50 protein-coding genes and 9 tRNA genes (1 of these 59 cut by a window edge) are annotated in these 57,469 nt (G+C 55.7%); 28 read left to right on the top strand and 31 right to left on the bottom strand.

Features of this window, described 5'->3' with window-relative positions; translation table 11 throughout:
• Nucleotides 1–538: the 3' portion of a glycosyltransferase family 2 protein gene (locus tag DWY76_RS02785; RefSeq protein ID WP_120079726.1), read on the top strand. Its footprint begins 464 nt before the window's first position; only the last 538 of its 1,002 coding nucleotides appear in the window; its start codon lies beyond the left edge, outside the window; the stop codon is at nt 536–538.
• Nucleotides 539–589: 51 nt separating this feature from the next.
• Here the strand turns inward: DWY76_RS02785 and DWY76_RS02780 are convergent, their stop codons facing one another.
• A complete protein-coding gene (locus DWY76_RS02780; protein WP_120079724.1) occupies nt 590–1,504 on the bottom strand; it encodes an Ice-structuring protein in 915 nt (304 codons plus the stop codon).
• A 107-nt stretch (nt 1,505–1,611) separates the two neighbouring features.
• The gene (locus DWY76_RS02775; protein ID WP_005945436.1) at nt 1,612–1,953 is read right to left on the bottom strand and encodes an ArsC/Spx/MgsR family protein; all 342 of its coding nucleotides are present in this window, start codon (nt 1,951–1,953) and stop codon (nt 1,612–1,614) included.
• A gap of 115 nt (nt 1,954–2,068) precedes the next feature.
• Here DWY76_RS02775 and DWY76_RS13920 point away from each other — a divergent pair, with 115 nt between their 5' ends.
• The 3 genes from DWY76_RS13920 (at nt 2,069) to tsaD (ending at nt 5,961) form a co-directional block, all read left to right on the top strand.
• Complete coding sequence (locus tag DWY76_RS13920; RefSeq protein ID WP_005945433.1) at nt 2,069–2,257, top strand: ferredoxin; 189 nt, start codon at nt 2,069–2,071, stop codon at nt 2,255–2,257.
• A gap of 119 nt (nt 2,258–2,376) precedes the next feature.
• Complete coding sequence (polA, locus tag DWY76_RS02765; RefSeq protein WP_120079723.1) at nt 2,377–4,950, top strand: DNA polymerase I; 2,574 nt, start codon at nt 2,377–2,379, stop codon at nt 4,948–4,950.
• 3 nt (nt 4,951–4,953) lie between these two features.
• Nucleotides 4,954–5,961: a tRNA (adenosine(37)-N6)-threonylcarbamoyltransferase complex transferase subunit TsaD gene (gene tsaD, locus DWY76_RS02760; protein ID WP_005945426.1), complete on the top strand. Its 1,008-nt coding sequence runs from the start codon at nt 4,954–4,956 to the stop codon at nt 5,959–5,961.
• Nucleotides 5,962–6,014: 53 nt separating this feature from the next.
• Here tsaD and ribF read toward each other — a convergent pair whose 3' ends face one another.
• The 14 genes from ribF to DWY76_RS02690 form a co-directional block, all read right to left on the bottom strand.
• The gene (ribF, locus tag DWY76_RS02755; protein ID WP_120079721.1) at nt 6,015–6,932 is read right to left on the bottom strand and encodes a riboflavin biosynthesis protein RibF; all 918 of its coding nucleotides are present in this window, start codon (nt 6,930–6,932) and stop codon (nt 6,015–6,017) included.
• A 17-nt stretch (nt 6,933–6,949) separates the two neighbouring features.
• Nucleotides 6,950–7,834 (bottom strand): tRNA pseudouridine(55) synthase TruB, encoded by an 885-nt coding sequence (gene truB, locus DWY76_RS02750; protein WP_120079719.1) that lies wholly within the window; start codon nt 7,832–7,834, stop codon nt 6,950–6,952.
• Nucleotides 7,835–8,824: a bifunctional oligoribonuclease/PAP phosphatase NrnA gene (locus DWY76_RS02745; protein WP_120079717.1), complete on the bottom strand. Its 990-nt coding sequence runs from the start codon at nt 8,822–8,824 to the stop codon at nt 7,835–7,837. It abuts the gene before it with no gap.
• 17 nt (nt 8,825–8,841) lie between these two features.
• Complete coding sequence (rbfA, locus tag DWY76_RS02740) at nt 8,842–9,234, bottom strand: 30S ribosome-binding factor RbfA (protein ID WP_005945412.1); 393 nt, start codon at nt 9,232–9,234, stop codon at nt 8,842–8,844.
• A 169-nt stretch (nt 9,235–9,403) separates the two neighbouring features.
• On the bottom strand, nt 9,404–11,884 hold the full coding sequence (gene infB, locus DWY76_RS02735) for a translation initiation factor IF-2 (protein ID WP_120079715.1): 2,481 nt from the start codon (nt 11,882–11,884) through the stop codon (nt 9,404–9,406).
• Nucleotides 11,881–12,258, bottom strand: coding sequence for a 50S ribosomal protein L7ae (locus DWY76_RS02730; protein ID WP_097780834.1), 378 nt, complete (start codon nt 12,256–12,258; stop codon nt 11,881–11,883). The genes infB and DWY76_RS02730 overlap by 4 nt, the downstream gene beginning before the upstream one ends.
• On the bottom strand, nt 12,242–12,541 hold the full coding sequence (locus DWY76_RS02725; protein WP_005945403.1) for a YlxR family protein: 300 nt from the start codon (nt 12,539–12,541) through the stop codon (nt 12,242–12,244). Before DWY76_RS02725 ends, DWY76_RS02730 begins: the two co-directional genes overlap by 17 nt.
• Nucleotides 12,542–12,574: 33 nt before the next feature.
• Nucleotides 12,575–13,681: a transcription termination factor NusA gene (gene nusA, locus DWY76_RS02720; RefSeq protein WP_097773881.1), complete on the bottom strand. Its 1,107-nt coding sequence runs from the start codon at nt 13,679–13,681 to the stop codon at nt 12,575–12,577.
• A 37-nt stretch (nt 13,682–13,718) separates the two neighbouring features.
• A complete protein-coding gene (gene rimP, locus DWY76_RS02715) occupies nt 13,719–14,204 on the bottom strand; it encodes a ribosome maturation factor RimP (protein ID WP_005945397.1) in 486 nt (161 codons plus the stop codon).
• A gap of 137 nt (nt 14,205–14,341) precedes the next feature.
• Nucleotides 14,342–15,583, bottom strand: a complete 1,242-nt coding sequence (locus tag DWY76_RS02710; RefSeq protein WP_120079713.1) for an aminopeptidase — start codon at nt 15,581–15,583, stop codon at nt 14,342–14,344.
• A gap of 505 nt (nt 15,584–16,088) precedes the next feature.
• Nucleotides 16,089–17,510: a glycine--tRNA ligase gene (locus DWY76_RS02705; protein ID WP_097773884.1), complete on the bottom strand. Its 1,422-nt coding sequence runs from the start codon at nt 17,508–17,510 to the stop codon at nt 16,089–16,091.
• A gap of 182 nt (nt 17,511–17,692) precedes the next feature.
• Entirely contained in the window at nt 17,693–18,178 is a 486-nt protein-coding gene (rlmH, locus tag DWY76_RS02700; RefSeq protein ID WP_044954166.1) for a 23S rRNA (pseudouridine(1915)-N(3))-methyltransferase RlmH, read from the bottom strand.
• A gap of 212 nt (nt 18,179–18,390) precedes the next feature.
• Entirely contained in the window at nt 18,391–20,640 is a 2,250-nt protein-coding gene (locus tag DWY76_RS02695; RefSeq protein WP_120079711.1) for a DNA gyrase subunit A, read from the bottom strand.
• A gap of 292 nt (nt 20,641–20,932) precedes the next feature.
• A complete protein-coding gene (locus tag DWY76_RS02690) occupies nt 20,933–22,924 on the bottom strand; it encodes a toprim domain-containing protein (protein ID WP_120079709.1) in 1,992 nt (663 codons plus the stop codon).
• A gap of 355 nt (nt 22,925–23,279) precedes the next feature.
• On the opposite strand from DWY76_RS02690, the gene DWY76_RS02685 reads away from it, so the two are divergent.
• The 6 genes from DWY76_RS02685 (at nt 23,280) to DWY76_RS02660 (ending at nt 25,170) form a co-directional block, all read left to right on the top strand.
• A tRNA-Phe gene (locus DWY76_RS02685) sits at nt 23,280–23,355 on the top strand.
• Between the two features lie 30 nt (nt 23,356–23,385).
• Nucleotides 23,386–23,461, top strand: a tRNA-Gly gene (locus DWY76_RS02680).
• A gap of 29 nt (nt 23,462–23,490) precedes the next feature.
• Nucleotides 23,491–23,567: transfer RNA gene (locus DWY76_RS02675), tRNA-Asp, on the top strand.
• 86 nt (nt 23,568–23,653) lie between these two features.
• Nucleotides 23,654–23,729 (top strand) — tRNA-Gly (locus tag DWY76_RS02670).
• 28 nt (nt 23,730–23,757) lie between these two features.
• Nucleotides 23,758–23,832, top strand: a tRNA-Cys gene (locus DWY76_RS02665).
• Between the two features lie 168 nt (nt 23,833–24,000).
• Nucleotides 24,001–25,170 (top strand): site-specific integrase, encoded by a 1,170-nt coding sequence (locus DWY76_RS02660; RefSeq protein ID WP_120079707.1) that lies wholly within the window; start codon nt 24,001–24,003, stop codon nt 25,168–25,170.
• Nucleotides 25,171–25,172: 2 nt separating this feature from the next.
• Here the strand turns inward: DWY76_RS02660 and DWY76_RS02655 are convergent, their stop codons facing one another.
• The 5 genes from DWY76_RS02655 to DWY76_RS02630 form a co-directional block, all read right to left on the bottom strand.
• Nucleotides 25,173–25,466: a hypothetical protein gene (locus tag DWY76_RS02655; protein ID WP_120079705.1), complete on the bottom strand. Its 294-nt coding sequence runs from the start codon at nt 25,464–25,466 to the stop codon at nt 25,173–25,175.
• Nucleotides 25,467–25,907: 441 nt separating this feature from the next.
• Nucleotides 25,908–26,219 carry a hypothetical protein gene (locus tag DWY76_RS14300; protein ID WP_243111900.1) on the bottom strand — a complete coding sequence of 104 codons (312 nt, stop codon included), beginning with the start codon at nt 26,217–26,219 and terminating at the stop codon, nt 25,908–25,910.
• Nucleotides 26,220–26,622: 403 nt separating this feature from the next.
• Nucleotides 26,623–27,318 (bottom strand): recombinase family protein, encoded by a 696-nt coding sequence (locus DWY76_RS02640; RefSeq protein WP_120079701.1) that lies wholly within the window; start codon nt 27,316–27,318, stop codon nt 26,623–26,625.
• Between the two features lie 283 nt (nt 27,319–27,601).
• On the bottom strand, nt 27,602–27,814 hold the full coding sequence (locus DWY76_RS02635; RefSeq protein WP_120079699.1) for a helix-turn-helix domain-containing protein: 213 nt from the start codon (nt 27,812–27,814) through the stop codon (nt 27,602–27,604).
• 672 nt (nt 27,815–28,486) lie between these two features.
• The gene (locus DWY76_RS02630) at nt 28,487–28,969 is read right to left on the bottom strand and encodes a GNAT family N-acetyltransferase (RefSeq protein ID WP_097773887.1); all 483 of its coding nucleotides are present in this window, start codon (nt 28,967–28,969) and stop codon (nt 28,487–28,489) included.
• Nucleotides 28,970–29,119: 150 nt separating this feature from the next.
• On the opposite strand from DWY76_RS02630, the gene recG reads away from it, so the two are divergent.
• Nucleotides 29,120–31,180, top strand: a complete 2,061-nt coding sequence (gene recG, locus DWY76_RS02625) for an ATP-dependent DNA helicase RecG (RefSeq protein WP_120079697.1) — start codon at nt 29,120–29,122, stop codon at nt 31,178–31,180.
• Between the two features lie 70 nt (nt 31,181–31,250).
• On the opposite strand, the gene DWY76_RS02620 is transcribed toward recG, so the two are convergent.
• The gene (locus tag DWY76_RS02620; RefSeq protein WP_120079695.1) at nt 31,251–31,943 is read right to left on the bottom strand and encodes a metallophosphoesterase; all 693 of its coding nucleotides are present in this window, start codon (nt 31,941–31,943) and stop codon (nt 31,251–31,253) included.
• Between the two features lie 175 nt (nt 31,944–32,118).
• On the opposite strand from DWY76_RS02620, the gene DWY76_RS02615 reads away from it, so the two are divergent.
• Complete coding sequence (locus DWY76_RS02615; RefSeq protein ID WP_097773890.1) at nt 32,119–33,459, top strand: D-alanyl-D-alanine carboxypeptidase; 1,341 nt, start codon at nt 32,119–32,121, stop codon at nt 33,457–33,459.
• A gap of 78 nt (nt 33,460–33,537) precedes the next feature.
• On the opposite strand, the gene DWY76_RS02610 is transcribed toward DWY76_RS02615, so the two are convergent.
• A tRNA-Gln gene (locus tag DWY76_RS02610) sits at nt 33,538–33,611 on the bottom strand.
• A gap of 314 nt (nt 33,612–33,925) precedes the next feature.
• Here DWY76_RS02610 and DWY76_RS02605 point away from each other — a divergent pair.
• The 9 genes from DWY76_RS02605 to DWY76_RS02565 all read left to right on the top strand — a co-directional run bounded on the left by DWY76_RS02605 (nt 33,926) and on the right by DWY76_RS02565 (nt 42,263).
• On the top strand, nt 33,926–34,384 hold the full coding sequence (locus DWY76_RS02605; protein WP_242960021.1) for an InlB B-repeat-containing protein: 459 nt from the start codon (nt 33,926–33,928) through the stop codon (nt 34,382–34,384).
• Nucleotides 34,385–34,432: 48 nt separating this feature from the next.
• Complete coding sequence (locus DWY76_RS02600) at nt 34,433–34,654, top strand: hypothetical protein (protein WP_223388047.1); 222 nt, start codon at nt 34,433–34,435, stop codon at nt 34,652–34,654.
• A gap of 326 nt (nt 34,655–34,980) precedes the next feature.
• A complete protein-coding gene (locus DWY76_RS02595; protein WP_005945339.1) occupies nt 34,981–35,523 on the top strand; it encodes a hypothetical protein in 543 nt (180 codons plus the stop codon).
• Nucleotides 35,520–36,110 carry a signal peptidase I gene (gene lepB, locus DWY76_RS02590; protein WP_120079691.1) on the top strand — a complete coding sequence of 197 codons (591 nt, stop codon included), beginning with the start codon at nt 35,520–35,522 and terminating at the stop codon, nt 36,108–36,110. The genes DWY76_RS02595 and lepB overlap by 4 nt, the downstream gene beginning before the upstream one ends.
• Nucleotides 36,111–36,125: 15 nt before the next feature.
• Nucleotides 36,126–36,662 carry a hypothetical protein gene (locus DWY76_RS02585; protein WP_120079689.1) on the top strand — a complete coding sequence of 179 codons (537 nt, stop codon included), beginning with the start codon at nt 36,126–36,128 and terminating at the stop codon, nt 36,660–36,662.
• Entirely contained in the window at nt 36,595–38,733 is a 2,139-nt protein-coding gene (locus tag DWY76_RS02580; protein ID WP_165852553.1) for an LPXTG cell wall anchor domain-containing protein, read from the top strand. Before DWY76_RS02585 ends, DWY76_RS02580 begins: the two co-directional genes overlap by 68 nt.
• 103 nt (nt 38,734–38,836) lie before the next feature.
• A complete protein-coding gene (locus DWY76_RS02575; protein ID WP_120079685.1) occupies nt 38,837–40,453 on the top strand; it encodes an isopeptide-forming domain-containing fimbrial protein in 1,617 nt (538 codons plus the stop codon).
• A gap of 84 nt (nt 40,454–40,537) precedes the next feature.
• Complete coding sequence (locus tag DWY76_RS02570) at nt 40,538–41,383, top strand: class C sortase (protein ID WP_097780842.1); 846 nt, start codon at nt 40,538–40,540, stop codon at nt 41,381–41,383.
• A complete protein-coding gene (locus tag DWY76_RS02565) occupies nt 41,370–42,263 on the top strand; it encodes a SpaA isopeptide-forming pilin-related protein (protein WP_120079683.1) in 894 nt (297 codons plus the stop codon). Before DWY76_RS02570 ends, DWY76_RS02565 begins: the two co-directional genes overlap by 14 nt.
• Nucleotides 42,264–42,342: 79 nt before the next feature.
• Here DWY76_RS02565 and DWY76_RS02560 read toward each other — a convergent pair whose 3' ends face one another.
• The 6 genes from DWY76_RS02560 to DWY76_RS02535 all read right to left on the bottom strand — a co-directional run bounded on the left by DWY76_RS02560 (nt 42,343) and on the right by DWY76_RS02535 (nt 48,792).
• Complete coding sequence (locus tag DWY76_RS02560; RefSeq protein ID WP_120079681.1) at nt 42,343–44,493, bottom strand: polyribonucleotide nucleotidyltransferase; 2,151 nt, start codon at nt 44,491–44,493, stop codon at nt 42,343–42,345.
• 277 nt (nt 44,494–44,770) lie between these two features.
• Nucleotides 44,771–45,025 (bottom strand): 30S ribosomal protein S15, encoded by a 255-nt coding sequence (gene rpsO / locus DWY76_RS02555; RefSeq protein WP_005933138.1) that lies wholly within the window; start codon nt 45,023–45,025, stop codon nt 44,771–44,773.
• Nucleotides 45,026–45,183: 158 nt separating this feature from the next.
• Nucleotides 45,184–46,023, bottom strand: a complete 840-nt coding sequence (locus DWY76_RS02550) for a CPBP family intramembrane glutamic endopeptidase (RefSeq protein WP_097780845.1) — start codon at nt 46,021–46,023, stop codon at nt 45,184–45,186.
• Between the two features lie 108 nt (nt 46,024–46,131).
• The gene (locus tag DWY76_RS02545; protein ID WP_165852552.1) at nt 46,132–47,700 is read right to left on the bottom strand and encodes a glycosyltransferase family 39 protein; all 1,569 of its coding nucleotides are present in this window, start codon (nt 47,698–47,700) and stop codon (nt 46,132–46,134) included.
• Between the two features lie 908 nt (nt 47,701–48,608).
• Nucleotides 48,609–48,684, bottom strand: a tRNA-Pro gene (locus DWY76_RS02540).
• 34 nt (nt 48,685–48,718) lie between these two features.
• A tRNA-Gln gene (locus DWY76_RS02535) sits at nt 48,719–48,792 on the bottom strand.
• A 280-nt stretch (nt 48,793–49,072) separates the two neighbouring features.
• Between DWY76_RS02535 and DWY76_RS02530 the strand changes: the two genes are divergently transcribed.
• Nucleotides 49,073–50,152 (top strand): ATP-dependent 6-phosphofructokinase, encoded by a 1,080-nt coding sequence (locus DWY76_RS02530; RefSeq protein ID WP_005945310.1) that lies wholly within the window; start codon nt 49,073–49,075, stop codon nt 50,150–50,152.
• 293 nt (nt 50,153–50,445) lie between these two features.
• On the opposite strand, the gene DWY76_RS02525 is transcribed toward DWY76_RS02530, so the two are convergent.
• On the bottom strand, nt 50,446–51,441 hold the full coding sequence (locus DWY76_RS02525) for a D-isomer specific 2-hydroxyacid dehydrogenase family protein (RefSeq protein ID WP_120079677.1): 996 nt from the start codon (nt 51,439–51,441) through the stop codon (nt 50,446–50,448).
• A gap of 208 nt (nt 51,442–51,649) precedes the next feature.
• On the opposite strand from DWY76_RS02525, the gene pepT reads away from it, so the two are divergent.
• Nucleotides 51,650–52,867: a peptidase T gene (gene pepT / locus DWY76_RS02520; RefSeq protein ID WP_005945298.1), complete on the top strand. Its 1,218-nt coding sequence runs from the start codon at nt 51,650–51,652 to the stop codon at nt 52,865–52,867.
• A 399-nt stretch (nt 52,868–53,266) separates the two neighbouring features.
• On the opposite strand, the gene DWY76_RS02515 is transcribed toward pepT, so the two are convergent.
• A complete protein-coding gene (locus DWY76_RS02515) occupies nt 53,267–54,652 on the bottom strand; it encodes a potassium transporter TrkG (RefSeq protein WP_120079675.1) in 1,386 nt (461 codons plus the stop codon).
• 453 nt (nt 54,653–55,105) lie between these two features.
• Here DWY76_RS02515 and DWY76_RS02510 point away from each other — a divergent pair.
• From DWY76_RS02510 to DWY76_RS02495, 5 genes are all read left to right on the top strand, one after another.
• Nucleotides 55,106–55,179: transfer RNA gene (locus DWY76_RS02510), tRNA-Arg, on the top strand.
• 396 nt (nt 55,180–55,575) lie between these two features.
• Nucleotides 55,576–55,836 carry a hypothetical protein gene (locus DWY76_RS02505; RefSeq protein ID WP_005945283.1) on the top strand — a complete coding sequence of 87 codons (261 nt, stop codon included), beginning with the start codon at nt 55,576–55,578 and terminating at the stop codon, nt 55,834–55,836.
• On the top strand, nt 55,833–56,087 hold the full coding sequence (locus DWY76_RS13800; protein WP_005924919.1) for a hypothetical protein: 255 nt from the start codon (nt 55,833–55,835) through the stop codon (nt 56,085–56,087). Before DWY76_RS02505 ends, DWY76_RS13800 begins: the two co-directional genes overlap by 4 nt.
• Nucleotides 56,050–56,946: a DUF6017 domain-containing protein gene (locus DWY76_RS02500; protein WP_113992899.1), complete on the top strand. Its 897-nt coding sequence runs from the start codon at nt 56,050–56,052 to the stop codon at nt 56,944–56,946. Before DWY76_RS13800 ends, DWY76_RS02500 begins: the two co-directional genes overlap by 38 nt.
• A partial coding sequence (locus tag DWY76_RS02495; RefSeq protein ID WP_133300777.1) for an AAA family ATPase occupies nt 56,946–57,469 on the top strand: 524 nt, incomplete at its 3' end. The genes DWY76_RS02500 and DWY76_RS02495, both read left to right, overlap by 1 nt.

Raw genomic sequence — 57,469 nt, 5'->3', positions numbered from 1 at the left:
GCAAAAGCGCATCTTCTCGGCCTGCGGCGGTGCGGCGCTCTACCGCAAGAGCATTCTGGACGAGATCGGCAATTTTGACGAGAACTTCTTTGCCTACTTTGAGGATGTGGACCTGAGCTGGCGCGCCAACAATGCAGGCTATAAAAACCTTCTCTGCCCCACCGCCAAGTGCTACCACATCTGCGGTGCCAGCACCGGCGCGGTGAAGTACAACGCCTTCAAAAGCCAGCAGAGCGGCCGCAACAGCATCCTGCTGCCCTTTAAGAACGAACCGCTGCTGATGCTGATTTTAAACTTCATCCCGCTGGCCGTGGGCTACCTGCTCAAGTGCTACAAGTTCCACAAACAGGGCTTTGGCGAGGCATGGGACAAGGGGATGCACGAAGCCTTTGCCCTGCTGAAAAGCGGCAGGCTGGGCAAGCGGCCTTTCCGCCTGAAGGATCTGCCCAACTACATCCTGATGGAGCTGTGGATGATCTGGAACATGGTGCCGTACCTGTGGTACCGGCTGGTGATCGTAAAATTTGACCTCAAATAAAAAATACCGGATACGAAGCATCTGCCTTGTATCCGGTATTTTTGTTTTGTATTATGCCGCCGGGCTGGCTGTGCTTTCGTCCGCCTGTGCCTCGGTGCTGTCGGCGGGCTGTTTCTCCGCCTGTGTATCCACGCCCTCGTCTGCAGCGGTGCTGTCTGCCTCAGCCGAAGCAGAATCCGAACCGGCTGCTGCAAGAATGGCATCCTGCACATCGCTTTCTGCCATGGGTTCCGGCACATTCGCGGCCGGTGTGCTTTCCGTGCTCTCGGCCTTGGTCTCGCTCTCGGTCAGGCCGGTGAGATACCAGCTGCCGCTCTGGCGCTCGAACAGATAATCCATGTACTTGGTGGGCGTATCCGAAGAAACATTGATGATGCTGTCGTCCGTGCTGGTGGTGGGGATATAGCCCACGGTCACATGCAGCTTGCCGCTGCGCTTGAACAGCTTGGTCACGACTGCGCGGTAGTAGCCCACCGTGCCGGTGACCGGGATCTTATAGCACTGGGTGGCATCGTCAAACTCGATGGTCATATCCTCCATCTCAAAGCTGCGGTGGGTCAGCTTGAAGCCGGGGCCAAGCAGCTTTGCAAGGTAGGCATCCACATCCAGCGAGGGCAGCAGCAGCTGTTCGGTGTCGGGGTCGGTATTGTAGTTGTCAAAGCCGCCCTGCGTTTCCTGAATATTATAGATGCAGCCCCACACCGCAGCTTCGCGCAGAGTCAGGTCGTCGATGTTCTCAATGCCGTCAAATGGCATGGGGTCAAACAGCACAAGCCCTTCCAGCTTATCTTCATATTCCTGCTTTTGGGCGGTATCATCGAACAGGTTCGCCACCGCGCCCACACCGGCCCGCAGCACGGTAACAAAGCCCACGATCACCAGAATGGCAACCAGAAGGCCCAGTGCCTGCCGCCCGCGGCGGCGCTGCATCCGGGCATGTTCTTCAGGGGTAATATAATGTTTCATAGTTGTTTTATCTCCCAGGGTTCTCAAATGCTACAGTGTCCAGTATACCACATACCGGCCCATTGTGCAAAACTATGCCCGTGGTTTTTTTGTGAAAAGCGCATTCCTTATTCCCATGTCTTCCACACATCGGGCTGGTAGCCCACGGTGGCCTTGCGGCCATTGCGTACAATGGGCGTTAAAAACAGCTGCTGGTTCTCAAACAGCTTGTCCTCCTTCTGCCAGTCCACCAGTGCGTCCAGAAGTGCAAGGGTCTGCTTGTCCTTCGCATTGGGGTCCACCAGCTTTTCCCAGCCGCCAAGAGCGCGGGCTACGTTCTCGAACTCGCCGCGGCTCATCTCTTTTTCCTTGAGGTCGATCATCTGGAACTTGATGCCGCGCTCCTTGAAATAGCGCTGGGCCTTTTTGGTATCAAAGCACTTGCTTGTGCCAAAGATCTGAATATTCATGGTCTGTACCCTCCTGAATTTTTATTGTACCACATCCTGTGCCCTCTGCATAGGCATAATTCGCAGCCGGATGGGCCATACTGCCCGCAGGGCATTATCAGAAGGAGGTTTTTCTATGAACGCATATGTTGACCCTGATCTGTGCATTGGCTGCACCCAGTGCGCCGGGCTTTGCCCCGCCGTGTTCCAGATGGAAGGCACGCTGGCCGTGGCCCAGCCCGGGCCGATCCCACCGGAGGAGGTGCCGCAGGCTGTGGACGCAGCCAACGCCTGCCCGGTAAGCGCGATCCGCATCGAGGAGTAAGAGGGAAGGCCGTCAACCATGTTGGCGGCTTTCTCTCTTTTTTACGCAAAAATCCCCCGCTGGGCACGGTTTTGTGGTATAATGCAGAATGTGTAATAATGCAATGGAGGAACACGACTATGCGTTTACTGGTCATTGACGGCAACAGCATTGCCAACCGTGCTTTTTTTGGCATCAAGCTGCTGACCACCAAGGACGGACGATACACCAACGCCATCTATGGCTTTCTGAATATCCTGCTCTCCCTGCTTAAGGAGTGCGAACCCGACGAGGTGGCGGTTGCCTTTGACCTGAAGGCTCCCACCTTCCGCCACAAAATGTACGATGGCTACAAGGCCACCCGCCATGGCATGCCCGAAGAGCTGGCCCAGCAGATGCCGGTGCTCAAGGAACTTCTGGCAGACCTCGGCTACCGCACCGTCACCGCCGAAGGCTGGGAAGCGGATGATATCCTTGGCACGCTGGCCGCTGCCTGCGCCGCCCGAAAGGACGACTGCTTCCTTGCTACAGGAGACCGGGACAGCCTGCAGCTGGTCAGTGACACCACCACTGTGCTGCTTGCCGCCACTGTCATGGGACGCAGCAAGACGGTGACGATGGACGTGGACGCCATTCAGGAAAAATACGGCATCCAGCCCAGACAGCTCATTGAGGTGAAGAGCCTGATGGGCGATGCTTCGGATAATATTCCGGGCGTGAAAGGCATTGGTGAAAAGACCGCCCTGACCCTTGTGCAGAACTTTGGCACGCTGGAAGGCGTGTACGAGCACATCGACGATAAGCTCATCAAGCCCAAACAGCGGGAACATTTGCTGGAATGCCGCGAGATGGCCCAGCTGAGCCACACCCTTGGCACCATCCGCACCGATGCACCCATCGACACGGCCGAGGGCACCTATGCCGTGGGCGAGGGCAACAAAGCCGAGGCCGTGCGCCTTTTGCAGGAATTGGAGATTCACTCTCTGATTCCTCGCTTTGGGCTGGACGGCATTGCACCTGCCGCCCCAGAAGAAGAGGACGGCATCGAGCTGGCTGAAGCAGGGCTGGAAGCTCTGCCGCTGACCCCTTCCGGCACCTATCTGGTGGCATCGCGCCCGGCCGTGATGGGCAAGCAGGGCACCCGCAACGTGGTGCTGCAGCCGGAGAGCTGGTACGCCGTGCAGGACTGCACCGTTTACCCGCTGGAGAATGCCGACCTTATGCGCCTGCTGGACAACGCAGACGTAACGCTGGAAGTGTTCAACGCAGCGCCCCTCTATGCCAAGGCCATGGCCGCAGGCGGCTGGGGCAGCAGCATCGTGTGGGATGGCAAGCTTGCCGCCTACCTGCTGGACGCTTCTGCTTCCAAGTATCAGATCAGCGAGCTGACCGCCAGCTACCGCGCCGCTGCTGCCTTTACCTGTGCCGATTACCCGGATGCAGGCCGCCTTGCAGACCTGTTCTGCAAGATGAAGGCCGAGATCACCGCCTGCGGTGAGGACGCCCTTTACAATGAGATCGAGTTCCCGCTGGCACAGGTGCTGGCCGATATGACCCGCACCGGTGTGCTGGTGGACAAAGACGGCATCGAGCAGTTCGGCGTAAAGCTGCGCACCGAGCTGGAGCAGGTGCTCACCCGCATCCACATGGAGACCGGCAGCGCCAGCTTCAACCCCAACAGCCCCAAGCAGTTGGGCGAAATGCTGTTTGACACCATGGGCCTGCCCCACGGCAAAAAGACCCAGCGCGGCTGGTCCACGGATGCCGAAACACTGGAAAGCCTGCGGGATTACCCGCTGGTGGAGGACATTCTGCAGTACCGCGCCTACCAGAAGCTGAACTCCACCTACGTGGAGGGCCTTTTGAAGGTGATTGGCGAGGACGGCCGCATCCACTCCACCTTCAACCAGACCGAGGCCCGCACCGGACGGCTCTCCTCTGACAACCCCAACCTGCAGAACATCCCCATCCGCACCGAGCTGGGCAGCCAGCTGCGCGCCTACTTTATTGCAAAGCCGGGCTGTGTGCTGGTGGATGCCGACTACAGCCAGATCGAGCTGCGCATTCTGGCCCACATTACCGGTGATGAGCACATGCAGCAGGCATTTTTGAACGGTGAGGACATCCACCGCAGCACCGCCGCAAAAATTTACGGCATCCCGCAGGAAGAAGTCACCTCCCGGCTGCGCTCTTCTGCCAAGGCCATCAACTTTGGCATCATGTACGGCAAGGGCGCTTACAGCCTTGCCAAGGACATCGGCGTGAGTGTGAAGGAGGCAGATGCCTTCCTCAAGAACTATCTGGCCGCGTTCCCCAAGGTGAGCGGCTACATGGATAAGACCATCGCGGACGCCAAGGCCGTGGGCTATGTATCCACCCTGTTCGGCCGCCGCCGTGCTCTGCCGGAGCTGGCAAGCAGCAACTTCAATGTGCGTTCCAGCGGCGAACGCATGGCCCGCAACACCCCCATTCAGGGCACTGCGGCCGACGTGATCAAGCTGGCCATGGTGCGGGTATGGAAGCGGCTGCGGAACGAAAAGATGGAAAGCCGCCTGATCCTGACCGTCCACGATGAACTGATCGTGGAGGCCCCGCAGGCTGAAGCTGAAAAGGCTGCGCAGATCCTGCGGGAGGAAATGGAAGGCTGCGTGCAGTATGCCGTGCCCCTGAGCACCGATGTGCACGCAGGCAAAAACTGGCTGGAGGCCCACTAAAACATGATTATTTTGGGAATTGAATCCACCTGCGACGAGACCGCCGCAGCTCTGGTGGAGGATGGCCGGCATCTGCTGAGCAACGTCATTTCCACCAGCGTAAAAGAACAGGCTCTTTACGGCGGCGTTGTGCCGGAGATCGCCAGCCGCCGCCACTGCGAATTTATCAGCGCTACGGTCAAAAAAGCCCTGCTGGATGCAGGCAAGACCATCGACGATGTGGATGCCGTGGCCGTCACCTTTGCGCCGGGCCTGATCGGTGCAGTGCTGGTGGGCGTGAATTTTGCCAAGGGTCTGGCCTACTCGGCCAATAAGCCTTTGGTGCCGGTGCACCACCTGCGCGGACACATTGCCGCACTGTATCTCACCCACCCGGAGCTGAAGCCTCCCTTCCTCTGCCTTGTGGCATCCGGTGGCCACAGCCACATTGTGGAGGTGCAGGACTACACCCATTACCACATCCTCGGCCACACGGTGGACGATGCCGCCGGTGAAGCCTTTGACAAAGTGGCCCGCACGCTTGGTCTGCCCTACCCCGGCGGCCCCAGCGTGGCCAATGCCGCCAAGACTGGCAACCCCAAGGCCTACCGCCTGCCGGTGCCCCATGTGGACGGCAAGTACAACGTGAGCTTTTCCGGCCTGAAAACCGCCGTGCTCAATGAGGTGAACAAGGCCCAGATGAAGGGCGAAGAAATCAATGTGCCCGACCTTGCCGCCAGCTTTCAGGACCGCATTGCGGGCATTCTGGCCGAAAAGCTGCTGCTGGCCGCAGCGGACACCGGCGCAAAGCAGGTGTGTCTGGCAGGCGGCGTTGCCGCCAACGGACGGCTGCGTCAGCTGGTGAACGACGGTGCCCAGAAGCTGGGTGCAAAAGTTTATCTGCCGGAGCTGAAATTCTGCGGTGACAACGGCGCTATGATCGCGGCGCAGGGGTATTACCAGTACATTGCAGGCCACACAGCGGGCCTTGAACTGAACGGTCTGCCCACTTTACCCATCGACTACGAATAAGCAGTAAAAAAAGACCTGCCTTTCCGGGATCTCCGGAAGGACAGGTCTTTTTCTTATGCAAAATATTCCTGTGCACGCTTTGCAGCGTTGTTGATGCAGGCCCGCAGCTCGTCCAGCGTATCAAACTTTTTGCTGGGGCTGAGGTAGGCGTGGAACTCCACCACCGGGTCGGTGCCGTAGAGGTCGCCGGAAAAGCCCGGGATAAAGGTCTCGCAGGTCACCTTGGTGGCATCATCATTGACGGTAGGGCGGCTGCCAAGGCCGGTGGCCGAAGGATACCACACCCCGCCAATGTGGGTGCGGGTGATATAAATGCCGCTGCGGGGCAGCTGAAAGCCCTCGGGATACAGCTGGTTGATGGTGGGCACCCCCAGCGTGTGGCCCAGACCTGCACCGTGCTGCACCTCGAACCGGATGGCGTAGGGCATCCCCAGCATGGCGTTTGCTGCCGGGATGTCGCCGCCTTCCAGCGCGGTGCGGATGCGGGTGGAAGACACCGGCTTTTCCTCAAACTGCGCCATGGGCACCACGATCACCTCCACGCCCAACGGAGCGCAGAGGGTGCGCAGCAGCTCCGGGTTGCCGGCCGCTTTGGCACCAAAGGTAAAGTTTTCGCCGCAGACCAGCGCACGGGCATTGCAGTCCCGCACGATGCCCAGCACGAACTGCTCCGGGGTCAGGCCCTTGATCTCCTCAAAGTCCGGCGTGAGGTAATACTCCACGCCAAGGCTTGCGATCAGAGCATGCTTATCCGCTGTGGAAAGCAGGCGCTTGCCCTTCATCTTATTCACCATCGGCAGCTTGAAGGTAAACACCGCCGGGGCGGCATCGTGTTCTTTGGCCCACTGCACGGCGCTTTCGATCACCGCACGGTGGCCGATGTGGATGCCGTCAAAAAAGCCCATTGCCACTGCGGTGCCTTTTTCCGGCTGCGCCAGCGGCAGCGGTGCAAATTGTGAAATGATCTGCATGGGTTTTGTTTCCTTTTTCAATTACGTTCTACGAACAGTTTTTCCACCCGCAGCACACCCTGTACGATATTGGCAAGGCCCAAAAACTGTCCGGCGGCATTGCGCACCCGGTAGCGGCCATCTGCTGCCGGATACCGGCTGGTGGGGCAGCCGTTGTACAAATGCTGTTCCACCCAAGGCTCCACCACCAGCAGCGGCAGGCTTTCAAACACGCTTTCCACCGGCAGCATCAGCGCTTCCAGTGCGTCCATGCCCTGCTCTTTTGCGGCAAGAATTTCCTCCAGCGTGTGGGCATCGGCTTCGGTGTACACGCCCGCCGAGGTGCGGCGCAGTGCGCTCATGGTGCCCTTCTGGCCCATGGCGGCGGCAATGTCTTCCAGCAATGTGCGGATATAGGTGCCCTTGGAGCACGTTACATCCAGCACATACTCATTTTCGGCAGGGCTGCCGCCGTAGGTGATGCTGTAAATTTCAATGGGGCGCGCCTTGCGCTCCACGGTCACGCCCTCACGGGCCAGCTTATACAGCGGCTGACCGTTCAGCTTGATGGCCGAGTACATGGGCGGCACCTGCATCTGCGGGCCGATGAATTGTGGCAGCACGGCCAGCAGTTCCCCTTCGCCCGCCGTGACCGGAGCCGTTTCCAGCACAGTGCCGGTCACATCGCCGGTGTCGGTGCGTGCGCCCAGTTTTAAAACCGCACGGTAGCTTTTATCGTGGTTCAGCTGCAGGTCCACTGCCTTGCTGGCACCGCCGCAGAACACCGGCAGCACGCCGGTGGCCATGGGGTCCAGCGTGCCGCTGTGGCCCAGCTTGCGGGTGCCCAGCACGCCGCGCAGCTTTGCCACCACATCAAAGCTGGTCCAGTCCATGGGCTTGTCAACGATCAGGATGCCCTGCATTTATGCTTCCTCCTGCGGTGCGTCCAGCTCGGCTTCCACCTCTGCCAGAATTGCATTTTTTGCGTTTTCCAGATTGCCCAGCAGCTCACAGCCTGCAGCGCGGCTGTGACCGCCTCCGCCCAGACGCCGGGCGATGGCGCAGGCGTCCACGCCCTTTGCGGTGCGCACACTGATACGGTAGCTGCCGCCGGGCTGCTGCCGCAGAGTCAGGCCCACCTTTACGCCCTCAATGCTCACAGGCAGACTGGTCAGTTCTTCCAGATCGGCCGGGTCCACCCCGCTCTGCTCGATCTCGTCCCGGGTGAGGTAGATGAGCGCGCACCGGCCATCCAGATAGTATTCCAGATGGTTGCGGGCAATGCGCTCGGCCTCCATGCGCTCACGGGGCTTGGTATCGAACAGCAGGGTGTTCAGCTCTTCCACATGACAGCCCGCCTCAATGAGCTTTGCCGCCACGATGTGGGTGTTTGCCGTGGTGGAAGAGAACCGGAAGCAGCCGGTGTCGGTTGCAAGGCCGGTGTAAAGGCAGTCTGCAATGTGCGGCGTAATGGCAACGCCCATGGCGTTGATCACCTCGTACAGCAGCTCTGCCGCCGCTGCGGCGCTGCCATTGAGCAGGGTGAAGTCGGCATATCCGCTGTTGCCTGCGTGGTGGTCGATGCACAGGTCCACATGGCGCGAGAACTGCGTCATACCGTTGTTTTCTCCAAACAGCTGCACGCTGGCGACATCCACCGCTACCACCGTCTGCGGCTCAAACTCACCTTTGAACATATGTGCGTTGGTAAACGCATACCGGTTGGGAATGGCATCGGAGCAAAGCACTGCCACATTTTTATCCAGTGCTTTCAGTGCACAATACAGCGCGCTGCCGCAGCCAATGGTATCGCCATCCGGGTTTTTGTGACACAGAATCAAAATGTTGTCCGCCGTCATCAGGCGCTGGGCCATCTGCTGCACATTCAACTGTTCTGTCATTCCATGATCCATCCTTTCCGCAGGCGGAATTATTCTTCGGTCTCCTCCGGTGCGCTGGCTTCGGTGTCAGCGTCGCCGTTCACGTTCAGCGTGCGGAGCAGCTCGTTGATGTGGGCTGCATAGGCGGCACCGTCATCCTCTACGAAGATGAAGCGGGGAGCCTTGCGGATGTGCATTTTCTTGCTCACTTCAGTGCGCACATGGCCTGCCGCGCGGTTCAGTGCCTCGATGGCGGGCTTTGGGCCGTCCTCGCGGCCCATCACGCTCACATACACCTTGGCCACATCCAGATCAGGGGTCACATCCAAACGGGTGACGGTGAGCAGGCCGCCCTCCAGACGCGGGTCCTTCAACCTGCCGATGATGGCAATGATCTCGCGCTTCATATCCTGCGCCAGACGGCCCATATTCTTCTGAGACATAGTATTTCTCCCTATAAAAGAAAACCCTCTCAGCCTCGCTTCGCTCGGCAGCTCTCCCGAGGGACGAGCTTTTTGCGTGGATACGGCAAACGTTCCGTTTCTCTGCAAACCTCCCACCTCGGGGGAGGTGGCATTGCGCCAGCAATGACGGAGAGGGATATTTCAGATCTTAATCGCGGTACTCTTCCATCTTGAAGGCTTCGTACACGTCGCCTTCCTTAACGTCGGCAAACTTTGCCAGAGTAACGCCGCACTCGTAGCCCTCGGCCACTTCCTTGGCATCATCCTTGAAGCGCTTCAGGGATGCGATCTCGTCCTCGGTGATCACGATGCCGTCACGCACCACGCGCACCTTGCTGTCGCGGGTGATCTTGCCGCTGGTCACGCGGCAGCCTGCAACGGTGCCCACATTGGAGATCTTGTACACCTGACGGACCTGCAGCTCGCCCAGAGACACCTCGCGGAACTTGGGAGCCAGCATGCCCTTCATAGCGTCGGTGACATCGTTGATGGCATCATAGATGACGCGGTACATACGCATTTCCACCTTGGTGGCAGCAGCTTCTTCCTTGGCCACATTGTCCGGACGGACGTTGAAGCCGATGATGATGGCGTTGGAGGCATCGGCCAGATCCACGTCGGACTTGCTGATGGCACCGACACCGGCATGGATGACACGCACGCGCACCTCTTCGTTGGAGATCTTCTCCAGACTCTGCTTCACAGCCTCGGCAGAACCCTGCACATCGGCCTTGACCACGATGGCCAGTTCCTTCATGTCGTTCTGTGCCATCTGGCTGAACAGGTTATCCAGCGTGACCTTCTGGAAGGAGGAGAACTGCTTTTCCTTGGCGGCAGCAACGCGCTGTTCGGCCAGCTCACGGGCCAGACGCTCGTCCTCAACAGCCTCGAACAGGTCGCCTGCTTCGGGCACTGCGGTCAGGCCGGTGATCTCCACAGGGGTAGAGGGGCCGGCATCGCTCAGCAGCTGGCCCTTGTCGCTGCGCATGGTGCGCACGCGGCCCACAGCGGTGCCGGCAATGATCACATCGCCGGAGTGCAGGGTGCCGTTCTGCACCAGAATGGTGGCAATGGGGCCCTGGCCCTTGTCCAGACGGGCCTCGACGACCGCACCCTTGGCGCGGCGGTTGGGGTTTGCCTTCAGCTCCATGACCTCAGCTTCCAGAGCAATGCGCTCCAGCAGGTCGTTGATGCCCATGCCGGTCAGGGCAGACACCGGGATGCAGGCCACATCGCCGCCCCAGTCCTCGGTGATGATGCCGTACTTGGTCAGGCCTTCCATCACGCGCTCGGGGTTTGCGGTGGGCTTATCCATCTTGTTCATTGCCACGATAATCTTGACATTTGCAGCCTTGGCGTGGTTGATGGACTCGATGGTCTGGGGCATGATGCCGTCGTCGGCAGCAACCACCAGAACGGCGATATCGGTCATGTTGGCACCGCGGGCACGCATGGAGGTGAACGCCTCGTGGCCCGGGGTATCCAGGAAGGTGATGAGGCTGTCGTTGACCTTGACCTGATATGCACCGATGGCCTGCGTGATGCCGCCGGCCTCGCCTGCGGTGACGTTGGTCTTGCGGATGGCGTCCAGAATACTGGTCTTGCCGTGGTCAACGTGGCCCATGACGCAGACCACCGGGGGACGCTCCACCAGATCCTCCTGCGAATCCTCTTCCTGCGTGAACAGGCGCTCCTCGATGGTCACATGCACCTCGTGCTCGACCTTTGCGTGGAACTCCTCTGCCAGCAGAGAAGCGGTATCGAAATCGATCACGTCGTTGATGGCGTGCATCTCACCCATCTGCATGAACTTGGCAATGACCTTGCCGGCCTGCTGCTTCAGGCGGGCAGCCAGCTCGCCCACGGTGATCTCGTCGGGGATCATCACCTTCAGCTGTGCGCTGCGGGCCTTTTCCAGCTGGATGCGCTGCAGACGCTCGAACTCGGTCTCGCGCTTGCCCTTCTGGAACTGCTGGCGCTGGCGCTGACCGCGCTGGGTGAACTTTTGCTTGTTGCCCTGCGGGGTGGGCTTGCGGCGGTTCTCGGTGTTCTTGGTGGAAGCCAGATCATCGTAACGGGCATCGAAGCGGTCCACGTTCATATCCACAGTGCGGGTATCCACGGTGACCTGATTGTCCTCGCGGCGCACGGACACAGCCTGTGCCGGAGCAGCGGATGCCTTGGCACCGGTCTCACGAGCCAGTTCGCTGAGAGAAACGGTCTTTTCCTCGCGCTTCTTGTGCTGCTCGTTCTTCTTTTCGTTATGCTTATTGCCGTTCTTATCCTGCTGGGCAGGCTCTGCCTTTTTGGCGGCAGGCTGCTCCGGCTTCTTTTCTGCCTTGGGAGCTTCGGGCTTTTTCTCGGCCTTCTTCTCAGCCTTCTTCTCAGCCTTCTTCTCAGTGGGCTTCGGCTCTTCCTTTGCGGCCTTGGCGCTGTTCAGGAATTCGTCCAGATTTGCCACGCTGTTATCCTTGCTGAACTTTTCCAGCAGGTAGTTCAGCTCGTTCTCTTCCAGATTGGAGCTGTTCTTCTTGCCGGTGCTGCCCATGGCGTTCAGCTCATCCAGGACCTTCTTGGCGGAAAGGTTCAGATCCTTTGCAAAATCACTCACTTTATATTTTACGATCATTCGGTCATATCCTCCTCATTTTTGATTGCTCCGCAGTCCGACAGGCGGTCAAAGCAGAGCTTTGCGAGGTTGCGGTCAGTCACCGCGTAAACAGCCACAGGCTTGCGGCTGATATCGGCCAGTTTATCCTGCGTAAGCGGCATGGTGATCACATCCACCAGATCGCCCACAGAATAGTCGAGGCGCTGCACGGTCTTGGCGCTGGCATCGCTTGCCACCATCACCAGCCATGCCTTGCTCTTGACACAGGCATCTTCCACGGCATCAAAGCCCATGGTCAGTGCGCCCGCCTTGCGGCACAGGCTCAGCGCCTGATACAGCGCTTCCTCCGGCGGCAGCTTGGGCTTTGCGGGGGTGTTATTCTTCTTTGCCATTTGCTGCTGCCTCCTTTGCGGCTTCGGCCAGCTGTGCGGCCAGAGCCTCGTAAACTTCGGCGGGAACCGGCTGCTCAAAGCAGCGCTCCAGCGCCTTTTTCTTTTTTGCCTTGGTCAGGCAGTCGGGGTTCGGGCAGAGATACGCGCCGCGGCCCGGCTTTTTGCCGACCAGATCAATGCTGATCTCTCCGCTGGGTGCACGCACCACACGCACCAGCTCCTTTTTGGGGCGGCTGGTCATGCAGCCGATGCACTGGCGGGAAGGGATCTTTTTCTGTGCCATCCGGTTTCCCTCCTTTGGCCATCTGCGCCGGAATTACTCGGTGTCGGTCTCGGCTTCCTTCTTCGGCTCTTCCTCGCCATAATAGCCGCTCTCGGGGCGGATATCAATGTTGTAGCCGGTCAGGCGTGCGCACAGGCGTGCGTTCTGGCCCTTGTTGCCAATGGCAAGGCTCAGCTGCTGGTCGGGCACGGTCACACGGCAGGAACGGGTCTCGCCGGGCAGCAGTTCCACCTTGACCACCTTGGCCGGGCTGAGTGCTGCGGAGATGAACTCGGAGATATCCTCGCTCCACTTCACAATGTCGATCTTTTCGCCGCCCAGCTTTTCCACAACAGCAGCTACACGGGCACCGTGCTCGCCGATGCAGGCGGAAACAGGGTTCACGTTGGGGTCCTTGCTCCAAACAGCCATCTTGGTGCGGGCACCGGCCTCGCGGCTGATGGCCTTAACCTCCACAGTGCCGTCAAAAATTTCGGGCACTTCCAGCTCAAACAGGCGCTTGACAAGGCCGGGGTGGGTGCGGCTGATCATAACGCGGGGGCCGCGCTCAGTGCTGACCACGTCCACAACGTAGACCTGCAGGGTCTGGCCCTCGGTGTACACCTCGCCGGGCACCTGCTCGTTGTGGGGCAGGATAGCCTCGCCGCCCTTGCCCAGATCCAGAGCAACGATGCCCTTCTCCGGGTCCACGCGGGTAACGGTGGCCTGCACGATGTCGTGTGCACGGGACTGGATCTCGCTCAGCTGCTGGCTGCGTTCAGCCTCGCGGATGCCCTGACGGATCACGTGCTTTGCGGTCTGGGCTGCAATGCGGCCGAAGTCCTTGGTCTTGAGGGGGGTCACGATGCGGTCGCCCACTTCGTAGCTCTTGCGGATCTTCTGTGCCTCGGTAATGCCGATCTCAGAGTGCTCGTCGTACCAGTCCTCGTCGGCCACAACGTCCTGGATCAGGGCCACATCAAAGCGGCCTGCGGCGGGGTCGATATCCACCTTCACGTGGTCCTCTTCCACCTCATAGTTCTTCTTGACGGCAATGATGATCGCAGCCTTGATCTTTTCGATCAGGTATTCTGCGGTGATGCCGCGCTCGTGCTCCAGCATGGAGAGAGCTTCAAAAAATTCATTGTTCGCTGCTGCCATTTTTCGGGTTCCTCCTGTAATTTACTCTCTATCTATGTTAGTCAAACAGGTCTTCATCGTCGCACAGGTTCACGCTGGATGCGGCGTTCACCTCAAAGGTGACAGCGCCCGCATCGGTGTTCACCGTAACGGTGCTGCCCTCGCGGCCTGTCAGGATACCGGAAAACTCACGCACGCCGTCTGCATTCGGGCGGATGAGCTTTACCCGGATCTTCTGGCCCTTGAGGGCTTCATAGTGCTCCGGGCGGGTCAGCTTACGGCCAAGGCCGGGGCTGCCCACTTCCAGATAATAGCTCTGGTCGATGGGGTCTGCCTCGTCAAGGATGGGGTCCAGCGCATGGGAAACATCCGCGCAGGTGTCGGTATCCATGGTGCCGTCCTTGTCGATGAGCACGCGAAGATACCAGTCTGGACCTTCCTTTTCAAAAACCACATCCCACAGGCGCAGGCCCATGCCCTCCACGGTGGGGCGGACAAGCGCTTCGACTCTCTGGGCGGTGTTGCCGCCAGACTGCTTCGCCATAAAAAACCTCCAAACAAACAAGAAACGCGGACCTTGCGGCCCACGTTTCAGGTTAAACTATATCGTACTACTAGAATATACCATACATCCCGCGATTATGCAAGCATTTTCGCAGATTTTTTTCGCCGCAGGGTCTTTTACAGCACCCACACGCCGTCCCGGAACAGCTCCACGGTGCGGCCATCGCGGCATTTTCCGGTGATATGGCTGTCCTCTGCACCGATCATCACATCCTCATGCAGGCGGGACTGGTTCATGCCGCGGGCCAGCAGCTCTTCCTTCGTCAGCGCCGTGCCGCCCTTCGTGGTGCCGGGGTAGCTGGCACCAAAAGCGATGTGGCAGGCGGCATTTTCGTCAAACAACGTGCTGTAGAACAGCTTGCCGCTGCGATTGATGGGGCTGCTTGCCGGCACCAGTGCCACCTCGCCAATGCTGCGGGAGCCTTCGTCGCCGTCCAGCAGACGGCCCAGCAGCACCTGTCCCTGCTCGGCGTGGTAGTCCACAACCCGGCCCTTCTCAAAGGTGACACGGAAGTTCTTGATGAGCTGGCCGTTGAACACATAGGGCTTTGTGCCGTAGACAACGCCCTCTACCCTGTCCTTGTGGGGCGCAGTGAACACTTCCTCCGTGGGGATGTTGGGCAGGAACACCACGCCCTTTTCGCTCTTGCTGGCGGCGCTTTCCCACACAGCCTGATCCGCAAGACCCACGGTCAGATCCGTGCCATTGCTGCTCTCAAAATGCACGCTTTCCAAGTCCAGCGCGTTCATTTTATCCCGCAGAGTGCTGAGCCGCTCCATATGGGCCTGCCACTCGTTCACCGGGTCGCCACCGGTGACCCGGCACACGTCAAAGATCAGCTTCCACAGCGCTTCCATTGCGGCATCCGCGTCCAGCTCCGGGAAGACCTTCTTTGCCCACGGCACACTGGGCAGGGCCGCAATGGACCACTGCACCCGGTCGTTCATGGTGTACTCCTGCCACTCCTCCATAAAGGCGCAGCGGGCGGCATTCACCCTGCTGATCTTATTGCCGTCAATGCCCGCATACAGCTCCGGGTCGTCCGCAATGAGATGCAGTACGCACACGCCGCCCTCGCTTTCAGCATAGTCAAGATAGCGGCGCAGCTGCCATGGCTTGTGGTCGGTCAGCGCTTCCTCACTGCCCAGCTCCATGCGGGCGCGGGCCACAGCGTCATCGCTCCAGTTCACCTGCACATCCCGGGCACCGGCTTCGTAGGCACTGCGCACGCACAGCCGCGCCAGCGGCGCGCCCTCCAGCGGGCAGTTGATGATGAGGGTCTGTCCGGGCTGCGGGTTCACCCCCACCCGGACGATGAAATCGGCATATTTTTTCAGCAGTTCGTCAAAGTTTTCCACGGTAGAACCTCCTGCGGTGTAAAAATCATGTTTTTCTGTTTTTCAGTATACCCGGTACAAGCCGTTCTGTCCAGTAAAAAGAAAACAGACACCTCCCGCTGTTGAAAAAGCAGGAAACGTCTGTTATACTGTCTTTTGAAAGTGCTGTCTACATACGGCAGGCGGTCTATGCCTTTTCGGCCCTGCGTCGGGAAGGCGAACATTTTTGTCGTACCCCGACGCTTTGCAGCGAAGGGGGTGATGCTTCATGACGCTTTTAGAAACTCTGGCTCTGCTCACATTGCTTGCAACCGTGAGCTTTGGCATTTTCGATATCGCGTGGAAGATCTTCAACAACAAAAAATGACCGCCCCCAGCGTCCAAACCTGAGCGGTCATCTTTTGATTATCGCGCCGGAAAGGTACTGACCGTTTGCCAGACAGCACTTTCTTTATTTGTATTATAGCACAGCCCCGCCGAAATTGCAACGGCGGGGCTGTTTTTATCGCCTGAAAGCGAAATTTTCTCAGAACTCAATCTTGCTCTCGATATAAGCTTTCAGCTCGGAGATGGGCATACGAACCTGCTCCATGGTGTCGCGGTCACGGACGGTGACGCAGTTGTCGGCGGCAATGCCCTTGGCCTCGTCACCCACGGTATCAAAGTCCACAGTGATGCAGTACGGGGTGCCGATCTCGTCCTCGCGGCGGTAACGCTTGCCGATGGAACCGGTATCGTCGTAATCCACCATGAAGTACTTGCTCAGCTCGTTGCGGATCTCCATGGCCTTCTCGCCCAGCTTCTTGCTCAAGGGCAGCACAGCGCACTTGTAGGGAGCCAGAGCCGGATGCAGATGCAGCACGGTGCGGATATCCTCCTTGCCCTTGCTGTCGGTCAGGTGCTCCTCGTCGTATGCTTCGCACAGGAAAGCCAGAGCCACACGGTCACAGCCCAGAGACGGCTCAATGACGTAGGGGATGTAGTGCTCGTTGGTCTCGCTGTCGAAGTACTCCAGGCTCTTGCCGGAAGCTTCCTGATGGCGGGTCAGGTCGTAGTTGGTACGATCCGCGATGCCCCACAGCTCACCCCAGTCGGTGAACGGGAAGGCGTACTCGATATCGGTGGTAGCGCGGCTGTAGAAGGCCAGCTCTGCAGGCTCGTGGTCACGCAGGCGCAAGTGCTCCTTCTTGATGCCAAGGCTCAGCAGCCAGTTCTCGCAATAGTCCTTCCAGTAAGCGAACCATTCCAGATCGGTGCCGGGCTTGCAGAAGAACTCGCACTCCATCTGCTCGAACTCACGGGTGCGGAAGGTGAAGTTGCCCGGGGTGATCTCGTTGCGGAAAGCCTTGCCCACCTGGCACACGCCGAAGGGCAGCTTGCGGCGAGTGGTGCGCTGGATGTTGGCAAAGTTGACAAAGATGCCCTGTGCGGTCTCCGGACGCAGATAGCAGGTGGAAGAGCTATCCTCAGTAACGCCGATGGCAGTCTTGAACATCAGGTTGAACTTGCGGATGGGGGTAAAATCGTGCTTGCCGCACACCGGGCACACGATGTCCTCATGCTCTGCGATGAAAGCATCCATCTCGTCAAAGCTCATGGCATCCACATTCACCTCGGGGTGCTCCTCACCGATCAACTTGTCGGCGCGGTGGCGTGCCTTGCAGGCGCGGCAGTCCAGCAGGGGGTCCGAGAAGCTGGAGACGTGGCCGGTGGTCACCCAGGTCTGAGGGTTCATGATGATGGCTGCATCCAGACCCACATTATAGGGGCTTTCCTGCACGAATTTCTTCAGCCATGCCTTTTTGACATTGTTCTTGAACTCGACGCCCAGCGGGCCGTAGTCCCAGCTGTTGGCCAGACCGCCGTAGATCTCGGAACCGGGGAACACATAACCACGGTTCTTGCAGAGATTGACGATCATATCAAGGGTCTTTTCGCTCTGTTCCATTGTAGTACATCCTTTCCGTCCGCGGCTGGTTTGCCGTGTCGTTGTTGTATCGTTCCGGCAGCTTTCCCCACTGCCGGGCGTGCTTTTCAAAGGGAAAGCACAGTATCTTTACTGTACCATGTTTTGCGCCGCTTGTAAAGCCGAAAACCGGCCTGCTTTGGGGAACAGACCGGTTTTTGCACTTATTTATGGTATTTCATTCCTGCATTGATGGTGCAGGCACGGTAGATCTGTTCCGTGAGCACAAGGCGGGCCAGCTGGTGGGGCATGGTGATGCGTCCCATGCTGAACTTGAGGGCGGCGGCCTTTTTCACCTCATCGGACAGGCCGTGGGACGAGCCGATCACAAAGGCCACGTCTCCTGCCCCACTGTTTGCGCGGTCGGCAAGGAACTGCGCCAGCTCGTCGGAGGAGATCTGCCTGCCCTCAATGCACATGGCCACGATGGCAGCACCCTTGCGCACGTTGGACAGGATGGCCTTGCCCTCCTTGTCCAGTGCCTTTTTTACCACGGCATCCGAGGCGTTCTTCTCCTCGATCTTTTCCTCCGGCAGCTCAATGATGCGGAAGGACGCGAAGGCGGCAAGGCGCTTCTGGTACTCGGCCACGCCCTCGGCGAAATATTTTGCATTCAGCTTGCCCACACAGATCAGGTCGATGTTTTGCATTGCAGTTTCCTCTTTTATATAGAAACGATTTAAAATTGTCTCCGCTACTGCTTGAACTCCCTCAGTCACGGCTTACGCCGTGCCAGCTCCCTCGGAGAGGGAGCCTCTGGCGAAACCGGATACTTTGCAATTCAACCAGAGGCTTTGCCGCCATGCCAAAGGCCCCATCCTAGAGGGGGCTGTCGAGCGAATGCGAGACTGGGGGAGTTTTTTTACAGCAGGCTCATCTGCTCGCCCTCGTCCTCGGCGCGGATCAGCGCACCGGTAGCGGGCAGGCTGCGCACACGGTAGCGGTGGGGGTTCGCCAGTTCCAGCGTGTCCGCCGGCACCACCGAAGCGATGGTCTGGTTCTTTTTCAAAGTAACCACTGCCACGCCCTGACTGTCGCGGGTGGCCTTGGCCGCGATCTGCGCCGTGCCAACCAGCAGCATCCGGCTGGCGCTGGTGCGGATGGCAAGCTCCGTTTCCTCCGGCAGGAAGAAGAGCTTTGCCAGCGGTTCCTTGTCGCAGTAGGCCTTGAGCAGCTTGCGGCGGTTCTGCTTGGTGGCATAGGAGCTGAGCGGAATTTTAGCGCACTTGCCGCTGGCAAAGAAGAACAGCATATAGCCGCTGTAGTCGCTGGTGATCACCATGGAGAGCACGTTCTCGCCCTCGTCCATGCCCAGACGGCCCGGGATGAAAATGCCCATCTGGGCCACCTTGCCGTCCTCCAGCTCTGCCAGACGCACCTTGTACACCTGCTGCTTGTCGGTAAAGAACAGCGCTTCCACGTTGTTGCGGGTCTCGATCTGCTGCACGATCTCGTCGCCTTCTTTCAGCTTATGGGCACCGGCGGTGCGCAGACCCTGCGGCGGGATCTTTTTGAAGTAGCCCTCGCGGGTAAAGAACACCGTCACGGGGTAATCCGGCGCTTCTTCCTCCTCGGAGCCGTTCTCATCCTCAGGCAGATCGTACAGGATCTCGCTGCGGCGGGGCTGGCCGTACTTCTTGGCAACATCGTTCAGCTCATTGATGATGATGCGGCGGATGCGGGCGGGCTTTGCAAGGATATCGTTCAGGTCGGCAATGTCCTTCTCCAGCTGTTCGATCTCGCTGGTGCGCTTGAGGATATATTCCCGGTTCAAATGACGCAGCTTGATCTCGGCCACATAGTCGGCCTGCACTTCATCGATGCCAAAACCGATCATCAGGTTGGGCACCACTTCGGTCTCTTCCTCGGTGGTGCGGATAATTTTGATTGCCTTGTCAATGTCCAGCAGGATAGCAGCAAGACCCTTGAGCAGGTGCAGGCGCTTTTCCTTGCCGTGCAGGTCGTAGTAGGTGCGGCGGCGCACGCACTCCACGCGGAAGGCCGTCCACTCCTTGAGAATTTCGCGCACGCCCATCACGCGGGGCTGGCCGGACACCAGAATATTGAAGTTAGCGCTGAAGCTGTCTTCCAGAGGGGTAGCCTTAAACAGCTTTGCCATCAGCTTGTCGGCATCCACGCCGCGCTTGAGGTCTAGTGTCAGCTTCAGGCCGTTCAGGTCGGTCTCGTCACGCATGTCGCTGATCTCCTTGACCTTGCCGGCCTTGACCAGCTCCGCGATCTTATCCATGATGGCCTCCACCGTGGTGGTTGGCGGGATCTGGGTGACCTCGATCATGTTCTCGCCCGGCACCACACTGTAGCGGGCGCGTACCTTCACGCTGCCGCGGCCGTTCTCGTAAATTTCACGCATCTGCGCTTCATCGTACAAAATCTGACCGCCGCCCACGAAGTCCGGGGCAGGCATGGTGGTGGAGATGTCGTGGTGCTCGTCCTTCATCAGGGCCACGGTGGTGGCGCACAGCTCTGCCAGATTGAACGAGCAGATGTTGCAGGCCATGCCCACCGCGATGCCCAGCGTGTTGTTGGCCAGAATGGTGGGGAATGTGACCGGCAGCAGGGTAGGCTCGGTGGTGGTGCTGTCGTAGTTGGGCACAAAGTCCACGGTCTCCTTGTCGATATCCCGGAACAGCTCCTCGCACACACCCTCGAGCTTCGCCTCCGTGTAACGGGCAGCAGCGCAGGACATATCCCGGCTGTAGGCCTTGCCGAAGTTGCCCTTGCTGTCCACAAAGGGCACCAGCAGGCTCTCGTTGCCGCGGCCCATGCGCACCATGGTGTCGTAGATGGCGGCATCGCCGTGGGGGTTCAGGTGCATGGTGCTGCCCACGATGTTGGCAGACTTGGTGCGTGCGCCCTTGAGCAGGCCCATCTCGTACATGGTGTACAGCAGCTTGCGGTGCGCCGGTTTGAAGCCGTCGATCTCTGGCAGCGCGCGGCTGACGATGACGCTCATGGCGTAGGGCATATAGTTGGTTTCCAGCGTGCGGGTGATGGGGTCCTCCAGCACACTGCCGGCATTTAAAATTTCAACGCCGTCGCCCAGCTGCGGGCGCACCGGCTTGATTGTTTTCTTGGTCGATTTTCTAGGCATCTTCTAACCTCTTGACGATTTTAAATGGGCGCCGCTCTCGCTCTGCCCATATTCAGCGGAAAATATTTTTTATTTTTGCAGCTCAGGATGGCCTGCGGGCCATCCTGAGCTGCTCTTTCACAGATGGAGCCGTTCCGGTTTTCTGCATTTTTCCCTTAAAATGCCGTGACCCGTTGGGGCCTTCTTCGTGAAAACGTGATTTGGAGCAGCCCGCAGGCTGCGACAAATCACCAAATTAAAATAACGTTACCTCTGTCATTGCCAGAGCGCAAGCGGAGGCAATTTAAAATCATCAGCTCACATCCAGATCGTCCAGATATTCTGCGCCGTGCTGCGCAATGTGTTCCTTGCGGCCTGCAAGGTTATCACCCAGCAGGATATCGAACGCCTGCGCAGTCTGCACCACATCGGTGGGCATCACCTTGATCAGACGGCGGCTCTCCGGGTTCATGGTGGTCAGCCACATCATCTCGGGGTCGTTCTCACCCAGACCTTTGGAGCGCTGGATGGTGTATTTTTTCTCGCCGATCTCTTCCAGAAACGCTGTCTTTTCCGGCTCGGTGTAGGCAAAATAAGTTCGGTCTTTCGTTGTAATTTCATACAACGGTGACTCTGCGATATACACATAGCCCTTCTCGATCAGGGTCGGGGTCAGGCGGTAGAGCATGGTGAGCACCAGCGTGCGGATCTGGTAGCCGTCCACATCGGCATCGGTACAAATGACGATTTTATTGAACCGCAGATTATCGAGATTGAAGGTGGCCAGCTCCTTGTTGTGTTTGCCGCCCAGTTCCACGCCGCAGCCCATCACCTTGATGAGATCCACGATGACATCCGACTTAAAGATGCGGGCATAGTCGGCCTTCAGGCAGTTCAGGATCTTGCCGCGGATGGGCATGATGGCCTGATATTCACTGTCGCGGCTGGACTTGACTGCACCCATAGCGGAATCGCCCTCCACGATATACAGCTCGCGGCGGGATGCATCCTTGGTGCGGCAGTCCACGAATTTCTGCACCCGGTTGGCAAGGTCGATCTGGGTGGACAGGGTTTTTTTGATGCTCTGGCGCGTTTTTTCTGCATGCTCACGGCTCTGCTTGTTCACCAGCACCTGCTGGCAGATCTTCTGGGCCTCGTCCGGCTTTTCCAGAAAATACACTTCCAGATAATGCTTGAGGAAGTCGGTCATAGCCTGCGAGACGAATTTGTTGGTGATGGCCTTTTTGGTCTGGTTCTCGTAGCTGGTGCGGGTGGAAAAACTGGACGAGACATACACCAAGCAGTCCTGCACATCCTGAAAGCTGATGGCGCTCTCACCTTTTTTATAGAGGTTCTTTTCCTTCAGGTACTTATTGATCTGGTAGACAAAGGCAGTGCGCACCGCGTGCTCCGGGCTGCCGCCGTGCTCCAGCCAGGAAGAGTTGTGGTAGTATTCCAGCATCTGCACCTTATTGGAGAAGCAGAACGCCGCGCTCATGCGCACCTTGTAATCCGGCTGGTCCTCGCGGTCCCGGCCCACAGCCTCACTCTCGCAGCTGAACACCGGGGTCAGGGTATCCTCCCCTGCCACCTCGGCCACATAGTCCGCGATACCGTGCTCATAGCACCAGCTCTCGTACCACGCCTTGCCAGTGGCAGGGTCTTTCTCTTTTTCATCGGTAAAGTTCAGGGTCAGGCCTGCGTTGACCACTGCTTGACGGCGCAGGGTATCCTTATAGTAGCTGCCGGGCACATCGATGTCGGTAAACACCTCGTCGTCCGGCTTCCAGTGAATGATGCTGCCGGTGCGGCGGCCCTTGTAGGCTTCCTTCTGCAGGCCGCCCACATTCTCGCCCTTTTTAAAATCAAGGTGATAGTGGTATCCGTCACGATAGATATCGGCGGTCATCCATGCAGAAGCATACTGGGTAGCGCACAGGCCCAGACCGTTCAAGCCAAGGCTGAACTCGTAGTTATCCTCACCCTCGCCATACTTGCCGCCTGCATACATCTCGCAGAACAACAGCTCCCAATTGTAGCGCCCCTCGCCGTTGTTCCAGTCCACGGGCATACCGCGGCCAAAGTCCTCAACGATGACGCTGCCATCCTTACAGCGGGTCACGTTGATGGTATCGCCGTGGCCGTCGCGGGCTTCGTCGATGGAGTTGGAGACGATCTCAAAGATGGAGTGGGCGCAGCCCTCCACGCCGTCTGAGCCAAAGATAACGGCCGGGCGCTTACGCACACGGTCAGCACCCTTCAAAGAAGTAATGCTCTCGTTGCCATATTCCTGTTTTTTTGCCATGCTGCTCCTCCCGGCCCGGCCTTTCTTGCAAAAAGCGGGCCGTCTGTAGTCAAATCATAAAACGCCTCTGCCCTTTTCTTACTATAATATAGGTATACACAGAGAAAAAGGGCAAAAGCGCCTGAATCATTTCATTTTCATTAAACCATAGGTTGTTGAATTTGTCAATTTCTGTTTGGCACGCCCGCACACAGCACGTCCTGCGCCGGATGTGCCAAAAGCAGGTTGAAAAAAGTCATTCTTATTTTACGCGCTGGAGCGACCAAAATCAAGAAAGTTTCAATTTTCTGAAAAAAATTTGGATTTACCCCTTTACAAAATCGAAATTTCAGGTATAATAATCATCGTCCGGTGCGCCTCTGTAGCTCAGTCGGTAGAGCAGGGGACTGAAAATCCCCGTGTCATTGGTTCGATTCCGATCGGAGGCACCAGTCAAGGAAACCCAGCAGGGTTTCCAATATGCGGCCGTAGCTCATCTGGTAGAGCGCCACCTTGCCAAGGTGGAGGTAGCGAGTTCGAGCCTCGTCGGCCGCTCCATAACGGAGCAGCAACGGTTGCTCCAATATGGCCCGGTAGCTCAGTTGGTTAGAGCACCAGCCTGTCACGCTGGGGGTCGTCGGTTCGAGCCCGATCCGGGTCGCCACCAAGAAAGCGCAAGCTTTCACCTACTTTGAAACTTGTTTTCAGGGCATCAGAAATGATGGGTGCAAGGTAAAATGCACCGAATATGCGGCCGTAGCTCATCTGGTAGAGCGCCACCTTGCCAAGGTGGAGGTAGCGAGTTCGAGCCTCGTCGGCCGCTCCAACAGGAGTGGAAATTCACTCCTAAATATGGTGACGTGGCCAAGTGGTAAGGCAAGGGTCTGCAAAACCCTCATCCACCAGTTCAAATCTGGTCGTCACCTCCAAAGAGACTTCTAAAATTCATCGTTATTACGATAGTTTTAGAAGTCTTTTCTTTTTTGCGTTTATCTACCAAAAATGCTATAATGTTATCAAATCCCTTCTTTTCCCCACTTTTTCCAATGAGTAAGGCTACCAATAAGGCTACTAAAGGCCACCAATGAGGTGATAACATGAGCGATAGCAAAAAAACACGCCGTCCTAAAGGTGACGGAAGTATTAAATTCGACCCTGAAAAGAAAAAATGGGTTGCTAGAATCACAGCCCATCGAGCTGACGGTACACCTTACAGAAAAACCTTTGAAGGAAAGACTCAAAGAGAAACCGCCCAAAAGCGTGATGAATGGAAAGCCTTGCATGATAAAGTTCCCGCTGGAAAGCGTGAAATGGTCTACCTGTCTGATTATATCATGACATGGATGCAGAATGTAAAGAAGGGTTCTATCAAACTTACTACCTATGAACGCTATCTTAGGGACGTTAAGACACACATCATCCCTTCTGTTGGAAATCTTCGCCTTATCAATCTTAGCACCTCTACCATTCAAACCGAACTTTGCAACAAAATGCGTGATGCTAAAGACTGCAACGGAAACGAACTTTATTCATTTAGTGCTATCCGCAATGCCTTCAATACTTTGCACAGTTGTCTCCAATATGCCGTTGATGTCGGGGATATAAGCCTAAATCCCTGTGATAAGGTACAGTTACCCACTGAGCGCAAAGCAAATACTAAACAAATCAGTCCTCTATCCGATGATGAAGCAAAGCAATTTCTAATGGCCTGTGAAATGGGTGTATCTCAATACGAATGGGTCTATAAGCTCATTCTTTATACTGGTTTGCGTGAGGGTGAAGCTTGCGCCCTTCGTCCTGATGATGTAAACCTTGAAAACGGCTATCTTTCCATTCACGCGACCATCATTCCAAACATCGACTCTGAAACAGGTACTAGAGCCAAAGGCTTTGTCTATCAAAACAGCACTAAAACTAAAAAAGATAGACGTGCTTACTTTGGGGATGCTGCTAGAACACTTTTGATTGAACGTCTAAAATCTTGCCCCAATGGTTGCTATCTTGCTAATAAAAGCCAAACACCTGTCAATCTAGTTTACCTTGGACGGCAGTTCAAAAAGGTATGCGAACGTGCCAACATCACCACGAATCATACTTTGCATGATTTACGCCATACTTGTGCAACAAAGTTAGTTCAAAGCGGAACGGACGCAAAAACCGTTTCTGCACAGCTTGGACACTCAAATATTAAAACAACACTAGATTATTATGTTCATCCTTCCGAAAATGACAAAGCTAACGCAATGCGTTCATTGAACTGGGATTAAATTTAACAGGATGAAACAATATCTTCGCATAGCTCTTGATATGGATTATCTTTATAGTAGCGCTTGCATTCACCTGTTTTCCGACTCCGTACCACTAACATAATATTTTCCGAATCAATCCAAATTTTATATTTTGCGTTGGTGTATTGCACATCAACGCATTTTTCTTTAAACTTATAACTGATTCCATATCCTTCAAACAATTTAACAAGAAAGTTTTTGCAGTTTGGATTGTTTACAAAATCATTATACTGCATCCACTTCCGGGAACGACTGCTATTTTTATCTTTTTTCATACTGTCGAAAACTCCTTATGTTACATAGCCCTAACGATGATATATATTTTTGCATGTCGAATCGTAAAATATATGTAGTCGATAGATTTAGTAGTTATTTATGACTAACCTTATACTTAAAAATAAAGCCGCCAACTGTACGGCGCTCACCTCTTGCACAATGACTGATGTTGCCCGCATCAAGCCCGGTTTTCTCCGCTGCTTCTATAACACTGGAATACTCCGCAATCACGTTTCCTTCTGCATCATACTGGATTACAGGCTTTCCGTTCTTGCCTTTAAGGGCTGCGCTAAGCCTTGCTCGTTGTTCGTCTGTTAGCTTACGGCCTTTACTCGCTGCGCTTATATGTTCTCCGTGATGTCCATAGTTGCAATTTTCCTTTGCTGTTAAAAACTCTAAATTTTCAACCGCATTATTCGCCGGGTTTTCATCCTTATGGTTTACTTGCTTCTTTTGCCAATCTTCCGGGATATCGGCAATATAGGTATGATTGCTTGTTGATATTCGCTGTACTTGTGGACTTCGTAACAGGTTACAGCTTCTTTTTTGCCCAAAACATACTCTGCATATACCTTGTTAGGATTGATTTTAAGGCTAATCATACCTTCGCTTTCATCTACGATGGTAACGCCCTCTAGCAGTGACTTTAGATTGTTCTCTGCTTCTCTGCCTGTAGGTCTTGCAAATCTAATCATGCAAGTATCAATGGATGCTCTAATATCTAACGCTTGTAGGAAAGATTCTGTACTCATAGCATTCCTCCTTGGAATTTTAACATATCGTCCCGGCGACGTTCTATGACCCCCTCCGGGGGCTTGTAGAGCGTTTGAGGACATTTCTAATATAAATTCATTAAACGATAATAGACCGCCCTACACGGCTTGTAGCGGCTCTGGTGTGGATGCCGTTTTATGCCTGTGCGGCTGTTGATTGGCTATGCCGTCATTTTGGAAAATTAAGCCCTAATATTTGTAAATTGCGAAATTTTCTTTTGTTAAATCGTGAAAACACCTTATTTTACAGCGTTTATTGAGCATCACAAAGTTCCTATTTAGCAACGCTTTATGAAATTCAGTTTTTATTATAGATTCTCCAATTTAACAGAATAAGGGAATCGCCAACAAGAGCGCCCATTGCTGGACGCTCAATGTTGCTTTACTGTTCTTCTTTGAGTTCTCGCTTATACTTGTAATAGGTGTTCCGGGCAAGTCCTGCCAACTTCATGCACTCTGCATCGTTCAGTGTGCCACCAAAGTCCTTAGAGTGCTGCTTGATGATGGCTTTCGCCGGGGCTGCTTTCTTGATGTTCAACTTTGCGCCTGTCTTTCCACCAATCTGTTTACCGTTCAAACGTGCGGTCTGGATGCCCTCGCGTGTTCTCTCGTGCAAATCATCGACTTCTTTTTGTGCCTGTGCAAATGCAAGCTCTATCTGCTCTTTTGCAAGGTCTGCAATATAGTCGTTAATGGCTTCAATCACTTTATCAAACTTCGTTCCCGTTGTGGGGATACTGTTCTGTTTGGCTTTGTCGTAGGTTGCTGTATTGATATGGGGTTCTTTCAGAAAAACCAAATTCACGCCTTTGCCGTAAAGCTTTTGATAGAGCTTGTATCCGTCCTCTGCGTTACGGCTCATACGGCTAACGCTATCAAACACAAGAGTAACAGGCTTTCCCTTCTCAAGGTCTTTATCAATCTGCCTCAACAACTTGTCGAACACTGGGCGGTCAATCTTCGTTCCCGTGTACGCTTCTTCTTCAACGTGTGCGTCTGGGTAAGCAGATTTGATGTTCCGGGTCTGGCGGTCAATGCTCTGCTGCTTGGTGCTGATTCTCGCATATCCGTATGTCATAGCTTGTACCTCTTTGTATCAAGTTCAACGTTCATTTGATTTGCTACAATCATTATAGCACGATTCCACATCAATAGCAATATGTTTTGATACAAAATCATAATACGTTGGTTTTGATACTTGTTTTTCTTTTCTCAAAGAACATAAAAAGCCCGATGCCAAAAGTAGCACCGAGCTTAAAGTTTCTTGCATGGGTTTAGTCCTGTCTGTCTATCTTAACGCTAGAGTTGCCCCTAGCACAATCTCTGTAAAAGATTAGCTCTAATATTAGGTGGGTCAATGTTTAGTTGTAGTAATAGGTTTTCCCGGATTGTTTTTTAATCCACTCTGGAAGGTCTGCTCTGATAACACGGTAAGTTCTTCCAATTCTAAAAGCAGGAAAATCTCTTTGCTTGACAAGAATGTATGCCTTGTTTCTGCCAATGCCTAATTCTTTTGCCATTTCCATGACACCCATAGTTTGCGATAGCGGAGCGGTTAGGTCACAATCGGTCATTCAATCACCTTTTTGCCTTTCTGTACTCAAAGTGTCCCGGTCTTTCCGGGGCTGTGATTAGTATTATACTCATTCCCGTAATGATGTCAAGGGGAATGTTTGCTTTTTGCACAATCCAGACAGCTTAATTATTTAAATATTTGTTATATTTGTCAACTCGAATTATTTTTCTTATTATTTTCTCAACTTTATAAGGTCACTAATAAGGTTACTAACTCAGCACAAATTTTATATTTTTATCTAATTTACATTGTTTTTCTTATTTATGAAATGGTCTGCAAAACCCTCATCCACCAGTTCAAATCTGGTCGTCACCTCCAAAAGATTCCCGGAAGCTTCGGCTTCCGGGATTTTTTTGTTTTGCGTTGTTCCCTATCAGCCTCCTCGCCCTCTCCGTCACCTACGGTGACAGACTCCCCCGGAGCGGGGGAAGTCTTTCCTCAAAGGGAGAGCCTCTGGCGAAACCGGTCACTTTGCAGTTAAGCCGAAAAGTCTGCCGCAGTGCCGCACTTTCGCAGAAAGCGGCACTGCAAATGCCGTCTACCTTTACGCCCCCTCCAGTGAAAATGCAATGCCGGAGCTTCCGCGGACGCTCCGGCATTGCTCTCTTAAAAATTATTCTTCCGCTGAATACGGCCGGAGCAAGGCGTAGGCCATTCCAGATCGTCCCCCTCAGAACTTCAGCCGCATCTGGTACCACACCACGCCCCCGTGGGTGGAGCCGGAAACGCCCTCGTTCACAAAGCCGAACTTTGCATAGTAGTGCACCAGGGCCTCCTTGCAGGTCAGTACCAGCCCCTTCCGGCCTTGGGCCCGGGCGTCGGCAATGGCCTGCTGCAGCAGCTGCCCGGCGTACCCCTGTCTGCGGCAGGCCGGGATGGTGTTTACCCCAAAGATCATCTGCCAGGCACCATTCTCCCGGTGGAGGGAGGCGTCGGCGTACATCTCATCGGTCAGGTCCGGCCAGTCGGTGCAAAAGCCGTCCACAAAGGCCAGCAGCCTTTCCCCCTCCCACAGCAGCCAAAAATGATCGCCGTACTGCTGCAGCCGCTCGGCAAACTCCTCTGCCGTAGCCGCCTCTGCCGCCGGGAAGCAGGCCGCCTCCACCGCTGCAATGGCCTCCAAGTCCTTTAAGGTCCCCTTACGGATCTCCATAAATATTCTCCCCTCTTTTTCTTCCGAGTGTACCACAGTTCCTGCCCAAAGGCAAAGGTCCTGCCGGTTTTTCCTTTTTGGGCCATTTGCATCCGCTGCCGCTCCGTGTTACAATGGCTATATTGCATCCAGGAAAGGAGCTGACACGCCATGCCCGCCGAAAACCATACCACCCTCACCCCGGATACGCCGGTGCGCTACCTGAAGGGCGTTGGCCCCAAGACCGCTGAGCGATTCGAGAAGCTGGGCATCGTGACGCTGGCCGACCTGCTGTGCCACTACCCGCGCAGATATATCGACTTCACCAAACCCTATTCCATCGCCGAAGCGCCCACCGATGTGGAGTGCGTCGTCAGGGCCGAGGTGTTCGCCAAACCCGGCGGGCGTATCCTGCCGGGCGGGCGGCGGATGGAGCGCATCACTGCCGGGGACGATGTGTCCAGTCTGGAGATCACATGGTTCAATAATCCCTATGCCGCCCAGAAGCTGCAGCTTGGGCAGGAATATTATTTTCAGGGCATCGTTACCGGCGGGATGCTGCGCCGCCAGATGGTCAACCCGCAGGTGCGCACCGCCGAGCAGATCAAGGCTTCTCCCTTTGAAGCGGTCTACCCCCAGACCGAGGGCCTGACCAGCAATGCCATCGCCAAGTGCGTGCGGCAGTTGCTGCCCCATGCAGAGCTTCTGCCCGACCCTCTTCCGCCGGAAATGCTGGCAAAATACCGCCTGCTCCCCAAGGCAGATGCCGTGCGGGCCATCCACTGCCCTGCCACCGAAGAGCAGGCCTATGCAGCCCGGCGGCGGCTGATCTATGAAGAACTTCTGGTTTTGCAGCTGGGCATTGGCCGGATGAAAAACCGGGGTGCCGCTGCCACCGGTGCGCCCATGCAGCTTGCCGACCCGTCCCCGTTCTGGGCCAGCCTGCCCTTTTCCCCCACCGGAGCCCAGCGCCGGGCCGTGAGCGAGATTCTGGCCGACATGGCGGGCGAGACTTCCATGAACCGCCTTTTGCAGGGCGATGTGGGCAGCGGCAAAACGCTGGTGGCGGCTGCCGCCATCTGGGCCTGCATCCGAGCGGGGTATCAGGCCGCGCTGCTGGCCCCGACGGAAATTCTGGCCACCCAGCACGCCGAAGGCCTGAACCGGATGCTTGCCCCCTTCGGGATGCGGGTGGCCCTGCTGACCGGCGGCATGAAGGCCGCTGCACGCCGCACCACCCTTGCCGCCATCCGGAACGACGAAGCCGACCTTGTGGTGGGCACCCACGCCATCCTCAGCGAAGGCGTAGAGTTTGCCCGGCTTGGTCTTGCCGTGATCGACGAGCAGCACCGCTTTGGGGTACGGCAGCGCGGAATGCTGGCCGAAAAGGCCGCGAATCCGCACCTGCTGGTGATGAGCGCAACGCCCATTCCCCGCACGCTGGGCCTGCTCATCTACGGCGATTTGGACATCTCCATTCTGGACGAGCTGCCGCCGGGCCGCACCCCGGTCAAAACCCGCTGCATCACCGGCAAAAAGCGGCGCGACCTCTACCATTTTCTCGATCAGGAGATTGGCAGAGGGCGGCAGGTGTATCTGGTCTGCCCCGCCATCGAGGACACACCGGATGGCGGGCTGAACGCCGTTAAGAGCTACTACGAGGACATTGCCAAAGCCCTGCTGCCGGAGCGCCGGGTAGGCCTGATGCACGGCAAGCTCAAACCCAAGGAGAAAGCTGCCGTGATGGAGGACTTCAAAGCCGGACGGCTGGACGCACTGGTGTCCACCACCGTCATTGAGGTGGGTGTGGATGTGCCCAATGCCAGCGTAATGGTGATCGAAAACGCAGAGCGCTACGGTCTGAGCGCCCTGCATCAGCTGCGCGGCCGCGTGGGACGCGGTGCAGCGGAGAGCTGGTGCTTTCTTGTCAGCGACAACCAAAGCGAAAACGTACAAAAGCGGCTGAAATTTTTGTGCAGCACCACGGACGGCTTTGCGGTGGCGCAGTACGATCTGGAGACCCGCGGCCCCGGCGACTTTTTCGGCAGCCGCCAGCACGGCCTGCCCACCCTGCAGATCGCCGACCTGATGAACGACACCCGCACCCTGCACGCTGCGCAGGCGGAAGCCGTTGCCATGCTGGCCGACGACCCGCTGCTGGAAGCGCCGGAGCACGTACTGCTGGAACAGCAGGTGCAGCAGATGTTCGAGAAAGCCGGAGCCATGAACTGATCCGGAGGCTTTTTGCGCACAAGCAACAGCAAATGCAAAAGCCGCTGCACGGCTGGTGCAGCGGCCCCTGTTATCGAACGGAACGCTTTGCGTGCCGTTCGCCCATGCTTATCACATCGCAGAACACGCATCGGCTTTTGGTGGAAAGCTGGGTATCCTTATGGTAGCAGCCAAAAAACCACTTGTCGTAGGTCAGCTTCAACAAAATTTTATCCAGAAAGCTGTGCAGCTGGTTGGTCTCGCCGCTGGCAAGGGCGGTAAAATCCAAAAATCTGCTTGGCGCATCGTGGGTCAGCACATAATCCACTTTGTAATCGCACTCTGCAAGGTTCTCCTCACAAAAGGCGTATTCCTCCTCCGAAGGCATTTCTTCCCTCCACCAGTTCACGCCGGGTTCCCGATCCTCCACATCCTGACTTTCCGCACCGCCAAAGCACAGGTATTTTTTATTCTCCAATTCCAGCACGCTGCCGCGGCACACATGGTACACATTGCCGCCCAGTGCCTGCACCTTGCCGCCAAAGCGTTCCTCGGTGGGATACTGCTTTAAAAGGTCGTAGTTTTCGTGGCTGCCGTCCAGAAACAGCAGGGTATACGGGCGCTTGCGCAGCCAATCCAGCTTTTTCTGTTCCTCCTTGCTGCCGTCCCACACAAAGCCAAAGTCGCCCAGTACCACCACGGTATCCCGTTTGCCCAGCCAGCGCAGCTTGCCGTGCTTGAAGCGGTCGATGTCGCCGTGGGTGTCCCCTGTCAGATATACCATTCCTGTCCTCCCTGACCGGATGTGAAATCGGCACAATAAGCCTTGTCACACCCCGCCAAACCTGTTATTATAAAGAATACAGTCTTCCGCTGTGATCTCGTTCTTATCCGGCGCACTGCACCTGTGCCGTGCTGCCTGTTGTTTTATATTATCGCTTTTTAAAGGAATTGTCCACATGAAACGTATTTTTGCGCTGGTTTTGTCGTTCGCTGTCCTGTTCAGCTGCCTTGTGCTGCCCGCTGGGGCTATGTTCGACCCCACCCCGGTCTATCAGGTGCAGGCACAGAGTGCCTATATCGTCAACACCGATACCAATATCATCGTCTATGATAAGGACAGCACAAAGCAGGTATCCGCCGGTGGTCTGACAAAGTACATGACCATTGCCCTGCTGCTGACCAACTATGCCGACCATCTGGACGACACCTTCCAGATGCCCTTTGCCATCTCGGATTACGTTTATAACACCAACAACGCCGATATGCGCTCCAACGAGACCTTTACCTACCGCGAAGCCATGTACGCCATGCTGACCCGCAACGCCAACGAAGCCGCCATGGGCCTTGCCTATGCCCTTTCCGGCGGCGACCTCGCGGGCTGGGTGAGCCAGATGAACACCCTGTCCCAGCGCATCGGCACCACCGGCAGCACCTGGACGGATGCCTGCGGCATCGACAGCGGCAACGTGACCTGTGCCGTGGATATGTACCTGATCCTGCGCTATCTGATGAGCTTTGATGCCTTTGTGGAGGTTTCCGGTGCGCCCAGCTTTACCATGCCCGCCAAAGAAAAACACCGTTCTTCGTCTGTTCTGGTCAGCCAGAACGCCGCGCTGAGCAAATCCAGCGGCGGCAAATACTACCGCAGCGCCATGCAGGGCGGCATGTGCGATGTGACCGCATTCAAAAGCGACAGTGGCAATCAGAGCTATGTTTCATGGGCCAATAAGGATGGTGCCACCTATATTTTCTGCGTGATGCAAAGCCCGGACACCTGCGACGATTTCGGCTACGCCAACCGTCGCCCGGCCCTGTGCGAGACCGTGAAGCTGATGGACTGGGTGTTCGACAGCTTTTCCATTCAGGCCGCACTGGACACCGACCTTACGCTGGCCGAGATCCCGGTGAAGTATTCCTCCGATACCAGCTCCCTGCAGCTGTATCCCGCCGACAGCATGATGACCCTGCTGCCTTCCACCGGCGACGGCAGCGTGACCCAGAAATATTTCCACCTGCCGGATTCCGTGTGTGCCCCTGTCCAGCAGGGCGATGTGGTGGGTACCGTGGAACTGAAGCTTGCCGGTGAGACCATTGGCGTGGTGGACCTGATCGCCGGGCAGGATGTCAGCCGCAACCCGCTGCTGTTCACTGTGGCGCGTTTTCAGGAATTCTTAGGCAGTCTGTACCTCAAAGTTGTAATAACACTGAGTATTATTTCCATCATCATCTACTTTGCGTGGGTCCTTTTGAACAACTGGAACCGCCGCAAGCCCACCAGAAAGATCCGCCGCCGCTGAGCTTTGCACCGTTCAGCCGCATTTTGTGGAAAAGTGATACAAAAAGCCCCGTCAGCCTTTTCAGGATGACGGGGCTTTTGGTTGCGCCAGCAGGAGTCGAACCTACGATGGGGGAGTCAAAGTCCCCTGCCTTACCGCTTGGCGATGGCGCATCGTGCAAGATATTATACCATATTCTTTGTTTTTCCACAAGGGGAAGGTTCCACTTTTCCGCTTTTGCGGCGGCTCTGTGCCGCCTTTTGCAGCCTGCAATTTGTGAAAAACCAATTTTTTTCATCATAACAACAAAGCACGCCCATTTTGTTGCGCTTTTGTTACACTGCATGTGGTAAATATAGGATTGAATAAACCTCCTCTTCCCGGCTTTTTCGTCTACTGCCTCATGGCGGGGACATCGAGGTCTGTTCTGGTGTTTCCGTTCCCGGCATGCACCACATCCCAATTCGTCAGGAAAGCGAGGAGTCATATGAAAAAGATCTTGAAAATGCTGGTCCTCGGTCTGCTCAGCGCTGCACTGCTCTGCTGTGCACTGCCCTCTGCCTTTGCCGCAGAAGACAAGGATTCGCAGGTCTACACCATTGGTCTGGATGCCATGGGCGGCAGCAGCTCCGCTGTGGCAGTCACCACCAATCTGAGCGGCAAACTCAGTGCCCTGCCCGCGCAGCCTGCGCTGGAAGGCTACACCTTTGACGGCTGGTATACCGAGCCGGTGGGCGGCACAAAAATCAGCACCTCTACGGTGTTTACCGGTGATACCACTGTGTACGCACACTGGACCGTGAAAAATGCCACCACTTCCACCAGCACATCCACGCCCGCTCAGCCGGAACAGACCGCGCAGGAATACGATGACGGCCCGATTTTGAGCGTTCTGACGGTAGCCGGTGCTCTGATCACCACGCTGGCCGTGGCTGCCTTTATTTAAGTCTTTTCACACACTGTATCAATTTTATCAATAGAAAGGAAAATCTCCATGTCTACTATGAAACTGCCCGCAAACTATGCCTCCATCAGCGAAGAGGAAATGGTCTATCTGGACGGTGGTGCCCGCGACGCTTACAACAGCTTCCTGAATGTCGGTAAGGTGTTCAACGCCATTGCCCGCATCTTCTCCGGTGCAAGCTCCATCATCAACAATGTCAACGTGATCTACCAGTCCTTCCTGACTCTGGGCGATCTGCTGAAGAGCTTCTGATCCGGCTTCTATTTTCATCTGTTTTTCAAGAACTGTCTCCGTTGTGGGGACAGTTCTTTTTGTTTTTAACGCATTTTAATCGTTTACATCAAAAGAAACAATTTTTCTTTGGCTTTGGCAAAAAAATGCACGAAAAAGGCATTTTTGTTACGCTTTTGTTACGCATACTGTGCTAACATATAAGGTGGAAGGTCATTCATCAAACTGGCGCTTTCACGCCGAAAACTGATATATCAAATGTGGTTTTGTGGTGCGAAAATTTTCGTATTTGTCGAAGGTTTTCGTTCGCCCAATCCGACCACTTTTTGCGGGAGAAATCGATCATTATGCCAGACCGTGAACTGCGGCACATGCGCCGCACCGAATTAGTCGAGATCATTCTGGCGCTCAAGCAGAGCGAGGACCGGCTCCGGGCAGAAAACGCTGCCCTGTCTGCCCAGCTGCAGGAACGGCAGATCCATATTGAAAACGCAGGTTCCATTGCGCAGGCTGCACTGGAGCTGAACAAGGTGTTTGAAGCGGCGCAGGCTGCGGCTGATGAATACGTTGCATCGGTGCTCGCAGCAAACAAAAACACCGATGCCGCTGCCAGCGCTCTGCGCGCTCAGGCGGAAGCCGAAGCCCAGCAGATCCTTGCACAGGCACAGACCGAGGCTGCGAACCTGAAGGCCCGCACCCAGCAGCAGTGCGACGCGGAAACGGAAGCCGCTGCACGCAAGCGCGCCCAGACCGAAGCGGACTGCAAGGCAATGCTTGCCCGGACGCAGCAGGAGATCCAGCAGCGCCGGGCCGCTTTTGACCGCCGGGCCAGCGAACTGCTGGACGGCTATCACAGCACGGAATTCCTGCCGGAGGAGCGTGCCAAATGAAAGAGCAAAAGATCAGGTTCACGCCCATTCCATCCACAGCAGAGGTGGAAGCAGAGCGCGAACGTCTGGCCTACCGCAGCCGTTATATGCGGGTGCTGCGCAGCACGGTCTACACGCTGCTGGTGGTCGCAGCCGTTGCCGTGCTGCTGGCCACCCTGTTTCTGCCGGTGCTGCAGGTCTCTGGCGACAGCATGAACCCCACTCTGCAGGACCGGGACATCATTCTGCTGGTCAAGGACAGCGACATGAAGACCGGCGACCTTTGCGGATTTTACTGGCAGAACAAGCTTCTGCTCAAGCGCATCATCGGCCTGCCCGGTGATGTGATCGAACTGGACGAGGACGGTGTGGTCACTGTGAACGGCCAGACGCTGGATGAGCCCTATGTAGATGAACTGGCTCTGGGCGAATGCGACATCAAATTTCCCTATCAGGTGCCGGAAAACCGGTATTTCGTACTGGGTGACCATCGGGCCACCTCCATTGACAGCCGCAGCAGTGTGATCGGCTGTGTGGAAAAAAGTCAGATCGTAGGCAAGGTTTTTTTGCGGGTATGGCCCTTGTCCAACTTCTCGTTGATCCACTAAGGAGGTTTAGGAATCATGCGGGATATCGTGAAAGAATATCAGAAAAAGTTCCGTCGGAACCACCAGCGCGCCAGACGCTATACTGCGCTGCTGCTGGCACTGGCGCTTACCACCAGCCTGTTCGTGAACTGGCAGCTGCACGGCGTGGGCATTGCCAAAACGGCCGAATATCTGTGCGGCGAGTTGGAGCACGAGCACACCGCTGCCTGCTATGAAAAGCAGCTGGTGTGCGGCTATGAGGAAGGCGAACCGGAGGACTGGAACGCCACCATGACGGACGACGGCATGTCTTTTGATGATACATTCGACATGGATGATGATGCGTTCGGCGTGGATGCGGATGATCCCGGCATTGCAGCCCATTCCGCAGAGCCGGAGTACATCTTTGTGCCCCATGAGCACACCGACGACTGCTACCAGGAAGTGCGGGAGCTGACCTGCCTGGAAGAAGAGCACACCCACGACGACAGCTGTTTTGATGAGGATGGTGTCACCTTCATCTGCGATAAATTCGAGCTCGCCCTCTTCCAGACCGCACACCACCACCTATGAGCTGGTGTGCGGTCTGGAAGAGGGCGAGCTTGTAGAAGAAGTGAACCCCGATTATGACCCGGTGGCCCTGTTTGAGGAGCCGGTGGCCGCAAAGCCCGTGGTGGTCGATCCTGTGACCGAGCCCCCGGTGCACCACCACACCGATGCCTGCTACGAGGAAGTGCTGGTCTGCGGCCTGCCGGAGCATCACCACACGGTGAACTGCCTGTCCGACCCGCTGGACGGCACGCAGGACGAGGACGAATGGCTGGCACAGACCGGCACCACGCTAAGCGGCAACTGGGCCGACGACCTGCTGGCCGTAGCCGAGAGCCAGCTGGGCTATGAGCAGAGCGAGCGCAACTTCCAGCTGGACGATGCCGACGGCGAGACCGTGCGCCACTACACCCGCTACGGCAACGACTACGGCAACGACTACGGCCCATGGGACGTGATGTTCCTTTCCTACTGCCTGAAATATGCCGATATCCCCCAGAGCGCTATCCCGCAGGTTTCCAGCGTGCTGTCTTTGCACAGCCAGCTGCGCAGCGCGCTGTACAACGAAGAGACCGGCAGCGGCTATGCCATGGATTTTGACGGTGATCTGCCGTCTGATGCCGCAATGCCCGGTGATATCGTCATTTACAATGGCACCGTGACCAAGGCCGTGGCCGCGGAAAGCCAGCCGTTGCAGGTGCAGGATGATTCCGCCGATGCCGACATTGCCCTGCTCTCCATGGATGCTGCGGCCACCACCGACACCGCGCCCCACATTGAGGAATACACCGTGGATACCAGCACCGTTGGCATCGTGAGCGATGTGGACGAAGATTTCGGCACCCTGACCGTGATCTCCGGCGATGTGGATGGCAAGGTGGCTAAAGTCACGCTGAATGCTTCGCAGGTGACAACGCTGGTGTCTGTGGCAAATGCGCAACAGGCCGATTACGGCGTGGCTACGCCGGATTTCAAAGTCGAAGATGACGCAGGTGCCATTACCACCATCAAAGGTCTGGATGCACTGGATTACCTCACTGCTCTGACGGTGCAGCGCAAGAATGGCACTGAATACGAGGATACCAACGTCACCACCATTTCGGAGCCTCTGCACAGCAGCCTTACCGTCAAAGATATCCCGGCCCAAGCGATCCAGGACAACGACTACTTTGTCCACGTTAAGCTGCCCAAGAGCTTTGATGTGCTGGAGGACGAGCTTATCTCCGGCAAACTGGAAGATACCGGCAATTATGTCACCTGCGGCAGCTACCAGCTGCTCAAGGGGAATGACGGCTGCTGGTACGCCGTGCTGCGGTACGACCAAAACTATATCAAACAGAAAGAGGAGGCAGACGCAGGCGCGGATACTTCCGATGCCAAGGTCACCAGCAACGTTTCCTTCAATTTCCAGTGGAACCAGAGCGAGGTCACCAGCAGCGGCTTTAATCAGATCGAGGTCAACAAAGATTACGCCCTTGATATCACCATCAACCCGGATGAAACCCCCGATGAGGACAAAAAAGACGATAAGAACTATGACCTTAACCAGAGCGTGAAGGACCCGCGCTGCGATGGCAATGATGCCTATCTGGATTACACTGTTACGCTTGTGGTCCAGAACGAACAGGCCGGCCCGCTGACGCTTGCGGACAGCATGACCCTGCCCACCGGCGTAACCGCCGAATATGTCGAAGACTCGCTCCAGCTCCGCATGGAAGAAGGCGATACAGCGCCCGGAATCACTTGGGAAAATGTTAATGATGAGCGCAAGATCACCTTGGGTTCTGCCGGTTCCCCCATTGCCGCAGGCACCTATTATATCCGCTACACCGTCAAGCTGAACAAAACGGCTTTTGACGGTGAAGTAATCAATAACATCAAGATTCTGGACACGCCCATCAGCGATGATGCCGAGAAGTCGGTAAAAACCGACAGCCTTATGATCACCAGTCAGGCCGATCCGTCCGACTACGAACTTCCCTCTACCGGCGGGGCCGGTACCAAACTGTATACAGCAGGTGGCGGCGCACTGATGCTTGCCGCTCTGGTGTGCGGGGTTTGCAGAAAGCGCAGACGCGAAAGGAGGGCACGTTAAAAAGCCTGCATCCTTCCTGACACGGCGGCAAAATTGATTCTGCGCCGGAAGCAGACCCTGAAAATAGGAATCAGAAAAACTTGAAAGGAGACTTTCGCAAATCATGATGAAGAAAGCAATCAAAAAGCTGCTGGCCGCACTGCTGGCAGTTGCCATGGTGTGCGCCATGGCGATCCCGGCGTTTGCATACAACTATTGGGAGACTGAGGAGGACCTCGGCACAAACCACTGTTACGACGCTTTCCAGATCTTCACGGGTGATGTTACGGGTAATGATACTGATGGCTTTAAGATTTCCAACGTTGGGTGGGGCAGCAGCATCGCTCATCCTAACGAGTTTCTGGCGCAGTTGACGAAAGATTCTACCATCGGCGGTGAGTTTGAAACTAGTTTCACTCCTCAGGAAGCTGCTGCGGTTATCAGCCAATGGAGTGATTCCGATAATAACAGCATCGCTTTTGCGCGTTGTGTATGCAACTATGTCTACTCGGATGGAAACTCGACACCCGTCCTTCAAGGTGGTCACACCAATGGCTTCAAACTTGAAGAGGCAGGTTATTATCTGATCGTTGATACTTCCTCCTTTAGCAGTGACGCTAATAACGATTCCTATCATGCCTACAATTCCTTCCTGCTGAAGGTTAACAAAGCAAACTATCACGTTCAAATTACGCCTAAGGTTGTAAAGCCCACTGTTGAGAAGAAAGTCTACGACAACGACGATAATAGCTCTTGGGGTGACAATAACGGTTGGGGCAGTTCCGCTGACCATGCAATCAACGAAGAGTTCAAGTTCAGGCTGATCGCTAAGTTGCCCGCAAGCGAAGGCCGTGCTTACGATTACTATAAAAAGTACACTGTTTGCTTCAATGATACTCTGTCCGAGGGCATTACCTTTGACAAATTGGATACGGTGGAAATCACAAATGGCGATGGCGGTGCTTCACAAGTGATCGATGCTGCTAACTATACACGTACACCGAACGGTTCTCAGTTCTTCAAACTGAGCATTGATGATGTCAAGACCTGTGCACCAGGGCTCAATTTGAATGACGGCGCGACTATTACGGTCACCTATACTGCACACCTGAACGAAAATGCCGCTGTCAATGGCTCTGCCGAGAACAAAAACAGCGTACGGCTCCAGTACTCTAATAACCCCAGACCCGACGGCGAATACTTGGGCTACACTCCCAACTACACTCCCGAAAGCGAAGTCTATGTGTACACCTACCAGCTGAACAACACCAAGTATCACGATAAAGCTGAACATGGCAACGAGTTGAAGGACGTTGGCTTCCGTCTGTACAGCGATGCGGATTATAAGAATGAAGTGGAGCTCTACCAAGACGGCGAATTCTACTACCCCATCAAAAACGCATCCAATAAACAGGCTGTTGAAATGAAGTCTGCCGAGGATGGCACGTTCAACGTTAAAGGTCTGGACGCTGGCACCTACTACCTGAAGGAGACCAAAACTCCTGCCAATTACAATCCCTGCGATGTACCCCCTGTGATCATCAAGGCAAACCACAAAGGAAATCAGGTTGATCTGAACGGTTCCACCCTGTCTACCACCATCATCAACAACAAAGCCGGCGGCATTACCCTGCCCTCCACCGGCGGCATCGGCACTACCATCTTCTATGTGGTCGGCGGCGGCCTGATGGTTGCGGCCATCGTTCTGCTGGTCACCAAGAAGCGCATGGAGAATAAGTAATTTCGCCTTTTTCCCCCAGCACCCCCGGAACTGCGGGGCCGCAAGGCTCCCGGCTCCTATCCTTATAACATTAGGGAGTAGCCCATGAAAAAGAACAAAAGCACCATCATCCTGATCCTCGTCTTTTTCGTGGGTCTATCCGTGATGTTATACCCCACCCTCAGCGATTACGTCAACCAGCTGCATCAGTCCCGTGCTGTGGCCACCTATGCCGAGGATGTGGACAATCTGACCGATGCCGACTACAGCGCCTATTTCGAGGCGGCAGATGCGTTCAATGCGCAGATCGCCGCCGACCCGGACGCTTTGTATTTCCCGCAGCGCTTTCCCACCTACGAAAGCACGCTGGATGTGACCGGCACCGGCATTATGGGCTACATCACCATTGAAAAGATCGGTGTGGAGCTGCCCATCTACCACGGCACCAGCGATGGCGTGCTGCAGATCGCCGCAGGCCACTTGGAGGGCACCAGCCTGCCGGTGGGCGGCGGCAGCACCCACGCGGTCATTTCGGCTCACCGCGGCCTGCCCAGCGCCAAGCTGTTCACCAATCTGGACCAGCTGGAAGTGGGCGACACCTTCACCATCACGGTGCTGGACCGGGTGCTGACCTATGAGGTGGACCAGATCTCCATTGTGCTGCCCACCGAGACGGACAACCTCAAGGTGGTGGACGGCAAGGATTACGTCACCCTGATGACCTGCACCCCCTACGGCATCAACTCCCACCGCCTTCTGGTGCGGGGACGGCGCATCGAAACGCCGGACAAGCTCAAGCACATCCGTGTAACAGCCGATGCCATCAAGATCGAACCGATCATCACAGCTCCCATCATGGCACTGCCCCTGCTGCTGGTGCTGCTGCTCTGGCTGCTGTTCTCCAACCGCAAACGCAAATCTACAAGAGGTGAAAAACATGAAACGCACTGATCTCAAAAAGCACGCTGCGGCCCTGCTTTTGGTGCTGTGCCTTCTGGTAACAAGTGCGCTGCCTGCCCTTGCCACCAGCGCAAACATCAAGCTGGTGGACAGCAGCGGCAATCCCACTACCGGCACCATCTGCGTTACGCTGTACGACAGCGCCAACGATAAGGCGCTGAGCGGCGGCAAGCTCACTTTGTACCGTGTGGCCGAGGTAAAGCGCCAAAACGGCAACCTGAGCTACGAATACTGCGGCGATTTCTACGGCTGCGGCATTGCGCTGGGTGATTTGACCGACAGCACCCTTGCGGCCCAGCTGCAGGAGTATCTGCCCCAAAGCGCCGAGGGCACCACGAAGACCATTGATGCGGACGGCAACGTGACCTTCCGTGGTCTGGAGCTGGGCCTGTATCTGATCGTGCAGACCGAGGCTTCCAAGGGCTATGAGCCGATCAATCCGTTCCTTGTCTCTCTGCCCATGGCGGAGGATGGCAAGTGGAATTATGCGGTGGATGCCAGCCCCAAGGTGGGTGCTTACACCCCCACCAAGCCGGACACGCCGCCTACGCCCCCTACCCCGCCTACGCCCGATTATCCTGATACGCCTACCCCGCCGGACAACCCGGATAACCCGGTCTCTCCCGGTAATCCGGACAATCCCGTGGCTCCGGGCCATCCGGACAATCCCGTGGCCCCGGGCCATCCGGATCATCCGGTAGCACCCGGTAATCCAGACAGCCCCGTTCTGCCGGGCCACCCGGATAACCCGGCAATGAGCGGTCTGCCGCAGACCGGTCAGCTGAACTGGCCCGTGCCGGTGCTGGCTGTCAGCGGTGTGGTGCTGTTTGCATTCGGCTGGGCGCTGGATCGCAAATACCGCACAGTATAATTTTATTCTGATACAACAAAGAGGACCCGACGCAGATGCATCGGGTCCTCTTTTTCGGTTTCTTTTATGCAGTCAGGGTTTACTGCTGCTGTGCCTGCTGCTCGGCGCGCTTGGCTTCCAGCGCCAGAATGGCATCGCGGCGGCTCAGGTTGATACGGCCCTGCTGGTCGATGTCGGTCACCTTGACCACGATGGCATCACCCACAGCCACCACATCCTCCACGCGCTCCACACGCTTGGTGTCCAGCTTGGAGATGTGCACCAGACCTTCCTTGCCCGGTGCGATCTCAACGAAGGCACCAAAGTTCATCAGGCGGGTCACTTTGCCCTTGTAGATGGCACCGATCTCGGGGTCCTCCACAATGGTCTTGATGGTAAAGATGGCGCGCTTTGCGTCCTCCTGATCCACAGCAGAGACGAACACATGGCCGTCCTCCTGCACGTCGATCTTGCAGTTGCAGGTAGCGCAGATGTCCTGAATGACCTTGCCGCCCTTACCGATCACGTCCTTGATCTTATCGGTGGGGATCATCATGCTGAACATCTTGGGTGCGTAGCGGCTCAGCTCATGGCGGGGCTCTGCGATCACCGGCTTGATGATCTCGTCCAGAATATACAGGCGGCCCTTGCGGCACTTCTCGAAAGCCTCGGCAATGATGTCGTAGGTCAGGCCATCGATCTTGATGTCCATCTGGATGGCAGTGATGCCCTTGCGGGTGCCGCCCACCTTGAAGTCCATATCGCCGTGGAAGTCCTCCACGCCCTGAATGTCCAGCATGGTCATCCAGCGGTCGCCCTCGGTGATCAGACCACAGGAAATGCCGGCAACGGGTGCCTTGATGGGCACGCCTGCATCCATCAGGGCCAGCGTAGAGCCGCAGATGGATGCCTGAGAGGTGGAACCGTTGGAGGAGAGCACCTCAGACACGCAGCGGATGGTGTAGGGGAACTCTTCCAGAGAGGGCAGCACGGGCACCAGAGCACGCTCTGCCAGTGCGCCATGGCCGATCTCGCGGCGGCCGGGGCTGCGCGGTGCGCGGGCCTCGCCCACAGAGTACGGCGGGAAGTTGTAGTGATGGATATAGCGCTTGGTCTGCTCGTCGGTCAGGTCGTCCATGAGCTGGTTGTCCTTGGTGCCGCCCAGAGTGCAGGTGGTGAGCACCTGCGTCTGGCCGCGGGTGAACATGCCGGAGCCGTGCACGCGGGGCAGGATGCCCACTTCGGCAGCCAGCGGGCGGATCTCGTTGATGCCGCGGCCGTCCACGCGCTTGCCCTCGTCCAGCAGCCAGCGGCGCACCACGAACTTCTGCATCTTGTAGCTGACCAGATCAAGGTCTGCAGCGGTCAGGTCGGGGTACTCCTCGGCGATCTTGTCCATGATGGGCAGCAGAGCAGCATCGCGCACATTCTTGTCGTCGGTGTCCATAGCGGCCTTGAAGTCGTCCAGATACTTGTTCTGGATGGCGTGGAACACGTCCATATCCAGACCCACCACCTGAAAATCGATCTTCGGCTTACCGCGCTCGGCCACGATGCGGTTGATGAACTCAATGGTCTTTTTGATCTCCACGTGAGCGGCCTTGATGGCGTTCAGCATGGTGTCCTCGTCCACCTCGTTGGCACCGGCCTCGATCATCACGATCTTATCCATGGTGGCGGCAACGGTCAGGGCAAGGTCGCTCACCTTGCGCTGTTCCTGCGTGGGGTTCAGCACGATCTCGCCGTCCACCAGACCCACCTGCACGCCGCCGATGGGGCCGTTCCACGGGATGTCGGACACGGCAGTGACCAGAGAAGCACCGATCATACCGGCGATCTCAGGGCTGCAGTCGGGGTCCAGACTCATGACGGTCATGGTGATGCACACGTCGTTGCGCATTTCCTTGGGGAACAGCGGGCGCATGGGGCGGTCCACCACGCGGCTGGTCAGGATGGCGCGCTCACCGGGGCGGCCCTCACGGCGCATAAAGCTGCCGGGGATGCGGCCTGCGGCGTAGAGCTTTTCCTCATACTCGACGTTCAGCGGGAAGAAATCCACGCCTTCGCGGGGCTTGGGGCTCATGACCACATTGCACAGAACGCAGGTCTCGCCGTAGCGGATCAGCGCACTGGCGTTGGACAGACCGCACATTTTGCCCATTTCTACCTTGAACGGGCGGCCTGCCAGCATGGTCTCGTAGACCTTGTAGTTCTCAAAGGTCTCTCTGCGGGAACCAAATTCAATTGCCATTGTTTTTGCCTCCTTGTTTTTTCGGATTTTTTCTATCCAAAAGGCGGTGGCACGCGCATCATAGCAATAAATCCAGCGTCCATGCCGTTCACATCCGGTTTTGTTTGAGATATTTCCCCCACCGGGGGAATGTCTCTGCCGTTGATGTGAGCCGTCCGCGCCATGAAAAAGCATTCGGGGCACAGGCGTTCGATTTACTGCTGCAATACGCAGCCGCTGCCATTTGTATACAAAAGCAAAAGGCAGGCACCTTTGCGGTACCTGCCCTCTGTTTAAATTACTTACGCAGACCCAGAGTTGCGATCAGAGCACGGTAACGCTCGATGTCCTTCTTCTGGAGATAAGCCAGCAGATTGCGGCGGCGGCCAACCATCTTCATCAGGCCGCGGCGGCTGTGGTGATCGTTCGGGTTCTTCTTCAGGTGCTCGTTCAGCTCGTTGATGTGAGCGGTCAGCAGAGCGACCTGCACTTCGGGAGAGCCAGTGTCCTTCTCGGTCAGAGCGACTTTGGCCATAACTTCCTGCTTGTTCATAGTTACATACCTCTTTATAAAATTTTATGTGCCAATGGAACAGCGGCGGGAAACGGCATTCCCAAAAAGCGGGCATACTCCCAACCCCGTACCACGGTAACAGATACAGTATACCAGAACCCTGTGCAAAATGCAAGGATATTTTTTGCATCCTGCCTTTATTTTTTTACGTACTGGTGCCAGTACAGCTGTACCTCCGGCAGCTTCTTTTTGCGCAGCAGAACTGCGGTGGGGATCAGATACAGCAGCACCGAAAGCAGCATGGATGCATCGTAGCCGCTTACCGCATCGGCCACGGTAGTGGTGCCGTACAGCCCACCGATGAGCATGGACGAAATATCCATGGCACCATGCAGGAATACCGTCACCCACAAATTGCCGGTGCGGAAGTAGATCGCCGCAAAAAGAGTGCCAAGCGATGCTGCAAACACGCACTGCATCAGCACACCGAAGGGTGCCGAACTGAGGATATTGGTCAGGTGCGCCGCACCAAACAGCACACCGGACAAAAGGCAGGCCTTCCACACACCGGCGCGGCTGGTGCCAAAGTGCTCCAGCAGGGTCTGGGCAATGACACCGCGGAAGATGAATTCCTCGGCCACACCCACCATGGCCATGCTGACAAGGAAGGTGCAGATGCGTGCCGCAGGCTGCAGCACGCCGTTCTCCGGCCGGCCCAGCACCAGCGACCCAAAGGCATTGTAGCCAATGAACACCAGCGGGTACATGCCCACCAGCAGGCCATTGAAAAAGCCGCTGCCGCGGCGGCGCAGCAGCCCAGCACGGTCTGTCCGTACCAGAAACAGCACTGCCACCATGGCCCCCACCAGCTCCTGCAGAGTGCTGTAGAGGTATGTATCAATGGACGCAAAATCCGTCCGAAAAAGAACCAATGCAATGGTAAAGACAAGATCTGTTACGAACAGGCTTGCCAGAAAGACCACTTCTGCCAGAACGCAGAATAAGATCGGGTGCGCTTTGCGCAGTCGTTTGAGCATGGGATACCCTCCTGAATCGTTGATGGTACTATTCTAGCACACTTTACCTTAAAACGATATAGCACGCGCAAAAAAGGCATTTTTCCCTTCTGCTGTGCCGCAAAGCGTTCACTTTTTCAAAACAAAGATCTGTTCAAACTCCTGCGTTGTCAGCAGCGAAACATCCTCATAGCCGCCCTGTCGGGCAACGTTCCACGCAGTTTCCATGTTCTGGGCCGTGATCTGCTCCACCTGTTCTGCCGTCACGAACTGCCACAGCCCCCGGCCTCCAATGAACAGCACCAGCGTATCATTTTCGCCGGTGTTATACTGCACCAGCAGCTCACTGGAATCGTCCGGCACCACACAGACCTCCTGAAATTTGAGAAGCTCCTGCACGCCGGAAGTGAAACTGCCAAGGTCCCCGGTAATATCCACGCAGGCGGCCTGACTGTATTGTTCCAGTTCTTTGTCTATCTTATAAGTACCGCTGTACATGCGCTCCGGCTCGATCACAAATGCAAGCACGACCATTGCAAGGCACACGATCTGCAGAATGCGCTTTCTGGTGCCTGCACGCAGCGTATCCAGAATGGAGAAAAGGCCGCAGCCACAAAACAGCGCTTCCAGCGGTTGCAGATGGTACACATACCGCAGCGACTTATACGGCGAGATCACCGCGATAACCAGAAATGCAGCAAGCGCCGGGACCGTGATCAGCTTGACACCCCCGGGGATCAGCGTTGTGCCGCGCAACTTGCCCGGCAGCCAGCGCTGCCCCAGCTTCGTCAGGGTCAGCACGGCCATAATGCCTGCGCCTACAGCAAAACCGACGATGCTCCAGCCGATCAGCTCCAGCGGGCCTTTGGGGTACTGCGCCAGATCCAGCAGATTGTTTGCTGTTGACTCCAGCGAAACCGTATCCTGCGAGTGCAGCTGTGCATACCAGCACGGAAAGGTGAGCAGCATTCCGCCAACGCCCGCAAGTGCCGGAAGTGAAAATGCAGCAGCATTTTTCCATTCGCGCCGGAACATCAGGTAAAGGTCATATGCTGCGCACAGCAGGAAGGCATAGACCACAAAGAAATACTGGGTCATCATGCCAAGATAGATGGTTACACCGATCAGAAGATATTTGGGCACAGACGGCCTGCGAAGAGACTTTGCCACTAGCAGCGCAAGCAGGATCGTCAGCAAGGTCATGAGCATATACATGCGCACCATCGTCACATTCGAGATCATTTCACGGTTGAACGCATACAATGCACAGACGAACAATGCTTTTTTCCAGTCTGCAAACAGCTCCATGCCCAGCGCATACAGCGCTGCCAGCGTGCCGCCCAGCAGCACAAAATTCATCCCCAGACCCGTCCATTTTGTAAAGCTGCCCGGGAACAGCGAGCATACTGTATTCAACAGAAAATAAAACAGCGGCGGATGAATGTCCTGCGTCTGATTATAGTAGACCGACGCATAGTTGAAGCGATCATTTTTCTGAACCGAAATATAATTCACAAAATCCTGTTGTTCAAAAACTGCTTCCGGGAGATTTCCATCAAACGAATGCTCACCATTATAATACCAATTCAAAAACGGCGCATAGCTGCTGTTTGAAAGGCCGTAGGAGTAGATCTCATCCAGAAAGAACCCCTCTTTCCGCATAGCCCACCAGCCGCAAAGGCAGATCAGAACGATCACAAAAAGCGCGACCGCCCGTTTTTTCTTTTTTATTTCCTGCATAGTTTCTGTTTTTCCTCGCTTTTTTTGTCCGTTCTGCAGCCAAATATGGCTTTGCTTTTCCAGTATATCATATTTAGAACACAAGTCAAAACTTTTCGGGTTGCAGATCCCGCTGCTGTTAGCAGCATGCACCCTGTTAGACATTCCTAGCCGGTGGAACCCGCGGGCTAAACAAAGCCATACTATGGCTTTGTTTGCGGTGCTTCGCACCGCCGCCCTGTTCAAATCCCGCGCGGAGACAAAAAAGAACCAGTACACGAATGTGTTAGCAGCATGCACCCTGTTAGACATTCCTAGCCGGTGGAACCCGCGGGCTAAACAAAGCCATACTATGGCTTTGTTTGCGGTGCTTCGCACCGCCGCCCTGTTCAAATCCCGCGCGGAGACAAAAAAGAACCAGTACACGAATGTGTTAGCAGCATGCACCCTGTTAGACATTCCTAGCCGGTGGAACCCGCGGGCTAAACAAAGCCATACTATGGCTTTGTTTGCGGTGCTTCGCACCGCCGCCCTGTTCAAATCCCGCGCGGAGACAAAAAAGAACCAGTACACGAATGTGTTAGCAGCATGCACCCTGTTAGACATTCCTAGCCGGTGGAACCCGCGGGCTAAACAAAGCCATACTATGGCTTTGTTTGCGGTGCTTCGCACCGCCGCCCTGTTCAAATCCCGCGCGGAGACAAAAAAGAACCAGTACACGAATGTGTTAGCAGCATGCACCCTGTTAGACATTCCTAGCCGGTGGAACCCGCGGGCTAAACAAAGCCATACTATGGCTTTGTTTGCGGTGCTTCGCACCGCCGCCCTGTTCAAATCCCGCGCGGAGACAAAAAAGAACCAGTACACGAATGTGTACTGGTTCTTTTTGGTCGGAGCAGCGGGATTTGAACCCACGGCCTCCTCGTCCCGAACGAGGCGCGCTACCAACTGCGCTATGCCCCGAAAATACCGCAGCCAGTTGAGACTGCGGTTTTCTTGGTTGGGGATGAGAGAATCGAACTCCCACAAGTAGAGTCAGAGTCTACCGCACTACCACTATGCAAATCCCCATTATTCAGTTTGTCTGCCGCGCCGTGCGCTGCTGACAAGGGATATTATACTCAAAAGGCCCGCGCTTGTCAACCATTTTTTTATTTTTTCTGCAAAAGTTTTCCCGCTGTTCTCCTGCCCGCAGAAATGCACCGTGGAAGCGTGTAAATTTTCTGCGCTTCTCTTGACAGCGGCCCCCATCCGGAATAATCTTATACTATAAACAGGTAGGTCTCCGGGCAGACTGACTTTGAAAGGCAGAACGCGCGGCGCTGAATACCAAATGAAAGAGGGCTTTTGAATGAAAAAACGTGTTGGAATCCTGACTTCCGGCGGCGACTGTCCGGGTCTGAACGCCACCATCCGCGGCGTAGCAAAAGCACTGTATGCCCGCATGGGCGATAACGTGGAGATCGTTGGCATCCTGAACGGATACAGCGGCCTGATCAACGGCGACTACAAGGAGATGTGCGAGGACGATTTCCGCGGCATCCTGACGCTGGGCGGCACCATTCTGGGCACCAAGCGCACCCCCTTTAAAATGATGCGTGTGGTGGAGGACGACAACATTGATAAAGTTGCCGCCATGAAAAAGACCTACAAAGAAGCCAAGCTGGACTGCCTGCTGTGCCTGGGCGGCAATGGCACCCACAAAACCGCAAACCTGCTCTCGCAGGAGGGTCTGAACATCATCGGCCTGCCCAAGACCATTGATAACGATATCTATGGTACCGACGTAACCTTCGGCTTCCACACCGCCGTGGACATTGCCACCGATGTGATCGACCGCATCCACACCACCGCAGGCAGCCACAGCCGCGTGATGTGCATTGAGATCATGGGCAACAAGGCAGGCTGGCTGACACTGTATTCCGGCATTGCAGGTGGTGCAGATATTATTCTGCTGCCGGAACAGCCCTATGATATCGACCGTGTGTGCTCTGCCGTGGAACGCCGCGCAAAGAAGGGTTCCAACTTCTCCATCATCGCTGTGGCCGAGGGTGCCATCAACTGCGAGGAAGCCGGCATGAAGCGCAAGGAATGGATGGCAAAGCGCGCCGAGGCAGGCTTTGGCACCACCGCCACCAACCGCATTGCACAGGCCGTGCAGAAAAAAACCGGCATGGAGACCCGTGTGTGCATCCCGGGCCACATGCAGCGCGGCGGCAGCCCCAGCGCCTACGACCGTGTGCTGGCCACCCAGTTCGGCAGCTATGCGGCAAAGCTGGTGGAGATCGAGCGCTACGGCGTGACCGTTGCCATGGTGAACCGCCATGTCACCGAGAACCGTCTGGCCGACATTGCAGGCAAGACCCGCAACGTGCCGGAGAACTGCGACCTGCTCACCGTCGCCCGCCGCATGGGCATCAGTCTGGGTTGATTACCATTTGAATGCTCTTCGCTTTGCTCTGAGCATATTTAGCGGAATAATTATTTTTTATTGGGGATTCCTGAAAATGTGCGGATTTTCAGGAATCCCTTTTTCACCGGAAGGGTCCCAACCGGCAGATGCTTCAAACAAACGGAATGCCATTTTCCGCTGCACCCCCTCCCGTGAAAATGCAGATCCCGGCAGACCGCAGTCTGCCGGGATCTGCTCTATTCAGAAATACTGTTTCCGTTGAAGATGGCCAGAATGCAACAGTGGCCATTCAAAATCGTCTGCCGGACAAATCAAAGGTCCGTCACATCATGCCGGGTGGGCTGGCCTTTTTCAAAGGCAACCGCGCTTTCCAGCACACCGCGCACCATGCTCTCCACATCCTCGTGGGTGTAGAAAGCCGTGTGGTCGGTCAGGATCACATTGGGCATGCTGCGCAGAGCCGCCAGCTCCGGGTTCGGGATCACATCGCCCATGCGATTATAATAGTACAGGCCGTTCTCATTTTCCAGCACGTCCAGGCCCGCCGCGCCAATCTTGCTGCTTTCCAGCCCGGCGATCAGTGCATCGCTGTCGATCAGCTTGCCGCGGGCGGTGTTGATGATGGTCACGCCCGGCTTCATGCTCTCAATTGCTTTGGTGTCGATGAGATGGTGATTCTCCTCCGTAGCGTTGGTGTGCAGAGTGATGACATCGCTTTCCGCCAGCAGGGTCTCCAGCGGCACATACTCGGCGATCTTCTTTACCTCGTCGTTGGGGTACAGGTCGTAGGCCAGCAGGCGGCAGCCAAAGCCGGACAGATGCTGCAGCACCGTGCGGCCAATGCGGCCCGTACCGATCACACCCACAGTGCAGGTGGAAATATCGCGGCCGATTTTTCCCTGCAGGGAGTAGTCCTGCGCTTCGCCGCGCTTGAGGATGTGCCCTGCCTTGCGCAGGCTCATCAGCATGAGCATAATGGCAAAGTTTGCAACGCCGTTTGGCGGGTAGTCCACATTGGCCACCTTCATGCCCAGTTCCCGGGCCGTCTCGCGGTCTACGTGGTCATAGCCGATGGAACGGCAGCAGATGGACTTTACGCCCAGCTCGTGAAACCGCTTGACCATGGGCGTGCTCATATCACAGGGCGTTACCGACACGGCATCATAGCCCTTTGCCAGTTCAGCGTTTTCCAGCGTGGGATACTCCTGCGTAGAGCCAAACTCAACGTCCAGCTGCGGTGCCAGCCGCTGCGCGATGCCCAGCTCATCGTAGGGGCGCAGGGTGTAAAAAAAGACTTTTGTAGCCATAAAACTTCCCTCCCGGCTTATTTTGTATCTATTGTAGCACGTTCTGCACAGATGGATGCATTTTACTGCGTGAATTTTGTTCACCTTAAAAATGAGGATTCATCTTTCCATATGAATGCGCGCAAAACAGTTGTAAATTGTCGGAAAAGAGGGTATGATAAAGGAACTGAGAAGTATACATCACTGAAATATAAAAGGAGTGTGCCTTATGCGCGCTTATGAACGGCTTTTGAATTATGTCCGGGTGCATACCACCTCGGACGAAAACTCCGGTACGCACCCTTCCGCTGAACGGGAGTTTGACCTTGCCCGCCAGCTGGTGGATGAGATGAAGGCCCTTGGCATGGAGGATGCCCATGTGGACGAGCACTGCTACGTCTATGGCACCCTGCCTGCCACGCCCGGCTGTGAGGATCAACACGCTCTGGGCCTGATCGCCCACATGGACACTGCCGACGATGCCAGCGGTGAGAATGTGCAGCCCGTTGTGTGGGAAAACTACAACGGCGGCGACGTAACTCTGCCCGCCACCGGCATGGTGATGAAGCCCTCTGTGTTCCCCTTCCTTACTTCCATGAAGGGCGAGACCCTCATCACCTCAGACGGTACCACCCTGCTGGGTGCCGACGATAAGGCCGGTATTGCCGAAATTTTGACCGCTGTTGAGACCATTCAGGAAAAAGGCCTGCCCCACGGCAAGCTGTGTATCGCCTTTACTCCGGATGAAGAGATCGGCGAGGGTGCAGAGCTGTTCGATATTCCGGGCTTCGGTGCCGACTTTGCCTATACGGTGGACGGCGGCGATGCCGGCTCCATTGAGTACGAGAACTTCAACGCCGCTTCCGCCACCGTGACCATCCGCGGCTTCTCGGTGCACCCGGGCACCGCCAAGGACACCATGATCAACGCTTCCAATGTGGCCATGGAGTTTCATCAGGCGCTGCCCATCACCGCCCGCCCCGAAACGACCGAGGGCCGGCAGGGCTTCTACCACCTGTGCCAGATGTACGGCGATGTGACCACCGCAAAGCTGGGCTACATCCTGCGCGACCACGATGCCGCAAAGCTACAGTTCAAGAAGGACAACATGCTGGATATTGCCGAATTTTTGAACGGAAAGTACGGCGAAGGCACTGTGACCGTGGAGATCAAGGACAGCTACCGCAACATGCTGGAAAAAATCAAGCCGCATTTCCACTTAGTAGAGACCGCCCGCAAGGCCACCCGCATGGCCGGGCTGGAACCGGAGGAAATTCCGGTGCGCGGCGGCACCGACGGTGCTATGCTGAGCTGGAAAGGCCTGCCCTGCCCCAATCTGGGCACCGGCGGCTTCAATTTCCACGGCGTATGCGAGTGCATCACCGCTGAGCGCATGGACCGCTGCACTGAGATCTTGCTGAACATCATAAAGCTGTACGCAGAGTAAATTTTATTTTTCAATATACAAAAAAGTGGGTGCTATTTTCGGATAGCACCCACTTTTGTTATACTCTGACGCTTATCTCTACGACTCCACTCGTGAAAATGCATTTGGAGCAGCCCTGCGGTTGCGTAGCAATGAAAGCCCCAGTGGGGCTTTCAAGCAGGCGAGCGGTCTGCGTTAGCAGATGGAAGGGATTCGCCCTGACAAACGTCAGGGCTGCGACAAATGCGAAAAATAAAAATCAAATTCCACTGAACATGCCCAGAGTACAACGACGACGACCGCTGCCTGCGGCAGAAGCAGGGAGGAGTTGTTGGGGCCGCGGCCAGCAAGACACGAATGCCACTCAAGGCATGAAGTGGATGCTGGGAGCCGCAACTCTAGGAGGGCATTCAAAATCGTTTAACCAACGTTGATATGCCCCACCGGCATGATCTTCCGTTTGTTATCGTCCGGCTTTGCCGTCAGGCTCATGGCCAGCGACACCGGGCCGACACGGCCCATGAACATGACCAGCATATACAGGATTTTTGCGCCCCGGTTCAGCTGAGTGGTAACGCCCACCGAAAGGCCAACTGTGCCAAAGGCAGAGCAGGACTCGAAAATAGCGTCAATGACCGACACAGCGTCCGAGGTGTTATAGAACACCACCACAGCCGAGCCAACCGCCGCCAGCCCGCCGAGCACGATAATGGTCAAAGCACGATAAACCGTCTTGGACTCGATGTGGTGCTCTGCGATCACACAGTCGTCGCGGCCCTGAGCCACACTGCGGATCGTCAGGATGATGACGGCGAACGTAGTCACCTTCACGCCACCGCCGGTAGAGCCGGGTGCCGCACCAATGAACTGCAGCGCGCTCATCAGCAGTTTGGTGATGGGGCCGCAGGCCGCAAGGTCGATGGTATTCATGCCCGCAGTACGAGTGGACACCGACTGGAACAGTGCCGCCATCAGCTTGCCGGGCACAGAGAGCCCGCCCATGCTGGCAGGATTGTTCCACTCCATCAGCGCGATGAGCGCCGCGCCGCCGAGCCACAGGATCACCGAGAAGCTCAGCACCACCTTGGCCTGCAGGGAAAGCCGGTGCTTTTTGCGGTATTGACCGATCTCCACCCATACCATGAAACCCAGACCGCCGGAAATGATCATGAACATCACAACGGCCTGAACATAGTAATTGTTCACATAGGGTGCCAGTGAGGAATACTGGCCGAACCGGCCAAACAGATCAAAGCCCGCGTTACAGAAAGCCGAGATGGCCGTGAACACGCTCACCCAGATGCCTTCCAGCCCGAACTGCGGCACAAAGGCGAACAGCAGCAGCACAATGCCAATGCCTTCAAACAGGCCAGCCAGTCCCACCACGATCTTCAGCACGTCCTTGGCCTGCGCATATCCGTCCGCTGAGACGCTTTCTCCCAGCAGCCGCAGATCGCGGAAGCCCATACGCCGCCGCATAGCCAGCGCGAAGAAGCTGGTGAGGGTGACCAACCCCAGACCACCCACCTGAATGAGCAGCAGGATCACCGCCTGCCCAAAGTAGGTGAACTGGGTCCAGGTATCCCGCACGATCAGACCAGTAACGCAGGTAGCGCTTGTGGCGGTGAACATGGCATCCAGTACATCCAGCCGCCCATGCTTGCTGGCAACAGGCAGGCTGAGCAGAAAGGTGCCCAGCGCGATCACGATGACAAAGCTCACACAGATGATCTGCGTAGGCGTATACATCCCCTTGCGCTTGCCCGCCGGGCGGTAAAACAGCTTTTTCCCTTTTGCCTTTTCCATAAGTTCCTCCGCACGCGGCAAAGCCTGCCGCGGCTATTTTCATTTCCTCTATAGCATACACCATTTTGCCCTCCGGTTCAACTTGATTTTATCCGCAAAATGCTGTATTATAATAGGGCATTCGTCTCCGTAGCTCAGATGGATAGAGCGCAAGCCTCCTAAGCGGCAGATGGTTCGATTCCTTCGAGCAATGAAAATTGCATAAATCTTAAAAATGTCTCAGTAGCTCAGCTGGATAGAGCACACGCCTCCTAAGAATTCGGTCAACCTGATACCTTGGGGGCAGAAGTGATTGCTCTAATCAAAAGCAAGACCGGGAATCGAAGTTTTCTCAACAATTTTTGATGCAACAAGTTTAACACCGTTCCGGTTGCAACGCAGTCGGTCACTTCGTTGTGAAAAGCATTCCATACAAAGTGCAGAAAAGTCAAAAATCAACGATAATACATATATGTCTCTATACCTCAGCTGGATAGAGGGTTCGCCTCCTAAGCGAAACGCCCCCGGTTCGAACCCGGGTAGGGACATCCTTTTAAGAAATGCGAAGGTCATTTTTCCATGTGAAAGACGATCTTCGCATTTTTCATTTTGAACCTATCACCAAAATTAGCCAGCTAATGCCATTAGCAGAATTTTCAGCTCCAGCTAATAAAATCGGCTTTCCAGCTAATGAAGCCTCATAAAGCGCCTTTTGAACCCTGTTTTCTGGCTCTCTGCTAAGATTGGTAAACGCTTTCCTGTAAATCCATGTAAATACAAGATAATCTGTGTGAATCTATTTTCCACCTTTCTGCTGGAAGCCGTGCAAAACACTTTTCTCCATACATAGCGCGTTCACTCGCTGTTCTCTCGGAACAGAAAGAGGAACGCGCTTTTTTGTTTTCGGGCCGAACTTCCCGAATCCACCAAAGGAGGGTTTACCGATGAAAAAAGTTCTGACCGTCACGATGGACGGTATCCGCTACCATGCTTCCCGCCCGGCAGATTGCCGGCACTGCTTCTTCTGGAAGAATCGAAAGAAGGGCTGCGTTCTCGGCAAAGAGAACTGCTACTACCTGATCGAGCCGCCCAAAGGCCCCAGCAAGTGCGAAGGGTGCCCCTACAAGCGGGCAAAGCCCTGTGTGCTGGTTCCCTGCTACAAAGACCTGATGGCACCGCTGGAGAAACGAGGTGATGCCAAGTGAGCCACAAGCGAAACGAAGCTCTGCGCCATGTTCAGCACTCCATGCACCATGTGATCGCCGCTGGCGAAGGTTCCGACCGTGCCCCGGACAGTTGCAAGCTGTGCCCGTACTATCGACCCGATTTCAAGTTCCGCACCTGCCTGTATGCCCACTGCCCTTATAAGAAGCAGGTCAATGTATTCCGTTCCACACCTGAAAAATGGGATATTCTCTATGCCCGAAAAAAAGCCGACAAGAACCGCAGACCTTGATTACTTCTATGGGCAGTCCAGCGAGCTGTTCTCCTTCTACCGGATTCCCAAGCTGTTGTTTCAGGATAGCCGCTTCCAACCGCTTTCCACAGATGCCAAAACCCTGTACGGTATCCTGCTGGACCGCATGAGCCTTTCAGCCCGGAATGGTTGGTTGGACAAAGCTGGGCGGGTGTTCATCATCTATACTGTGCAGGAGGTGCAGGATTCACTGGGCTGTGCCGATAAAAAGGCGACCAAGCTGCTGCGAGAACTGGAAGAGTACGGCCTGATTGAACGCAAACGGAGGGGGCTGGGCAAGCCCGATCTCATCTATGTGAAGAATTTTTCGTCAGAATCGTCAAAACTACGCTTTCTGAATCGTGATAATGACGATTCTGGAGTCGTCCAGAATACGCTTCAAGACCCGGCCAAACTACGATGTAATAAGACTGATAGAAATAACACAGAGGTAAGCGATACTGATCCTATCTATTCCGATGAAAACGACTGGATGAGCAAACGCGCCCAACTGGAAGAATATTTTTCACGTTCTTTGGAGATGGACCTTCTTCTCCGGCTTTACCCGGATGATGAAGATACCCTCTACCAAATCGTGGATTTGCTGGTGGATACCTGTGCCACCAACCGCAAGACGCTGCGCATTGCCGGGGACGATAAGCCCGCCGAGGTGGTACGCAGCCGGTTTATGAAGCTGAACGCCGACCATATTTGCTTTGTGCTGAAGTGCCTTGCAGAGAACAGCAGCCCGATCCGAAACATGAAACAGTATCTGCTTGCTTCTCTATATAATGCACCCACCACAATGCAGCTTTTCTATCAGAACCAAACCAACCATGACTTAGCGATGCGGAGGTGATGAAAATTTCAAAGAAAGCAACCACAATAGCCATCGTCAACCAGAAAGGCGGCACCGGCAAGACCACCACCTGTGAAAATCTGGGCATCGGTCTGGCGATGGAGGGCAAGAAGGTCCTGTTGGTGGACGCTGACCCGCAGGGCAGCTTGACCATCAGCATGGGCTGGCAGCAGCCCGATGAATTGCCCACAACCCTTTCCACCCTGATGCAGAAAGCCATGAACGACCAAAGTATTCCGCCCGGCGAAGGTATCCTGCACCATGCGGAGGGCGTTGACCTGATTCCAGCCAACATCGAACTGGCAGGGATGGAAGTGTCTCTCGTTAACTGCATGAACCGGGAAAAGATGCTGAAACAGGTGTTGGAAGGTGCAAAGCATGAATACGATTTCATTCTGCTGGACTGCACTCCTTCCCTTGGGATGCTGACCGTGAACGCACTGGCAGCAGCAGACACCACCCTGATTCCTGTGCAGGCGCAGTATCTGTCTGCAAAAGGCTTGGAACAGCTTTTGCAGACGGT

The organism is Faecalibacterium sp. AF27-11BH (genome assembly GCF_003603005.1).
GTDB classification, from domain to species: domain Bacteria; phylum Bacillota; class Clostridia; order Oscillospirales; family Ruminococcaceae; genus Faecalibacterium; species Faecalibacterium taiwanense.
This window is presented reverse-complemented; position numbering and strand designations above follow the sequence as displayed.

What these genes read in the sequence shown, in the direction of transcription:
- DWY76_RS02780 (WP_120079724.1), bottom strand. Translation starts at nt 1,504, where the DNA reads ATGAAACATTATATTACCCCTGAAGAACATGCCCGGATGCAGCGCCGC.
- DWY76_RS02775 (WP_005945436.1), bottom strand. Translation starts at nt 1,953, where the DNA reads ATGAATATTCAGATCTTTGGCACAAGCAAGTGCTTTGATACCAAAAAG.
- DWY76_RS13920 (WP_005945433.1), top strand. Translation starts at nt 2,069, where the DNA reads ATGAACGCATATGTTGACCCTGATCTGTGCATTGGCTGCACCCAGTGC.
- polA (WP_120079723.1), top strand. Translation starts at nt 2,377, where the DNA reads ATGCGTTTACTGGTCATTGACGGCAACAGCATTGCCAACCGTGCTTTT.
- tsaD (WP_005945426.1), top strand. Translation starts at nt 4,954, where the DNA reads ATGATTATTTTGGGAATTGAATCCACCTGCGACGAGACCGCCGCAGCT.
- ribF (WP_120079721.1), bottom strand. Translation starts at nt 6,932, where the DNA reads ATGCAGATCATTTCACAATTTGCACCGCTGCCGCTGGCGCAGCCGGAA.
- truB (WP_120079719.1), bottom strand. Translation starts at nt 7,834, where the DNA reads ATGCAGGGCATCCTGATCGTTGACAAGCCCATGGACTGGACCAGCTTT.
- DWY76_RS02745 (WP_120079717.1), bottom strand. Translation starts at nt 8,824, where the DNA reads ATGGATCATGGAATGACAGAACAGTTGAATGTGCAGCAGATGGCCCAG.
- rbfA (WP_005945412.1), bottom strand. Translation starts at nt 9,234, where the DNA reads ATGTCTCAGAAGAATATGGGCCGTCTGGCGCAGGATATGAAGCGCGAG.
- infB (WP_120079715.1), bottom strand. Translation starts at nt 11,884, where the DNA reads ATGATCGTAAAATATAAAGTGAGTGATTTTGCAAAGGATCTGAACCTT.
- DWY76_RS02730 (WP_097780834.1), bottom strand. Translation starts at nt 12,258, where the DNA reads ATGGCAAAGAAGAATAACACCCCCGCAAAGCCCAAGCTGCCGCCGGAG.
- DWY76_RS02725 (WP_005945403.1), bottom strand. Translation starts at nt 12,541, where the DNA reads ATGGCACAGAAAAAGATCCCTTCCCGCCAGTGCATCGGCTGCATGACC.
- nusA (WP_097773881.1), bottom strand. Translation starts at nt 13,681, where the DNA reads ATGGCAGCAGCGAACAATGAATTTTTTGAAGCTCTCTCCATGCTGGAG.
- rimP (WP_005945397.1), bottom strand. Translation starts at nt 14,204, where the DNA reads ATGGCGAAGCAGTCTGGCGGCAACACCGCCCAGAGAGTCGAAGCGCTT.
- DWY76_RS02705 (WP_097773884.1), bottom strand. Translation starts at nt 17,510, where the DNA reads ATGGAACAGAGCGAAAAGACCCTTGATATGATCGTCAATCTCTGCAAG.
- rlmH (WP_044954166.1), bottom strand. Translation starts at nt 18,178, where the DNA reads ATGCAAAACATCGACCTGATCTGTGTGGGCAAGCTGAATGCAAAATAT.
- DWY76_RS02695 (WP_120079711.1), bottom strand. Translation starts at nt 20,640, where the DNA reads ATGCCTAGAAAATCGACCAAGAAAACAATCAAGCCGGTGCGCCCGCAG.
- DWY76_RS02690 (WP_120079709.1), bottom strand. Translation starts at nt 22,924, where the DNA reads ATGGCAAAAAAACAGGAATATGGCAACGAGAGCATTACTTCTTTGAAG.
- DWY76_RS02660 (WP_120079707.1), top strand. Translation starts at nt 24,001, where the DNA reads ATGAGCGATAGCAAAAAAACACGCCGTCCTAAAGGTGACGGAAGTATT.
- DWY76_RS02655 (WP_120079705.1), bottom strand. Translation starts at nt 25,466, where the DNA reads ATGAAAAAAGATAAAAATAGCAGTCGTTCCCGGAAGTGGATGCAGTAT.
- DWY76_RS14300 (WP_243111900.1), bottom strand. Translation starts at nt 26,219, where the DNA reads ATGAGTACAGAATCTTTCCTACAAGCGTTAGATATTAGAGCATCCATT.
- DWY76_RS02640 (WP_120079701.1), bottom strand. Translation starts at nt 27,318, where the DNA reads ATGACATACGGATATGCGAGAATCAGCACCAAGCAGCAGAGCATTGAC.
- DWY76_RS02635 (WP_120079699.1), bottom strand. Translation starts at nt 27,814, where the DNA reads ATGACCGATTGTGACCTAACCGCTCCGCTATCGCAAACTATGGGTGTC.
- DWY76_RS02630 (WP_097773887.1), bottom strand. Translation starts at nt 28,969, where the DNA reads ATGGAGATCCGTAAGGGGACCTTAAAGGACTTGGAGGCCATTGCAGCG.
- recG (WP_120079697.1), top strand. Translation starts at nt 29,120, where the DNA reads ATGCCCGCCGAAAACCATACCACCCTCACCCCGGATACGCCGGTGCGC.
- DWY76_RS02620 (WP_120079695.1), bottom strand. Translation starts at nt 31,943, where the DNA reads ATGGTATATCTGACAGGGGACACCCACGGCGACATCGACCGCTTCAAG.
- DWY76_RS02615 (WP_097773890.1), top strand. Translation starts at nt 32,119, where the DNA reads ATGAAACGTATTTTTGCGCTGGTTTTGTCGTTCGCTGTCCTGTTCAGC.
- DWY76_RS02605 (WP_242960021.1), top strand. Translation starts at nt 33,926, where the DNA reads ATGAAAAAGATCTTGAAAATGCTGGTCCTCGGTCTGCTCAGCGCTGCA.
- DWY76_RS02600 (WP_223388047.1), top strand. Translation starts at nt 34,433, where the DNA reads ATGTCTACTATGAAACTGCCCGCAAACTATGCCTCCATCAGCGAAGAG.
- DWY76_RS02595 (WP_005945339.1), top strand. Translation starts at nt 34,981, where the DNA reads ATGCCAGACCGTGAACTGCGGCACATGCGCCGCACCGAATTAGTCGAG.
- lepB (WP_120079691.1), top strand. Translation starts at nt 35,520, where the DNA reads ATGAAAGAGCAAAAGATCAGGTTCACGCCCATTCCATCCACAGCAGAG.
- DWY76_RS02585 (WP_120079689.1), top strand. Translation starts at nt 36,126, where the DNA reads ATGCGGGATATCGTGAAAGAATATCAGAAAAAGTTCCGTCGGAACCAC.
- DWY76_RS02580 (WP_165852553.1), top strand. Translation starts at nt 36,595, where the DNA reads ATGGTGTCACCTTCATCTGCGATAAATTCGAGCTCGCCCTCTTCCAGA.
- DWY76_RS02575 (WP_120079685.1), top strand. Translation starts at nt 38,837, where the DNA reads ATGATGAAGAAAGCAATCAAAAAGCTGCTGGCCGCACTGCTGGCAGTT.
- DWY76_RS02570 (WP_097780842.1), top strand. Translation starts at nt 40,538, where the DNA reads ATGAAAAAGAACAAAAGCACCATCATCCTGATCCTCGTCTTTTTCGTG.
- DWY76_RS02565 (WP_120079683.1), top strand. Translation starts at nt 41,370, where the DNA reads ATGAAACGCACTGATCTCAAAAAGCACGCTGCGGCCCTGCTTTTGGTG.
- DWY76_RS02560 (WP_120079681.1), bottom strand. Translation starts at nt 44,493, where the DNA reads ATGGCAATTGAATTTGGTTCCCGCAGAGAGACCTTTGAGAACTACAAG.
- rpsO (WP_005933138.1), bottom strand. Translation starts at nt 45,025, where the DNA reads ATGAACAAGCAGGAAGTTATGGCCAAAGTCGCTCTGACCGAGAAGGAC.
- DWY76_RS02550 (WP_097780845.1), bottom strand. Translation starts at nt 46,023, where the DNA reads ATGCTCAAACGACTGCGCAAAGCGCACCCGATCTTATTCTGCGTTCTG.
- DWY76_RS02530 (WP_005945310.1), top strand. Translation starts at nt 49,073, where the DNA reads ATGAAAAAACGTGTTGGAATCCTGACTTCCGGCGGCGACTGTCCGGGT.
- DWY76_RS02525 (WP_120079677.1), bottom strand. Translation starts at nt 51,441, where the DNA reads ATGGCTACAAAAGTCTTTTTTTACACCCTGCGCCCCTACGATGAGCTG.
- pepT (WP_005945298.1), top strand. Translation starts at nt 51,650, where the DNA reads ATGCGCGCTTATGAACGGCTTTTGAATTATGTCCGGGTGCATACCACC.
- DWY76_RS02515 (WP_120079675.1), bottom strand. Translation starts at nt 54,652, where the DNA reads ATGGAAAAGGCAAAAGGGAAAAAGCTGTTTTACCGCCCGGCGGGCAAG.
- DWY76_RS02505 (WP_005945283.1), top strand. Translation starts at nt 55,576, where the DNA reads ATGAAAAAAGTTCTGACCGTCACGATGGACGGTATCCGCTACCATGCT.
- DWY76_RS02500 (WP_113992899.1), top strand. Translation starts at nt 56,050, where the DNA reads ATGCCCGAAAAAAAGCCGACAAGAACCGCAGACCTTGATTACTTCTAT.